The organism is uncultured Gemmiger sp. (assembly GCF_934561205.1).
Taxonomy (GTDB): Bacteria; Bacillota; Clostridia; order Oscillospirales; family Ruminococcaceae; genus Gemmiger.
Map to the genome: position 1 here is coordinate 1 of NZ_CAKTFU010000017.1, position 57671 is coordinate 57671.

General features: G+C 56.1%; 49 protein-coding genes and 1 pseudogene (1 of these 50 running past the window's edge). 22 read left to right on the plus strand and 28 right to left on the minus strand.

Going from position 1 to position 57671, the window contains the following annotated elements; all coding sequences use genetic code 11:
- Both Q0I19_RS09860 and Q0I19_RS09865 read right to left on the minus strand, forming a co-directional pair.
- On the minus strand, window positions 1-821 hold an 821-nt coding region (locus Q0I19_RS09860), incomplete at its 3' end, for a sugar ABC transporter permease (RefSeq protein WP_296023695.1).
- Window positions 822-957: 136 nt separating this feature from the next.
- On the minus strand, window positions 958-2310 hold the full coding sequence (locus Q0I19_RS09865; RefSeq protein ID WP_294761213.1) for an extracellular solute-binding protein: 1353 nt from the start codon (window positions 2308-2310) through the stop codon (window positions 958-960).
- 677 nt (window positions 2311-2987) lie between these two features.
- Here Q0I19_RS09865 and Q0I19_RS09870 point away from each other — a divergent pair.
- Together Q0I19_RS09870 and Q0I19_RS09875 are read left to right on the plus strand one after the other, a co-directional pair.
- A complete protein-coding gene (locus Q0I19_RS09870) occupies window positions 2988-3653 on the plus strand; it encodes a GDSL-type esterase/lipase family protein (protein WP_294761210.1) in 666 nt (221 codons plus the stop codon).
- A gap of 34 nt (window positions 3654-3687) precedes the next feature.
- Window positions 3688-4533, plus strand: a complete 846-nt coding sequence (locus Q0I19_RS09875) for a MurR/RpiR family transcriptional regulator (RefSeq protein WP_294761209.1) — start codon at window positions 3688-3690, stop codon at window positions 4531-4533.
- Between the two features lie 406 nt (window positions 4534-4939).
- On the opposite strand, the gene Q0I19_RS09880 is transcribed toward Q0I19_RS09875, so the two are convergent.
- The 4 genes from Q0I19_RS09880 to Q0I19_RS09895 form a co-directional block, all read right to left on the minus strand.
- Window positions 4940-6358 carry an ABC transporter permease gene (locus tag Q0I19_RS09880; protein WP_294761206.1) on the minus strand — a complete coding sequence of 473 codons (1419 nt, stop codon included), beginning with the start codon at window positions 6356-6358 and terminating at the stop codon, window positions 4940-4942.
- Complete coding sequence (locus Q0I19_RS09885; RefSeq protein WP_294761204.1) at window positions 6345-7736, minus strand: hypothetical protein; 1392 nt, start codon at window positions 7734-7736, stop codon at window positions 6345-6347. Before Q0I19_RS09885 ends, Q0I19_RS09880 begins: the two co-directional genes overlap by 14 nt.
- Window positions 7737-7757: 21 nt before the next feature.
- Window positions 7758-8534 carry an ABC transporter ATP-binding protein gene (locus Q0I19_RS09890; RefSeq protein ID WP_294761201.1) on the minus strand — a complete coding sequence of 259 codons (777 nt, stop codon included), beginning with the start codon at window positions 8532-8534 and terminating at the stop codon, window positions 7758-7760.
- A 134-nt stretch (window positions 8535-8668) separates the two neighbouring features.
- On the minus strand, window positions 8669-9070 hold the full coding sequence (locus tag Q0I19_RS09895; protein ID WP_294761200.1) for a winged helix-turn-helix transcriptional regulator: 402 nt from the start codon (window positions 9068-9070) through the stop codon (window positions 8669-8671).
- A 186-nt stretch (window positions 9071-9256) separates the two neighbouring features.
- On the opposite strand from Q0I19_RS09895, the gene Q0I19_RS09900 reads away from it, so the two are divergent.
- The 7 genes from Q0I19_RS09900 to Q0I19_RS09930 all read left to right on the plus strand — a co-directional run bounded on the left by Q0I19_RS09900 (window position 9257) and on the right by Q0I19_RS09930 (window position 17110).
- The gene (locus tag Q0I19_RS09900) at window positions 9257-10555 is read left to right on the plus strand and encodes a M18 family aminopeptidase (protein ID WP_294761198.1); all 1299 of its coding nucleotides are present in this window, start codon (window positions 9257-9259) and stop codon (window positions 10553-10555) included.
- Window positions 10552-11472 (plus strand): tRNA glutamyl-Q(34) synthetase GluQRS, encoded by a 921-nt coding sequence (gluQRS, locus tag Q0I19_RS09905; RefSeq protein ID WP_294761195.1) that lies wholly within the window; start codon window positions 10552-10554, stop codon window positions 11470-11472. The genes Q0I19_RS09900 and gluQRS overlap by 4 nt, the downstream gene beginning before the upstream one ends.
- Before the next feature lie 187 nt (window positions 11473-11659).
- The gene (locus tag Q0I19_RS09910) at window positions 11660-14224 is read left to right on the plus strand and encodes a heavy metal translocating P-type ATPase (RefSeq protein WP_294761192.1); all 2565 of its coding nucleotides are present in this window, start codon (window positions 11660-11662) and stop codon (window positions 14222-14224) included.
- Window positions 14221-14502: an acylphosphatase gene (locus tag Q0I19_RS09915; protein ID WP_294761190.1), complete on the plus strand. Its 282-nt coding sequence runs from the start codon at window positions 14221-14223 to the stop codon at window positions 14500-14502. Before Q0I19_RS09910 ends, Q0I19_RS09915 begins: the two co-directional genes overlap by 4 nt.
- A 350-nt stretch (window positions 14503-14852) precedes the next feature.
- Window positions 14853-15692, plus strand: coding sequence for a 16S rRNA (cytidine(1402)-2'-O)-methyltransferase (gene rsmI, locus Q0I19_RS09920; RefSeq protein WP_294761187.1), 840 nt, complete (start codon window positions 14853-14855; stop codon window positions 15690-15692).
- A gap of 192 nt (window positions 15693-15884) precedes the next feature.
- Window positions 15885-16379, plus strand: coding sequence for a metallophosphoesterase family protein (locus Q0I19_RS09925; protein WP_294761185.1), 495 nt, complete (start codon window positions 15885-15887; stop codon window positions 16377-16379).
- Window positions 16376-17110, plus strand: coding sequence for a biotin--[acetyl-CoA-carboxylase] ligase (locus Q0I19_RS09930; RefSeq protein ID WP_294761180.1), 735 nt, complete (start codon window positions 16376-16378; stop codon window positions 17108-17110). The genes Q0I19_RS09925 and Q0I19_RS09930 overlap by 4 nt, the downstream gene beginning before the upstream one ends.
- Before the next feature lie 86 nt (window positions 17111-17196).
- Here the strand turns inward: Q0I19_RS09930 and phoU are convergent, their stop codons facing one another.
- The 5 genes from phoU to Q0I19_RS09955 form a co-directional block, all read right to left on the minus strand.
- Window positions 17197-17868: a phosphate signaling complex protein PhoU gene (phoU, locus tag Q0I19_RS09935; RefSeq protein WP_294761178.1), complete on the minus strand. Its 672-nt coding sequence runs from the start codon at window positions 17866-17868 to the stop codon at window positions 17197-17199.
- A 13-nt stretch (window positions 17869-17881) separates the two neighbouring features.
- Window positions 17882-18634: a phosphate ABC transporter ATP-binding protein PstB gene (gene pstB, locus Q0I19_RS09940; RefSeq protein ID WP_366012765.1), complete on the minus strand. Its 753-nt coding sequence runs from the start codon at window positions 18632-18634 to the stop codon at window positions 17882-17884.
- 226 nt (window positions 18635-18860) lie between these two features.
- On the minus strand, window positions 18861-19769 hold the full coding sequence (pstA, locus tag Q0I19_RS09945) for a phosphate ABC transporter permease PstA (protein WP_294761176.1): 909 nt from the start codon (window positions 19767-19769) through the stop codon (window positions 18861-18863).
- Entirely contained in the window at window positions 19762-20649 is an 888-nt protein-coding gene (pstC, locus tag Q0I19_RS09950; RefSeq protein WP_294761171.1) for a phosphate ABC transporter permease subunit PstC, read from the minus strand. The genes pstA and pstC overlap by 8 nt, the downstream gene beginning before the upstream one ends.
- Before the next feature lie 274 nt (window positions 20650-20923).
- Window positions 20924-21865 (minus strand): substrate-binding domain-containing protein, encoded by a 942-nt coding sequence (locus Q0I19_RS09955; protein WP_294761167.1) that lies wholly within the window; start codon window positions 21863-21865, stop codon window positions 20924-20926.
- A gap of 480 nt (window positions 21866-22345) precedes the next feature.
- Between Q0I19_RS09955 and tsaA the strand changes: the two genes are divergently transcribed.
- Together tsaA and nifJ are read left to right on the plus strand one after the other, a co-directional pair.
- Window positions 22346-23029 (plus strand): tRNA (N6-threonylcarbamoyladenosine(37)-N6)-methyltransferase TrmO, encoded by a 684-nt coding sequence (gene tsaA / locus Q0I19_RS09960; protein WP_294761164.1) that lies wholly within the window; start codon window positions 22346-22348, stop codon window positions 23027-23029.
- A gap of 505 nt (window positions 23030-23534) precedes the next feature.
- Window positions 23535-27074: a pyruvate:ferredoxin (flavodoxin) oxidoreductase gene (gene nifJ / locus Q0I19_RS09965; protein ID WP_294761161.1), complete on the plus strand. Its 3540-nt coding sequence runs from the start codon at window positions 23535-23537 to the stop codon at window positions 27072-27074.
- A gap of 342 nt (window positions 27075-27416) precedes the next feature.
- Here nifJ and Q0I19_RS09970 read toward each other — a convergent pair whose 3' ends face one another.
- From Q0I19_RS09970 to Q0I19_RS09980, 3 genes are all read right to left on the minus strand, one after another.
- Window positions 27417-28400: a L,D-transpeptidase gene (locus Q0I19_RS09970; protein ID WP_294761159.1), complete on the minus strand. Its 984-nt coding sequence runs from the start codon at window positions 28398-28400 to the stop codon at window positions 27417-27419.
- Window positions 28401-28409: 9 nt separating this feature from the next.
- Window positions 28410-29609, minus strand: coding sequence for a pyridoxal phosphate-dependent aminotransferase (locus Q0I19_RS09975; protein WP_294761157.1), 1200 nt, complete (start codon window positions 29607-29609; stop codon window positions 28410-28412).
- Window positions 29610-29777: 168 nt separating this feature from the next.
- Window positions 29778-30440 carry an HAD family hydrolase gene (locus tag Q0I19_RS09980; protein WP_294761155.1) on the minus strand — a complete coding sequence of 221 codons (663 nt, stop codon included), beginning with the start codon at window positions 30438-30440 and terminating at the stop codon, window positions 29778-29780.
- A gap of 173 nt (window positions 30441-30613) precedes the next feature.
- Here Q0I19_RS09980 and Q0I19_RS09985 point away from each other — a divergent pair, with 173 nt between their 5' ends.
- On the plus strand, window positions 30614-31477 hold the full coding sequence (locus Q0I19_RS09985) for an undecaprenyl-diphosphate phosphatase (protein WP_294761152.1): 864 nt from the start codon (window positions 30614-30616) through the stop codon (window positions 31475-31477).
- Between the two features lie 305 nt (window positions 31478-31782).
- Here Q0I19_RS09985 and Q0I19_RS09990 read toward each other — a convergent pair whose 3' ends face one another.
- Window positions 31783-32616, minus strand: coding sequence for a MerR family transcriptional regulator (locus Q0I19_RS09990; protein WP_294761149.1), 834 nt, complete (start codon window positions 32614-32616; stop codon window positions 31783-31785).
- 124 nt (window positions 32617-32740) lie between these two features.
- Between Q0I19_RS09990 and Q0I19_RS09995 the strand changes: the two genes are divergently transcribed.
- From Q0I19_RS09995 to Q0I19_RS10005, 3 genes are read left to right on the plus strand one after another with little or no spacing between them, the layout of a single operon-like run.
- Complete coding sequence (locus Q0I19_RS09995; protein ID WP_294761146.1) at window positions 32741-34873, plus strand: InlB B-repeat-containing protein; 2133 nt, start codon at window positions 32741-32743, stop codon at window positions 34871-34873.
- Between the two features lie 5 nt (window positions 34874-34878).
- Window positions 34879-35364 carry a hypothetical protein gene (locus tag Q0I19_RS10000; RefSeq protein ID WP_294761144.1) on the plus strand — a complete coding sequence of 162 codons (486 nt, stop codon included), beginning with the start codon at window positions 34879-34881 and terminating at the stop codon, window positions 35362-35364.
- A 60-nt stretch (window positions 35365-35424) separates the two neighbouring features.
- Window positions 35425-35973, plus strand: coding sequence for a hypothetical protein (locus tag Q0I19_RS10005; RefSeq protein WP_294761141.1), 549 nt, complete (start codon window positions 35425-35427; stop codon window positions 35971-35973).
- Between the two features lie 97 nt (window positions 35974-36070).
- Here Q0I19_RS10005 and Q0I19_RS10010 read toward each other — a convergent pair whose 3' ends face one another.
- From Q0I19_RS10010 to Q0I19_RS10060, 10 genes are all read right to left on the minus strand, one after another.
- Window positions 36071-36598: a hypothetical protein gene (locus Q0I19_RS10010; RefSeq protein ID WP_294761139.1), complete on the minus strand. Its 528-nt coding sequence runs from the start codon at window positions 36596-36598 to the stop codon at window positions 36071-36073.
- Between the two features lie 23 nt (window positions 36599-36621).
- Window positions 36622-39468 (minus strand): GLUG motif-containing protein, encoded by a 2847-nt coding sequence (locus Q0I19_RS10015; RefSeq protein WP_294761138.1) that lies wholly within the window; start codon window positions 39466-39468, stop codon window positions 36622-36624.
- Between the two features lie 30 nt (window positions 39469-39498).
- Entirely contained in the window at window positions 39499-40152 is a 654-nt protein-coding gene (locus tag Q0I19_RS10020) for a hypothetical protein (RefSeq protein ID WP_294761135.1), read from the minus strand.
- Window positions 40153-40157: 5 nt separating this feature from the next.
- Window positions 40158-40637 (minus strand): hypothetical protein, encoded by a 480-nt coding sequence (locus Q0I19_RS10025; RefSeq protein WP_294761134.1) that lies wholly within the window; start codon window positions 40635-40637, stop codon window positions 40158-40160.
- Between the two features lie 33 nt (window positions 40638-40670).
- On the minus strand, window positions 40671-41189 hold the full coding sequence (locus Q0I19_RS10030) for a hypothetical protein (RefSeq protein WP_294761131.1): 519 nt from the start codon (window positions 41187-41189) through the stop codon (window positions 40671-40673).
- Between the two features lie 53 nt (window positions 41190-41242).
- Window positions 41243-41770, minus strand: coding sequence for a hypothetical protein (locus tag Q0I19_RS10035; protein WP_294761128.1), 528 nt, complete (start codon window positions 41768-41770; stop codon window positions 41243-41245).
- Between the two features lie 181 nt (window positions 41771-41951).
- Window positions 41952-42155 carry a hypothetical protein gene (locus tag Q0I19_RS10040; protein ID WP_294761126.1) on the minus strand — a complete coding sequence of 68 codons (204 nt, stop codon included), beginning with the start codon at window positions 42153-42155 and terminating at the stop codon, window positions 41952-41954.
- A gap of 330 nt (window positions 42156-42485) precedes the next feature.
- Window positions 42486-45296 (minus strand): glycoside hydrolase family 3 N-terminal domain-containing protein, encoded by a 2811-nt coding sequence (locus Q0I19_RS10050; protein WP_294761125.1) that lies wholly within the window; start codon window positions 45294-45296, stop codon window positions 42486-42488.
- Between the two features lie 158 nt (window positions 45297-45454).
- The gene (locus Q0I19_RS10055; RefSeq protein WP_294761122.1) at window positions 45455-46789 is read right to left on the minus strand and encodes an ATP-binding protein; all 1335 of its coding nucleotides are present in this window, start codon (window positions 46787-46789) and stop codon (window positions 45455-45457) included.
- Window positions 46786-47499: a LytTR family DNA-binding domain-containing protein gene (locus Q0I19_RS10060; RefSeq protein WP_294761119.1), complete on the minus strand. Its 714-nt coding sequence runs from the start codon at window positions 47497-47499 to the stop codon at window positions 46786-46788. The genes Q0I19_RS10055 and Q0I19_RS10060 overlap by 4 nt, the downstream gene beginning before the upstream one ends.
- Before the next feature lie 379 nt (window positions 47500-47878).
- Here Q0I19_RS10060 and Q0I19_RS10065 point away from each other — a divergent pair, with 379 nt between their 5' ends.
- From Q0I19_RS10065 to Q0I19_RS10090, 7 genes and pseudogenes are all read left to right on the plus strand, one after another.
- The gene (locus Q0I19_RS10065) at window positions 47879-48088 is read left to right on the plus strand and encodes a hypothetical protein (protein WP_294761219.1); all 210 of its coding nucleotides are present in this window, start codon (window positions 47879-47881) and stop codon (window positions 48086-48088) included.
- 9 nt (window positions 48089-48097) lie between these two features.
- Window positions 48098-48205: pseudogene (locus tag Q0I19_RS11470) on the plus strand (hypothetical protein); the annotation flags it as partial.
- Between the two features lie 24 nt (window positions 48206-48229).
- Window positions 48230-49021 carry a site-specific integrase gene (locus Q0I19_RS10070; protein ID WP_294761117.1) on the plus strand — a complete coding sequence of 264 codons (792 nt, stop codon included), beginning with the start codon at window positions 48230-48232 and terminating at the stop codon, window positions 49019-49021.
- A 570-nt stretch (window positions 49022-49591) separates the two neighbouring features.
- The gene (locus Q0I19_RS10075; protein WP_294761116.1) at window positions 49592-50083 is read left to right on the plus strand and encodes a hypothetical protein; all 492 of its coding nucleotides are present in this window, start codon (window positions 49592-49594) and stop codon (window positions 50081-50083) included.
- Between the two features lie 154 nt (window positions 50084-50237).
- Window positions 50238-50627, plus strand: a complete 390-nt coding sequence (locus tag Q0I19_RS10080) for a TnpV protein (RefSeq protein WP_176857861.1) — start codon at window positions 50238-50240, stop codon at window positions 50625-50627.
- 103 nt (window positions 50628-50730) lie between these two features.
- Window positions 50731-51039 carry a MobC family plasmid mobilization relaxosome protein gene (locus Q0I19_RS10085; RefSeq protein WP_278544436.1) on the plus strand — a complete coding sequence of 103 codons (309 nt, stop codon included), beginning with the start codon at window positions 50731-50733 and terminating at the stop codon, window positions 51037-51039.
- A complete protein-coding gene (locus Q0I19_RS10090; protein WP_294761112.1) occupies window positions 51039-52457 on the plus strand; it encodes a relaxase/mobilization nuclease domain-containing protein in 1419 nt (472 codons plus the stop codon). The genes Q0I19_RS10085 and Q0I19_RS10090 overlap by 1 nt, the downstream gene beginning before the upstream one ends.
- Before the next feature lie 41 nt (window positions 52458-52498).
- On the opposite strand, the gene Q0I19_RS10095 is transcribed toward Q0I19_RS10090, so the two are convergent.
- The 3 genes in view from Q0I19_RS10095 to Q0I19_RS10105 are tightly spaced (at most 33 nt apart) and all read right to left on the minus strand, a layout consistent with a single transcriptional unit that may run on beyond the window.
- On the minus strand, window positions 52499-54205 hold the full coding sequence (locus tag Q0I19_RS10095) for a hypothetical protein (RefSeq protein WP_294761110.1): 1707 nt from the start codon (window positions 54203-54205) through the stop codon (window positions 52499-52501).
- A gap of 33 nt (window positions 54206-54238) precedes the next feature.
- Window positions 54239-57532 (minus strand): DEAD/DEAH box helicase family protein, encoded by a 3294-nt coding sequence (locus Q0I19_RS10100; RefSeq protein ID WP_294761109.1) that lies wholly within the window; start codon window positions 57530-57532, stop codon window positions 54239-54241.
- A 32-nt stretch (window positions 57533-57564) separates the two neighbouring features.
- On the minus strand, window positions 57565-57671 hold the end of the coding sequence (locus Q0I19_RS10105; protein WP_294761107.1) for an ATP-binding protein. It continues 706 nt past the right edge of the window; 107 of the gene's 813 nt are visible here — the last part of the coding sequence; its start codon lies off the right edge, out of view; it ends in the stop codon at window positions 57565-57567.

The following is a 57671-nucleotide window of genomic DNA, read 5'->3' on the forward strand; positions in this document are numbered from 1 at the left end:
AGGATAACGCCCATCGCGTTGCCGTAGCCGTAGCGGTACAGCTTGAAGGCGGTGTAGTAGATGTAGTACATGATGGTGTCGGTGGAGTGCTTGGGACCGCCGGACGTCAACAGCTGGATCAGTGCGAAGCACTGGAAGGAGTTGATGGTGGTGATGACCAGAATGTACAGCGTGGTGGGCATGATCTGCGGCCACTTGATCTTCCAGAAGGCCTGCAGCTTGGTGGCACCGTCCACCTCGGCGGCCTCGACCAGGGACTGGTCCACGTTGCCCAAAGCCGAAACATACAGCACGATGGGCTGGCCGACCGATGTGGTGAGCAAGATCAGGATAATGCACGCCAGCGCATAGCGTTGGTCACCCAGCCAGTTGATGTTCTGGTCCAGGATACCCATCGACTTGCCCAGATAGTTGAAGATGCCGTAGTAGTTGTTGAACATCCACTTCCACACGACGGTAACGGCCACAGAGCCGGTGACGACGGGCAGGTAGAAGATGACACGGAACAGCGACGTGGCCCACGGGGGCATGTTGACGATGGCGGACGCCACCCACAGCGAGAAGATGCAGGTGATAGGCACCGACACGACAACAATGATCAGCGTGTTGCGCAAAGCGCCCAGAAAGACTGTATCCTGGAACAGCTCTACATAGTTGGCAAGGCCGACAAAGACATCGGCGCGGTTCATGGTCGAGTCAAAAAAGCTGGTGAACACGCACATGAACATGGGGTAAATAACGAAGCCGACGAAGAAGATCAGGCTGGGCAGCAGGAACAGGTAACCGGCGATGGTCTCCTGCCGGACAAGCGCACGGCTCATCTTGGGCTCGCTCTTTTTGGCAGCTGCAGAAATTGCCAAGAGGATCGCTCCTTTCCGATTTTCATGAAAAGCGGCGTCCCACCGCTGCGTTTCTGTCAGAGGTCGGACGCCGTAGGTTGGCTGCAAATCTTAGGGTTTAGGAAGCACTGGCGGCTGCGTTGGCAGTGGTGCAGAAATCGGTGACGGCGGTGGTGATATCCTCGTCAGCGCCGACCTGCTGCAGCATGTTCCACCAAGCGGTACGCGCCTCGGCCCAGCCGGGGGTAACCTGGTAGTAGTCGCCCAGATAAGGCATCAGCTTCTGGTACTCGTTCATGATCTCGTCATCGGCGTAGACGTCGGACAGAGACTTCTTGACGGAGAAGTAGCTGGAGGTGGTAACGGCCTTGGCAGTTTCCTCAGAGTTGGCCATGAAGTTGATGAAGTTCTTGGCAGCGGCGATCTTGTTCTCGTCGCCGTTGTTGAAGATGCCGAAGCCCCAGATGCCGCCCTGCAGAGCAGGCTCGCCGCTCTCGGAGGGGAAGCCCATGAACAGGATCTCGTCGCCGCTGTTGGTGGTGCCGGCAGGGCCGTTGTCAGAGTTCTTCTGCTGGGCAATGTTCCAGCAGAAAGCCATCTGCAGGGTGCCGTTGCGGAACAGGGTGATCTCCTCGCCGCCGTTGATGGAAGCGTCGAAGTTGATGCCGTCCTGCGCCTTCAGGGTTTCCAGCGCCTTGATGTTCTCGGCGGAGTCGGCGGTGTACTTGGTGTGGGCATCATCGGTGAAGGTGCCGCCGTAGAGGTTGTTGACGAGAGCGCGGGTGCCCTGGTCGCCGCCCTGGCCGCTGCAGTAGATGGCGCCCACGTCGGTCTTGCCGGAGTCGTAGACGGCCTGAACAGCCTTCAGGAAGTTTTCGGTGGTCCAGGTGTGGTTCTCGGCGTCGACGTACTGCATCGCGCCGGCAGCCTCAAACACGGTCTTGTTGATGGCCATGCAGTGGGCGGTCATGCACAGGGGGAATTCGTAGTAAGCACCGCTGGAGTCCTTGCAGGCGCTCTCGACGCTGGCGCTGATGTCGGCCTTCTGGTCGTCGGTCCACAGGTCGCTCAGGTCGACCATCAGACCCTTGGCACCCCAGTTGGCAACCAGGCGCTCGGGACCTTCCATAACGAGGTCAGGGGCAGAGCCGCCCTCGATGGCGGTGTTGACCTGGTCGTCGCCGTTGGTGTAGTCCAGATACTCGACGGTCACATGGATGTCGGGGTACTTGGCGTTGAAGTCGGCCAGCAGAGCGTCGACGGACTCGGAGTCGCCCCATTTGCCGATGGGGTAGGTCCACAGGGTGATGTCGGCGGACTCACCGGTGGCAGCCTCGGCAGCGGCAGAGGATGCGGGGGTGCTTTCCGCGGGGGTGGAGGCTGCTGCGCTGGAGGAGGCGGCGCCGCCGCAACCAACCAGCAGGCTGGCGGCCATACCGGCGGCCAGCAGAGCGGATACTTGCTTCTTCATAGTGGTTCTCCTTCTTTTGCCTTTCGGCTTTTATGAGGGGTCGCTTGCGTCTGCGCCCCTCGTGATGTCTCTATTTTAGAAAATTTATTTCATTTTGTCCAGATGTGAAATACACAAGAAAATTCCTGTTTTGTGTACAGGTTGCACAAATTCCATGCGTTTCGGGGGAAATTTGGGTGGTAAGTGCAAGAAATGTCCGCTTTCGGCGGCAAAACAGCCCCGCAGGCGGGGCTGTGCCAATGGTTACAAAAAGAAAACAATTTCCAAGCAGAGTGGTTACGGGCACCGCTGCCGCGCGGTGCCGCCCCGATGACACACCCTTGCGAGCGCCGCAGCCGCGCCCGCACAGGCCGGGATCTTTCTGCCGCATGGCATAAATTCGTGCGCTGTATCGTTTTTATGCTGCCTATCCGCCTTGCGGTGCGGCGCAAAGCGGCTGCCTGTGCGGGATGTTGCCGCGCTGCCGCTTTAGTGCAGTGAAACAGATTTTTCATTTTGGGAAAAAATGTGCAATGACCGCGTACAACGGGCATTTTGTGCGCCAGACAAAGCAAAGTTGTACAAAAAAACAGGCTTGGAAATGGCATTTCTGCCTATTGCCAGCCTTTTGGGGAACCGTTATAATAGAAGGAAAGAAATATCTTTTCATTTCCTGAGAAAAGAAAGGAACCCGCATCATGAACTATGAAAATATTAAGGAGCGCCGCGTCCTCTGCTTCGGTGACTCCAACACCTACGGTTACGATCCTGCCCGCGACGGCCGCTACGGCCTGGAGGAGCGCTACCCCACCGTGCTGCAAAGCCTGCTGGGCGACGACTGGCGCGTTGTGGAGGAAGGTCTGCCCGGCCGCACCGCCGTGTTTGATGACCCCATCACCGAGGGGATGAACGGTCTGCGCGTCATCACCCCCATTTTGATGAGCCATGCCCCGCTGGACACCGTGACCATTATGCTGGGCACCAACGACAGCAAGGAGCGTTTCGGCTGCAATTCCTACCTGATTGCCCAGGGCATTGTGCGCTTGGTCAAAAAGGCGCTGACGACCGAATGCTGGCGCGACAACACCCGCCCCGATGTGCTGGTCATCATGCCGCCGTGCATCACAGCGGAGTACGACAAGCTGATGTTCCGCGACGCCATGGGCACCGGCTGCCACGAGCGCTGCGCCGACATTGCCGCCCAGCTGGAACCGATGCTGCGGGATATCCCCGGTGTGCGCTTTCTGGATGCCAACACCCTGCCGGGCGCAGGCTGCTCGCCCGTGGACGGTATGCACATGACCGCCGAGTCCCACATGGCTCTGGCGCACGGCCTGTACAAAGAACTGACCGCCACGGTGTAAGCCCTATATAATTCAGTAGAAAGGACCCCCCATCATGGTAGAACAGACCTTTTGGGAGATGCTGCGAACCAAGCGCGACAGTTTGACGAAATCCGGTGCCATCGTGGCCGATTACCTGATGCAGCACGCCGAGGACGCGCAGTATCTATCCATCTCCTCGCTGGCCAACGAGTGCGGCGTGGCGGAGGCAACGATTTTCCGCTTTTGCCGTTCGCTGGGGTTTCAGGGCTATAACGAGATGAAGATCGCACTGGCCAAGGCCACCGCCACGGCCACGCCGACCGCCGCCAAGCTGGAACCCGGCGCGGACACCCAGCTTCTGATCACCCACGCCTACAACACAGCCGTGGAGGCACTGAACGGCACCCGCAGTATGCTGGACGCCGAGGCCATTGACCGCGCCGCCACGCTGCTGCAGCGCGCACGGCAGGTGTATTTCTTTGGCCAGGGCGGCAGCCAGGTGCTGGCCGGGGATATCTGGGCGCGGTTCTCGATGCTTTCGACAAAATTCCGCACGGCGGGCGACAGCCACATGCAGGCCATCACCGCCAGCCTGATGGGGCCGGAGGACGTGATCTTGTTTATCTCCTACTCCGGCTGCACCCGCGACATGATGGACACACTGCACCTTGCCAAGGAAAACGGTGCCAAGGTGATTTTGGTCACCCATTACGCCGACGCCCCCGGTGCCGTGCTGGCGGACGTAGTGCTGCTGTGCGGCGCCAAGGAAAACCCGCTGGATTCCGGCAGCATACCCGCCAAGCTGGCCATGCTGTTTGTGGCCAATGTGCTGGTGCTGCGCTACACGCTGGACAACCAGGAGCTGGCGAATTTGTCGCTTTCCCGCACCAGCCAGGCGCTGGGCAGCAAGCTGCTGTAAGCGTGCTGCGCGGCAAAACGCCCCGATACCGGCGTGCCAAAAAACCGTATTCCTTGTTTATGGAATGTGTAGGGGCGACCATGGGTCGCCCGCCAACTTGACGCAGCATCGCGTTTTCCGAGGCAGTTTTTTTTACAAGGCAAACGGGCACGGGCGAGCAATGCTCGCCCCTACAAGAGTTTTTCGACAGTTTGTAGGGAACGGTCTTGACCGTTCCGTGCTGCCTCGCCAAAAGCACGACTCTGCGAGAAAACCGCGCGCCGTTCGGCGCGATTTTATGCGCTGCGCGCAGCCAGATGTGCGGATGGGTCAAGACCCATCCCTACAAATTTTCCGGTAACAGGCTTTTTCGACAAAAAAACGCGCAGGGGCGGAAATTCCGCCCCTGCGCGTTTCTTCATTTTCTTTAATCGTGCCGGATGGCTTCCAAGGCGCTGATCTTGACCGCCTTGTTGGCAGGCACGATGCCCGCCACAAAGCCCACGACGGTGGCAAACACCAGCGCACCCAACACCAGCCACGGAGGAATGACCGAAATCGTTGTGCTGCTGGCGCCGTAATACATACCGCCGCCCATAATGCCGGAAATATCAATGTTGCCGTCCTGACCCAGCACACCCAAGATGGTGGATATGTTGTTCAGCACCAGGCTGGCCAGCAGGCTGAACGCCACGCCCAGCACACCGCCCAAAAAGCCGATGCAGGAGCTTTCCAGCAAAAACATCGTGCGGATATTTTTCAGCTCGCACCCCAGCACCTTCATGACGCCGATCTCGCGCGTGCGCTCGTAGATGGCCATCGTCATGGTATTGATGATGTTGATGGCCGCCACCAGCAAAGAAACCGCCGCTACACCGCCAAAAATCATCTGGCTGCGCATCGTCTGCTTGTTCATTTCCTCGCGCTGCTGGCTCATGGAGTAGGTGTTGCTGTAGCCCAATTCGTGGATAGCTTCCTCGACCTCGGGCACGTTTTTCAAATCGTCCACCTTGACGTAGACCTGCTGGTAGTTCTGCTCGTTCGTGGTGATGCGCGCCATCTTGTTATAGATACCTTCCAGCATTTTCAAATCCGCCACGCGCATGACAAAGCCGCTGTCGGTAAAGTAGCCCTTGGCGTAGTCCTGCTGCAGAACGCCGACGATCTCCAACTCCCACGTCTGGCTCTTTTGGCTCGACCCCTCGCCGTAGGAGAGGGTCAGCGTCATCTTGTCCTTGTCGATGTCCACAAACGGGGGCAGCGGGTTGCCCTTGGCGTCGGTCATACCCTGCCAGCGGTACCGTTTGGAGCTGTTTTGGCTTTTGCGGGTATCCTCAAAGCCGTAGCCCGCATTGGCACCCACCAAGATGGGAATTTTGGTGGCCTTGCTGTTGCCGCCGCCCTCGGGCAGCCACTTGCCGCTTTGCAGGGCAAAGCCCATCGGCTCCAGCGCCGCCGGGTCGATGCCCACCACATTGTACAGCTGGGTCTGGTAGCGGCCGTTTTTGCCGGCGGCGATGGTGCCGTTTAAGTTGTACGCCTCGGCGTAGGCGGTGGCGGCCACCACATGGTCGATTTTTTTGAAGCTCTCGATGGCGGCGTCATCCAGATGGATGGTCTTGCCGTTGGCATCCACCAATGTGCCGTAGCCGTAGACCTGCACCTGCGTCAGGTCGCCCCAGCTTTGCAGCATTTCGTCGTTGGCCTGCGTCTGCGCGATGCCCAGCGAGATCATAAGCACCACCATGCAGGTGCCGATGACCACGCCGATGAGCGTCAGCGCGGTACGTCCCTTGCGGCGCGCCAGATTGCGGGCCGACAGGGCAATTTCGTCAGATATCTTCATCGTTGTCCTCGGCTTCCAGATTTGCCAGTGCCTTGGCCTTCTTGCGTTTGCGCACCACGACCACGATCACCACGACCACGGCCACGCCGCCCAGAACGATCAGCGCCCAGCCCCATACGGGCAGGCCGGTCTGCTGGGATTCGTCGGGCATGGGTTCTTCCATGCCGGGGTCCATGCCGCCCCACGGGTCGGAGTATTCCTCGGCGGTGGCGGTAAAGTCCTTGCTGACGGTCTGGATCTTGCCGTTGGCGTCCTCGTAAGACAGGGTGATGGTGCCGGAGATGGTACCGGCGGCATCGGGGGTGATGTCAAAATCCACGCTGCCCTCGCTGCCTGCGTTCAGGTTGCCGAGGTACTGGTAGCTTTCGTTGCCAATGTTGGTGCCGGTCAGGCGGGCTTCGAGGTTGCCCAGCTCACGCTTGCCCTTGTTGACGTAGGACAGCGTGACGCTGGCGGTGTCACCGACGTTGACGGTGTCCTGCATTTCCAGCTTACCGACCTCAAAGCGGTTGGGCTGGGTGACGGGGACGGAAACGGTAAACGGGGTGGAGGTGGCAGCCGTGCCGGAATCGGCGCCCGTGCCGGTCAGCGTGACGCTGATATCGGCCACGGTACCGGCAAAACCGGCGCTGGGCAGCACATTGAAATTGAGGGTTTTGGTGGTCTTGGGGGCCAGCGTACCGACGTACTGGGTCAGGCTGCCGCCGCTTAAAGAAACATTTTCGGGCAGGTTCAGGGTGACGATGACGTCGTTGAGGTTCTCGTTGCCGTCGGTGGCGTAAATGCCGAGGGAGAGGGTGAACTCCTCACCTGCGGTGACGACCTCGCCGTAGCCGGAGGTGCGCACCATCAGGGAGGGGGTCTTGGCGTTCTCTTTATCGGCCAGGATGCACTGACCCAGCGTCAGGCTGATGGTCTGGAACGGCAGGGTGGTGCGGTTGTAGCTCAGGTTGATGGGCAGCGTCTGGGAGGTGCCGTTGTACACAACGTCGCGGAACAGCAGCGTGTAGCTGAGATAGTCGCTCTCGGCCACAAAGCGGCCCACCTCACCGACGCCGGTGTAGGTGAAATCGGTGGTGTTGAAACGGGCGGTGATGGTAGAGGCCGTGATGTCGTTGCCGTCCACGTCCTTGGCGCCGAAGGCGCTGTAATCGGCAATTTGCAGCACAACGTTGATGTGGTCGCCCTTGTTGACGGTGGTCACCTCGCCGCCGGCCACATTGGTGACCGCGTAGGAAACAACGGCCACGTCACTGCGGGTGGGGGCAGCGGACGGAGACGGCGCGGGGGTCGCTGCGGGTTCCCCCTCGGCAAAGGCGGGCACAGCCAGGGCAAAAACCAGGCATACAGCCAAAAGTACAGTCAGAATACGTTTCAAAGTAGGTTCCTCCGTTTATGTTTACTTTTCCTTGGCGGCGTCACCGCCGATGGCAAGATCCCCTTGTAGATCGGCAAACAGGGCGTCGCGGTTGCGCTGCTTGGTGGCGGCGTCCTGCACGATGCTGGACTGCACCTTGCCGTCCAGGATCGTCACGATGCGGTCGGCGCAGTTCGCCAGCTCCGGCTCGTGGGTGACCATGACAAAGGTCACGCCCTGATTTTTGGAAAGCTCCAGCATACGGTACAGCACCTGCTTGCTGGTGCGGGAGTCGAGGTTGCCTGTGGGTTCGTCGGCAAAAATGACCTTGGGGTTGCTGACGAAGGCGCGGGCAATGCCCACGCGCTGCTGCTGACCGCCGGACATTTCGGTGGGCAGGTGGTTGGCGCGGCCCAACAGCCCCATGCTTTTCAGCTCGGCGCGGGCGCGGCGCAGACGCTCTTTTTTGGAAACGCCCTTGAACATCAGCGGCAATGCGACGTTTTCGGCGGCGGTCATCGTGGGCAGCAAATTGTAGCTTTGGAAGATAAAGCCCAGATGCTCCTGCCGGAAGCGCGCCAGCTCGGTTTCGGTCATGGCGCTGATCTCGTGCCGACCGATGAACACCTTGCCCTTGGTGGGCTTTTCCAGCCCGGCAAGCTGGTTCAGCAGCGTGGATTTGCCGCTGCCGGATTGGCCGACGATGCAGCAGAACTCGCCCTTTTCTATGTTCAGGTCGATGTTGTTCAGCGCGACGACTCGTTCCTTGCCCACCGCATAGACCTTGCGCAATTTCTCGGTATGGATGATGGGTGCCAAGTTTGCGCCCCCTTTCCCTCATTGTACGATATAGGGTAAGTATACCATACCGCAGCGCAAATTACCAGACAGAAAGTTGTAAAATATCGAATTGTGGGGGCGGAAAAGCCTTCCCCTTGGGGGGAAGCCACACGTCAGCCTGTCGGCTCGTCCGTGCAGCAATCTCGGCGGGGCGGCTGCGGGGCGCAGCAGCTGCGGCAGGCACCGTTTTTGATATACGCCTGTATATCGTCAAAAATCGGCATCAGGGCCTGCCCGTCCGCCGTAAGGCGATACTCGACCCGCGGGGGAACCTCGGCGTAATCAATGCGCTGCACCAGCCCGTCCGCCGCCAGCTCCTTGAGCTGGTTTGTCAGCATTTTGTGCGTTATGCCGTCCAAAAGTCGGCGCAGCTCGCCGTAGCGCAGCGTACCGTGCGCGCCCACCATAAACAAAATGCGCATTTTCCATTTGCCGCTGATTTTATCCATGACCTCTTCCATTTTGTCGCAGCCGACATCGGCATAGCGGCAGTTGCAGCTTGCGTTGGGATGCATTGCGTTTTCCTCCTTTGGGGTACTTTCCAAAAAGTGCGTACTTGTCAAAATCGACCATAGGTTTATACTAAATATAAACCAAAATTTCCTGTTTTTCAACTTGTTCCGCGGCGCGGTTTGCGGTACAATAGAACTATGCCAACCGCTGCGCTGTGCGCAAATATCAATACAAAAGGAAACAGACGTATGATCGACAAAATTTTTGAGTATCTGCAAAATTCCCCCTCGCCCTACCACGCCGCCGCCACCGCCGCCGCGTGGCTGGACGCCGCCGGGTACACCCGCCTGGAGGAAGCCGATTTCTGGAACCTGGAACCCGGCAGGGGCTACTATATCACCCGCAACAATTCCGCCGTGATCGCCTGGCGCGTACCCGCCCATGCCATCGGCGGGTGGCGCATCACCGCCAGCCACAGCGACTCGCCGTCGTGGAAGATCAAAACCGACACCGTGGAAAACGACGGCTCCCGCCGCCTGAGCGTCGAGGGCTACGGCGGCATGATCATGTCGACCTGGCTGGACCGCCCGCTGACCGTGGCGGGCCGCGTGATGCTGCGCACAGCCGACGGCCTGCAGACCCGCCTTGTCCACCTGGACCGCGACCTGCTGGTCATCCCCTCGCTGGCCATCCACATGCAGCGCGACATCAACAAGGGCCACGCCTACAACCCGCAGGTGGACATGCAGCCGCTGTGGGGCCCTGCGGGCAGCCGCACCCTGACCGACCTGATTGCCGAGGAATTAGGCGTATCTGCGCAGGATATTCTCGACACCGACCTGCAGCTTGTCACCCGCCAAGCCCCCTGCTTTGTGGGGCCTGACCGCGAGTATTTTATGGCGCCGCGCATTGACGATTTAGAGTGCGCCGCCGCCACCCTGCTGGCATTTCTGGACGCCGCGCCCGACTGCGACAGCAGCTGCGCCCCCGTCTGGGCGCTGCTGGACAACGAGGAAGTCGGCTCCGGCACGCGGCAGGGTGCCGCCAGCCGCTTTATGCGCGACGTGCTGGACCGCATTCTGGACGCCGTGCCGCACAGCGCCCAGGCCATGCACCGCGCCATGGCCAACAGCTTTTTGCTGAGCGCCGACAACGCCCACGCCACCCACCCCAACTTTGCCGCCAAGTCCGACCCCTGCGCCCCCGTGCGCTTGGGCGGCGGTGTGGTGCTGAAATACAACGCCAGCCAGAAATACACCACCAACGCCATCAGCGGGGCGGTGTTCCGCGCCGTCTGCGAAAAGGCGAACGTGCCGGTGCAGGTGTTCACCAACCGCGCCGACGAGCCGGGCGGCAGCACGCTGGGCAACCTGCAAAGCCAGACGCTGCCCATCCCGATGGCGGATATCGGCTGCGCCCAGCTGGCGATGCACAGCGCCGTGGAAACCGCCGCCGTGTCCGACGCCGAGGCGATGGTCAACGCCGTGTCCGCCTATTACCGGGTGCATCTGCGCGCCTTGGCAGACGGCACCTATACCTTAGAATGACCGCCGGACGCTATGCCCCCAGCCCCAGCGGGCGGATGCACCTGGGCAACCTGATGTGCTGCCTGCTGGCATGGCTGAGCGCCAAAAGCAAGGGCGGGCAGGTGCTTTTGCGCATTGAGGATCTGGACGCCGTGCGCTGCCCGCGCGTGTACGCCGATGCCATTATGGACGATCTGGCGTGGCTGGGGCTTGCCGCCGACGGCCCGACCCCGACCGTCTACCAGAGCGAGCGCAGTGAGATTTATCAACAATATTACGATATTTTGTTGAAAAAGGGGCTTGTCTACCCCTGCTTTTGCAGCCGCAGCCAGCTGCATGCCGCCAGTGCCCCCCACCGCAGTGACGGGCAGGTGGTGTATGCGGGGACCTGCCGCGGGCTTTCGGCCGAGGAAGTTGCCCGACGCAGCTTAACGCGCGCCCCCGCATTTCGTGTGCGGGTGCCGGACGAGGAAATCGCCTTTACCGACGGGCATTTGGGGCGCTATGCCGAAAATTTAGCCCGCGACTGCGGCGATTTTTACCTGCGCCGCGCCGATGGCGTGTTTGCCTACCAGCTGGCGGTCGTGGTGGACGATGCCCTGATGGGCGTGACCGAGGTGGTGCGCGGCAGCGATTTGCTGAGCAGCACCCCCCGCCAGCTGTGGCTGTACCGTGAATTGGGGCTGACCGCGCCGCAGTTTTACCACCTGCCGCTGCTGCTTGCCCCCGACGGACGCCGCCTGAGCAAGCGCGACGGCGACCAGAGCCTTGAAAACCTGCGCGCCCGGTATACCCCGCAGGAGGTTATCGGGAAACTGGCGTATGTATGCGGTTTGCAGGACACCCCCGCCCCGGTTTCACCGCAGGAGCTGGTACCGGGATTTTCTTGGGATAAGGTGCCGAAGCAGGATATCCTGCTGCCGGAAGGGCTGTTTTAAATGAATAGATAAAAGATAATAGATAATAAATAAGGTACGCCGCTGCGCGGCGAAAAAATTATGACACCGCCGTTTCGTCTATTTTGGTTTGCGCCCACGGCGCAAACCCCACCTTATTTATTATCTTTTATCTCTTATCTTTTATCTTGAATTATCTCTTATCTTTTTTGATTACGAGGTGCTTTCCATGACCCAGCGTTACGATATTACCGGCATGAGCTGCGCGGCGTGCGCCGCCCATGTCGAAAAGGCGGCGTCCGGCGTTCCCGGTGTGCAGACGGCGGCGGTCAGCCTTTTGACAAACTCCCTGCAGGTCACGGCGTCCGATGACGCGGATGCCGCCGCCCTGCAAAAAGACATCTGCCGCGCGGTCGATGCCGCCGGGTACGGTGCTGCCCCCGCCGCCGCGGGCGAGCCGCTCGATTTGACCGACACCGAAACGCCCCGCTTAAAGCGCCGTCTGGTGCAGAGCCTGTGCTTTTTGGTGCCGCTGATGTATGTTTCCATGGGGCATATGGTCGGGCTGCCCCTGCCGCCCTTTATGCAGGGTCACGGCAGCGGCGCACTGGTGTTTGCGCTGGTGCAGCTGGCGCTGACCCTGCCCGTCTGCGTCATCAATCGGGACTTTTTTGTTTCCGGCTTTAAGGGGCTGGCAGCCCGCGCCCCCGGCATGGACGCACTGGTCGCCATGGGTGCGGGGGCATCGCTGGCTTACGGCGTGTTTGCCATCGTTATGATTTCTGTCGGGCTTAAAAATGACGATATGGCGCTTGTTATGCAGTACCGCCACGACTTGTATTTTGAGTCCGCCGCCATGATTCTGACCTTGATCACCGTGGGCAAAACGCTGGAAGCGTACAGCAAGGGCAAGACCACCGACGCGCTGAAGGGGCTGATGAACCTTGCCCCGCAGACCGCCTGTGTGCTGCGCGACGGCAAGCAGGTGACGCTGCCGGTGGCGGAGGTGGCCGTCGGCGACCTGTTTCTGGTGCGCCCGGGTGAGTCCATTCCCGTGGACGGCACGGTGACCGAGGGTGTTTCCAGCGTGAACGAGGCTGCGCTGACGGGCGAAAGTATGCCGGTGGACAAGTTCCCCGGCAGCAGCGTGAGCGCCGCGACCATCAACCAGAACGGCGCGCTGACCTGCCGCGCCGACCGCGTGGGGCAGGACACCACGCTTTCGCAGGTCATTCGGCTGGTGCGCGACGCCGCCGCCACCAAGGCGCCGCTTGCCAAGACAGCCGATACCGTCAGCGGCATTTTTGTGCCCGTAGTCATGGGCATTGCCGCGGCAACCTTTATCATTTGGCTGCTGCTGGGGCAGACCTTTACCTTTGCGCTGGCGCGCGGCATCAGCGTGCTGGTCATCAGCTGCCCCTGCGCGCTGGGGCTGGCCACGCCCGTCGCCATTATGGTGGGCAGCGGCGTAGGCGCCAAAAACGGGCTGCTGTTCAAAACCGCCGCCAGCCTGGAAACCACCGGCTACACCGACACCGTGCTGCTGGACAAGACCGGAACCATCACCACAGGTGAGCCGACCGTGGTGGAGATCGTGGGGACCCGCAAGGTGCCGGAAAAGTTTTTGCTGAGCATGGCGGCGGGGCTGGAGCTGCGCAGCGAACACCCGCTGGCCCGCGCCATTTTGCAGCGCGCCGAAGCGGACAAAATCAGCTATGCGACCGTCACCCAGTTTGAGGCCACCCCCGGCAAGGGCTTGCAGGGCAAGGTGGCGGGCAAGGTGCTGGCGGGCGGCAACGCGGAGTTTATCTCGGAATTTTGCCCGCTGCCCCGCGATTTGACCGACGCCGCCGACCACATGAGCAAACGCGGCGTTACCCCGTTGTTTTTCTCGCTGGCAGGCAGCCCGGCCGGTGTCATCGGCGTGTCGGACGTGGTCAAAAAGACCTCCCCCGCCGCCATTGACCAGATGAAGGCGCTGGGCTTGAATGTTGTGCTGCTGACCGGCGACAACCCGCAGACCGCTGCGCACATCGGCGCGATGGTCGGCCTGGACGAAAGCCAGATTGTGGCGGGCGTGCTGCCCGCCGGGAAAGAGAGCGAAGTGCGCCGCCAGCAGGCAGGCGGGCGCGTGGCGATGGTGGGCGACGGCATCAACGACGCCCCCGCGCTGACCCGCGCCGACACCGGCATTGCCATCGGCGCCGGGGCGGACGTGGCGCTGGACGCCGCCGACGTGGTGCTGGTGCGCAGCGACTTGGCGGACGTGCCCGCCGCCGTGCGCCTGAGCCGCGCCGTGGTGCGCAACATCCACCAGAACCTGTTCTGGGCGTTCTTCTACAACGCCGTCTGCATCCCGCTGGCGGCGGGTGTGCTTTCGCCGCTGGGCATTTTGCTGAACCCGATGATCGCCTCGGCGGCGATGAGCCTGTCGAGCGTGTGTGTTGTGACCAACGCGCTGCGGCTGAACGCCTTTGACCCGCGCAGCGCCGCGCACGATGCGCCGCCCCGCCGCAAGCCCGCTGCGCCGCAGCCCGCACCCTGCACCGAAAAATGTAACCTACCTACGGAGGAAACTGCCATGAAAAAGACCCTGCATATTGACGGAATGATGTGTTCCCACTGCGAAGCGACCGTGAAAAAGGCGTTGGAAGCGCTGGATAATGTGCAGAGCGCCGAGGTCAGCCACGAGGCGGGCACCGCCGTTGTGACGCTGACCGCCGACGTGCCCGACGCCGCGCTGACCGCCGCCGTACAGGCCAAGGACTACACGGTGACGGGGATCGACGCATGACCGCCCGCCGCCGCTGGCGGTTTTACGGCAGCGTACAGGGGGTGGGGTTCCGCTACTACGCCCGCGCCGCCGCGCTGCATCTGGGGCTGACCGGCTGGGTGGCCAACAACTGGGACGGCAGCGTGACGCTGGAAGCCCAGGGACGCCCCGCCGATTTGGACGCGCTGGTGCCGCTGATTGAGCAGAGCAACCGCTGGGCGCAAATCGACCGCACCGAAACCACCGATTTGCCGATATTGGACCGCGAATACGGCTTTGACGTAAAAAGCGGCGAGTAAACGTGTTTTTTGGATGTGTCCGCGCAGGCGGACACATTTTTATTTTGCTGCGATGTAGGGCGGGGTGTTTTGCGGTTGCCGCAAATTTTCCTGTCAAGTTGTAGGGGCGAGCATTGCTCGCCTGTGCGGTTTTCCCATTAGGTCGATTTGTCGGGATGGCTGCAACGGGCGGCATATATGCCGCCCCTACAAATCAACCCGTTATGTTCATTATACTATACGGTCGCGGGCGGGGCTTGCCCCGCCCCTACCGCGCAAAAGCCTTCCCCCCTTTTTTTGCGCGGATACTTGCGGGTACGGCGAATTCCGTCTATAATAATAGTATATCAACTTTTTTAGGGGGTCACGTTTTGAGCGGGACTTTGTATCTGGTGGCAACACCCATCGGCAATCTGGACGATATGCCGCCCCGCGTGGCGGCGACCTTCGGCGCGGCGGATTTTATCGCCGCCGAGGATACCCGCGTCACGCTGCGGCTTTTGAACCATCTGGGCTTGAAAAAGCCGATGGTCAGCTATTACGAACACGCCCTGCACCACGGCGAGGCGATCTTGCAGCGCATTGAGGCGGGCGAAAACTGCGCGCTGTGCAGCGATGCCGGGATGCCCTGCATCAGCGACCCCGGCGAGCAGATCGTGCGCGAAGCCCACGAGCGGGGCATCCGGGTCGTGCCGGTGCCGGGGGCGTCCGCCTGCGTGACGGCGCTGGCAGCCAGCGGGCAGCCCACCGCCCACTTTGTGTTTGAGGGCTTTTTGCCCGTGCCGAAAAAGGAGCGCCGCGCCCGGCTCGCCTTTTTGCAAAACGAAACCCGCACGCTGATTTTTTACGAAGCACCGCACAAACTGCGCACCACGCTGGACGATCTGGCTGCCACCTTTGGCGGCGGGCGCTCGGTCAGCTTGTGCCGCGAGCTGACCAAGCTGCACGAGGAGATCGTGAAAACCACCTTGGCAGAAGCCGTTGCCTACTACCAGCAAAACGACCCGCGCGGCGAGTATGTGTTGGTGCTGGCGGGCGCTGACCCTGCCGACGCCGAGCCGGACGCCGCCCCCACGTTGGAGGAGGTCGTTGCCGCCGCCCGCGCCTTGCAGGCGGGCGGTATGCCCCCCGCCGCCGCCGCCAAACAGGCCGCCGCCGGGACGGGGTTCAGCAAGGGCGAGATTTATAAAAAAATGGTCAGTGAGGGGTAAAATAAATAAGAAATAATAAAGAATAAATAAGAAAGAATGTGTGCCGCCTGCGGCGGCACATTGCAAAAAAGCTGCCGATTCTTTTCTATGTTTCGCCAAGGGCGAAACTCCGATTTTCTTATTTATTATTTCTTATTTATTATTTGAAATACGGATTCCCTTCCTGTTTATTGCCAACTTTAAGGAGTTACTATGTCCGAAACCACCAAAATTCTGGTCGTGTCCGATGTACACGGTCGGCTGCGGGATCTGCGCTGGCTTTTGCAAAACGAAACCGCCGATGCTATGTTCTATCTCGGCGACGGGTTGTATGACCTGAACGCCGCGCTGACCCTGCGCAAGGAGCCGGTGCCGTACCCCATCTACCGCGTGGCGGGCAACTGCGACGCCGGCTACCCCGACCCCACCGAGGGGCTGGCACCCTTTGCGGGCGTGCTGTTTTTTTACACCCACGGACACCACTACGGCGTAAAAATGGGTACCGACCGCTTGGCGGAATCCGCCGGGGAGCGCGGCGCCGATGTGGCGCTGTTCGGGCATACCCATCGCCGCGCGCTGGTGCGGGGCATCGGCACGGCTGCCACCGTGTTCAACCCGGGCAGTCTGCGCGACGGCGGCAGCTACGGCGTTATCACCGTGACCGACGGCGAATGTCAATTTGGCTGGAAGAGGGTGCCGGAATTTTGAACAGCAACCTGATTTACCTGCCCGAGGTCGGCAGCACCAACGCCTGGGCAAAAGAAAACTTAGACCGTTTTGCCGATGTGGGCGCGGTGTACTCGACCCACCAGACCGCCGGGCGCGGGCGCTTGGGGCGCACTTGGACGGACGCCCCCGGGCAGGGGCTGTATTATTCGGTGGTCATTAAAACGCCGCTGGCGCAGCCCGGCACGCTGCCGCTCTACGCCAGCCTTGCGGTGGCGGACGCCTTAAAACAGCGCTACAGCGTGGATTGCCAAATCAAATGGCCCAACGACCTGTTGCTGAACGGCAAAAAGATCGTGGGCATTTTGTGCGAGATCGCGCCCGACGGACACAGCATTGTCTGCGGCATCGGCTTCAATTTAGCGCAGCCGCAAAGCTATTTTACCGCGCAAAACCTGCCCCACGGCACCAGCCTGACCCTGCAGGGCGTGGCGGTTGACCCCGACACCGACCCCGCGTGGCTGGCGGCGTACCTGACCGAGGTGGGCTTCGGCACCGCGATGGCGGACTACGCCGCGCATGGGTTTGCCCCCTGCCGCGACGCCTACAAAGCCGCCTGCGTCAATTTGCAGCGCGCCGTGACCTACGACGGCGGGCAGGGCATCGCCCGCGACGTGGACGAGGACGGGCGTTTGGTCGTACACGACGACACCGGCGACGTGAAGGTGTTTACCGGCGAGGTCAGTGTGAAGGGAATTTACGGGAAAGTTTGACGGTGTATCAATAAGAAACAACACAAGGGGAGTGCGCTTCGCGCACTCCCCTGTTTCTGTTTGTCAAACCTGTTTTTTTCGGGAAATCACACGATCTTCCTCGACTTATGCACGCCGGTTTTCAGGAACTCGACCCATTCGGCAACGTTGACCGCGTGGTCGCCAAGGCGCTCCAGATATTTGCTGACCATAAACAGATCCAGCGCGGTGGCGGCATCGTTTGGATTTTTAGCGATATACTGTGCAATTTCCTTGCCGATTTTGGCAAACATCGCGTCACATTCATCGTCGGCGGCAACGACCTGCGCCGCCTCGGACAGATCCACCTGCACATACGCGCCGATGGCACGCTTGGTCATCTCCAAGGCGGCGGCGCCCATCTTGTCCAGATCGTCCATCACGCCGACGGCGGCGGCGTTTTCCGGCTCCATATGCAGGGTGATCTCGGCAATGTCGCTGGCGTGGTCCGCCATACGCTCAATGTCGGTGACCATCTTCAGCGCCGTGGACACCTTGCGCAGGTCGGTGGCAACGGGCTGCTGGCGCAAGATCAGCGTCAGGCAGCGATGCTCGATCTCATGCTCGGCGGAGTCGATCTCATTGTCTTGGGCAATGACGCTGCGCGCCAGCTCGGTATCGTGGTTGCGCAGGGCGGTCATGGCGCTTTCGACCGCTGCGCCCGCCGCGTGACCCATCCGCGCCAGCAGGGTATCCAGCTCCAAAAGCTCGGCATCGTAGGCTTTGCGTCTGCTGTACATATTGTCCCCCTCCTTAACCAAAACGCCCGGAGATGTAATCCTCGGTGCGCTTGTCTGCCGGGGTGGAGAACAGGCGCTCGGTGTCGCCCATTTCTACCAGCTCGCCCAGCAGGAAAAATGCCGTCTTATCGCTGATTCGCGCCGCCTGCTGCATATTGTGCGTGACCATAACGATGGTGTATTTTTCTTTCAGCTCCATCGCCAGATCCTCGACCTTGCCGGTGGAGATGGGGTCCAGCGCGCTGGTCGGCTCGTCCATCAGCAGGACTTCCGGCTCGACCGCCAAGGCGCGGGCGATGCACAGGCGCTGCTGCTGCCCGCCCGAAAGCCCGAGCGCGCTCTTGTTCAGGCGGTCCTTGACCTCGTTCCAGATGGCGGCGCTGCGCAGCGACCGCTCGACGATTTCATCCAGCCGCGCCTTGCTGCGGACGCCGTGGGTGCGCGGACCGTAGGCGATGTTGTCGTAGATGGACATCGGGAAGGGGTTGGGCTTCTGGAACACCATACCCACGCGCCGGCGCAGGACGTTGACGTCCATTTTATCCTTGTAGATGTCAATGCCGTCCAGCAGGATATCGCCGGAAATGCGGCAGCTCTCGACAAGGTCGTTCATACGGTTGAGGCTTTTCAAAAAGGTGGATTTACCGCAGCCGGACGGACCGATAAAGGCGGTGATCTGCTTTTCGGGGATGGCCATGTTGATGTCTTTTAAGGCATGGAAGCTGCCGTAGTACAGATCCATGTCGCGGATCTCGAATTTATTCAAAATAGTCCTCCGATTATAAATAATAGATAATAGATAATAAATAATAAATATGGTGTGCCGCCCGCGGCGGCACATTTTTACAACAACGTGCGCCCTTTTTGCGGGCAGTCCGGGGGCGTTTCCTCCGCCCTTGCACGACCTTATAAGGGGGCACTTGGTTTTTAAATGTTCCGCCAAGGGCGGAACTCCTTTTTTATTATTTATTATTTCTTCTTTCTTATTTACATCACTGTTTATTCGCGCTCAATTTCCGTGCCACCACGCCGCTGAAGGTATTGATGACCAGCACCAGCACCAGCAGCACCACGGCGGTGCCGTAGGTCTGGTTGATGTACAGCCCCTCGCTGGAAAGCAGGTACATATGCACCGCCAAGGTGCGGGTGGAGCTGAACACCGAGTTTGCCACCTTGGGCAATGTGCTGGCGGTGTAGATCAGCGCGGCGGTTTCGCCCACGATGCGCCCCGTTGCCAGAATCACGCCGGACAGAACGCCGGGCATGGCGCTGGGCAGCACCACGCGGAACACCGTGCGCAGCTTACCGGCACCCAAGCCGAAGCTGCCCTCGCGGTAGGAATCCGGCACCGCCAGCAGGGCTTCCTCGGTGGTGCGCATAATGACGGGCAGCACCATAATGGCCAGCGTAAAGGCGCCCGCCATCAGGCTGTAGCCCCAGTGCAGCGCATTGACAAAGAACAGCATACCGAACAAGCCGTACACAATGGACGGAATGCCCTGCAGCGTTTCGGTGGTGATGCGCACCAAGCGCACCAGCTTGCTGCCGCGCGGGGCGTACTCCACCAGCCAGATTGCCGCAAAAACGCCCAGCGGCGTGGCAATGACCAGCGAGAAGGCGGTCATAAACAAGGTGTTAATCAGCGCAGGCACCAGCGAAACGTTGTCGGAGGTGTACTCCCACGCGAAAAGCTCCGGCTTGAGGTTGGGGATGCCCATAACCAGAATATACCCGATCAAAAACACCAGCACGGCGGCGGTCAGCAGCGCTGCCAGCCCCACAAGACCCCGCAGCACAGCCGCCTGCACGCGGGCGGCGGTACGGTTTTTGCCGGCGGGCAGCACGGTCTGCACACGCGCCGGGGCGGCGGCGGTGCGGGCATTGGCGGTAACATCAGGCATGGTCGCTGCCCCCTTTCACAAGGCTGAAGCAAAGGTTGATGAGCAAAATAAAGACGAACAGCACCACGCCGGTGGCGATCAGGCTTTCGCGGTGCAGGTCGGTGGCGTAGCCCATCTCCATAACGATGTTGGAGGTCATCGTGCGCAAGCCCTTGAACAGCCCCTGCGGCATCCAGGTCTGGTTGCCCGCCACCATAACGACGGCCATCGTTTCACCGACGGCGCGCCCGATGCCCAAAATAATTGCCGACAGCACGCCGCTTTTTGCCGCAGGCAGCACCGCCGAAAAGACGCTGCGCTCATGCGTGGCACCCAAGGCAAGGCTGCCCTCGTAGTAGCTTTGGGGTACGGCGTCCAGGCTGGTTTTGCTGACCGTGATGACGGTGGGCAGGATCATAATGCCCAGCAGCACGCTGGCGGTGAACAGGCTCATGCCCTTACCGCCCTTGATTTGCAAGACTTGGGTAAAGAACGGCGTTTTGACCATCGCCTGCACGGCGGGCACCAGCACGATCATACCGAAAAAGCCGTACACGACCGACGGAATGCCTGCCAGAAGCTGCACGGCGGGCAGCATAAAGCGGTTAACGCCGCGTGATGCAAAGCGCGACATATACACGGCGGTCAGCACGCCCAGCGGCACACCGACGAGAATGGCCCCCGCCGTGACGTACACCGAGCCGAGGATCATCGGCAGGATGCCGTAAATGTCGCTGCCGGGTTTCCACGTTTTGCCCAGCAGGAACTTGAGCGGACCGATCTCAAACAGCGTAGGTATGCCGTTTGCGAACAGGAACACGCAGATCAGCACCACCGCCGCAATGGACAGGCAGGCGCAGAGGGTGAAAACGAATTTCATCAGGGTTTCGGTGAATTTCATATTTCTCAGACCTTCGGTGAATTTTATATTTATCAGACCTTCGGTGAATTTTATAAGCGGATGATTTTCAAATAATAAATAAGAAATAATAAATAAGAAATGTGGTGTGCCGCCCGCGGCGGCACGTTTTTACAACAAAGTGCGCCCCTTTTTGCGGGCAGTCCGGGGGCGTTTTCTCCGCCCTTGCACGACCTTATAAGGGGGCACTTGGTTTTTCAATGTTCCGCCAAGGGCGGAACTCCTTTTTTATTATTTATTATTTATTCTTTCTTATTTATTCAACTTCGTCCCAGGTGGTGACCTCGCCGACATAGATGCTCTTGATCTGGTCAACGGTCAGGTTCTCGATGGGGTTCTCGGGGTTGACGACAACCGCAATGCCGTCCATGGCCAGCACGGTTGCCTTGGCGCCGGCTTCGGTTTCGCTGTCCTTCAGGTCACGGCTGGCAAGACCGATGGTGTAGCTGCCGTCCAGCGCGCCGGAAACGCCGGTGGTGGAGTCGGTGGTCAGATGCTCGATCTCGGCGTTGGGGTTGACGGTTTTATACGCTTCGACGAGCTTTTCCATCAGGGGTGCCACGCTGGAGGAGCCGCCCACAACGATCTTGCCGGCGGGCTGTGCGCTGGTGAAGGCTTCGCCCTCGCTGCCGATGTAGCCCTTGTCGGTGGCAAGTGCCTGACCGTCGGCGCTCAGGCAGTAGGCGATGAAGTCCACGGCAACGGGGTCAGTGGCGTCGCCGTTGGTGACGATGTTGAAGGGACGCGCAAGGGTGTAGCTGCCGTCCTTGACGGTGTCGGCGCCCGCCTTGACGCCGTCCACGGTAACGGCCTTGACGGTGTCATTCAGGGAGCCAAGGCTGATGTAGCCGATGGCGGTGGCATCGTTGGCGACGGCGGTCATAACGCCGTTGGTGCTGCTCTGCACGGCGGCGGCTTCGGTCGTCATATCGACCTTTTTGCCGTCGGCGTCCTTCTGCTCGACGCCGGTCAGCTCAATGAAAGCGCCGCGGGTGCCGGAGCCGTCCTCACGGGTGAACACGGCGATGTCCTGCGCGGTGTCAAAGGCGTCGGCGGCAGGGGCGGCAGCGGAGGAAGCTTCGGCGGAAGAAACCTCAGTGGAAGAAGCCTCGGAGGAGGCGGGGGCAGAGCCGCAGGCAGCCAGACTTGCCAGCATGGCGGCGGACAGCACGGAAGCGGTAATTACGTTATGTTTCATAGTTCTGGTTTCTCACTTTCTGTTCCGGTCGGAACAGCTTTATTGTAGCGCGGTTTCGGCGCCGCTGCGACCATGCGCGTGTACAATCGCCGTAAAGCTTTTGCAAAAGAAAACCCGCCCTTGCAAAAGAATTGTAAAGTTGGTAAAATCGAAGTGCAGGAAAGCTCACACTGTCAACAAACTTACTGGGTCGATTGCTAACTTTCGGTTGGTTTGTAGGGAACGGTCTCGACCGTTCCGTGCCGCCTAGCCGATAGCACGATATGTCGGGAAATGGCGCGCCATTCGGCGCGATTTTATGCGCTGCGCGCGGCCAGCGGTGCGGCAAGGTCACTGCGCCCGCAGGCGCGTTTCGGAGCGCAACCGCCGCACAGCGGCGGCTCTTGGCGCGGAGATAGACACGCGCCCTACATTACTACCCGAAAAAGGGCTTTTTTGACAAGCCGGGTTTCTTTTTCTACCTTATATAAAGGAGCTTCTATGGAATACGTCATCCGTCCCATTGCCACCATTCACACGGATTTCCCCGATAAATTCGGCATTCCGCGCCAGAGCGGGCTTGTCAAAGAGCTGACCGCCCGCATCGTGCTGGAGCCGGAATACCGCGACCCCAACGCGCTGACCGGGCTGACCGAGTACAGCCATCTGTGGCTGATCTGGCAGTTTTCCACCGTGGCGCAGGAGTACGCCGCCGGGCGCAAATGGCGCCCCACCGTGCGTCCGCCGCGCTTGGGCGGCAATGTGCGGCGCGGCGTGTTTGCGACCCGCAGCCCCTACCGTCCCAACGCGCTGGGGCTGAGCTGCGTGGAATTGGTGGGTGTGGACGGCTGCGACATTTTGGTGCGCGGGGCAGATTTGCTTGATGGTACGCCGATTTTTGACATCAAGCCGTACCTGCCGTATGTGGATGCCCACCCGCAGGCGCGGGGGAGTTTTTCGGACATAACGGCGGATTACGCCCTGCAGGTGCAGTGCGCCCCCTCGCTTTTGGAAAAGCTGCCCGCCGAAAAGCGCGCGGGGTTATTGGGCGTTTTGCGTTCCGACCCGCGCCCGGCATACCAGCACGACCCCGACCGCGTGTACAAATTGAGTTTCGGCGGGGCGGAGATTTCGTTCCGGGTGGTTGACGATACGGTGATCGTGGAGAGTTTAGAGTTAAGATAAGGTGTGCCGCCCGCCGGGCGGCACGTTTTTTATGGGGGGAAGCCTTTCGGGCGGGTTGTCCGTAATGTTCGCGTTGCCGCAAGGTCGCGGGCGGGGCGTGCCCCGCCCCTACCGCGCAGTGTTTTTTGCCCCGTAGGATGGGGTGCAGCACGTCATTGAAATGTGCCCGCACGGCGGGCACTCCATATTTATTATCTATTATTTAATCCCGCCCATCCCCCGGCTTGTATCCAAAATCCCCTTTATCGTACCCCTTCCACCCCATTTTCGCCCTGTTTTGTTCAATCTGGTCAAAATGCACACTTCACGCCAAAAAATATGTGCAACATTCTAAGAAAAACCCCTTTACGAATGGGGTCACTTTTTGGTACAATAAAGCTATGCAAAAGCGCTTTTCTGCAAGTGCGCCCGGAGCAAAATTTGGACGTATGCGCAAAAAGGCGTGGGCCTGTGCGGGTCCCCCGCACGGATTGCAAATCACTCTAATGAAAACGGAGGAAGAAAAATGCCCAGAGCAAAACAGTCTATGGATGGCAATACCGCGGCTGCGCATGTAGCTTATGCGTTTACCGATGTAGCTGCTATCTATCCTATCACCCCCTCCAGCCCTATGGCCGACACTGTTGACCAGTGGAGTGCCGCAGGTCTGAAGAACATCTTCGGCAACCAGGTCAAGGTTGTTGAGATGGAGTCCGAAGCCGGTGCTGCCGGTGCTGTACACGGTTCTCTCGGAACCGGTGCCATCACCACCACCTTCACCGCTTCCCAGGGTCTGCTGCTGATGATCCCCAATATGTACAAGATCGCAGCCGAGCAGCTGCCCTGCGTCTTTGACGTGTCTGCCCGTACCGTTGCCACCCAGTCCCTGAACATCTTCGGTGACCACAGCGACGTTTACGCCACCCGTCAGACCGGTTTCGCCATGCTGTGCGAGACCAACCCCCAGGAAGTTATGGACCTGTCCCCCGTGGCGCATCTGTCTGCCATCGAGGGCCGCGTTCCCTTCGTCAACTTCTTTGACGGTTTCCGTACCTCCCATGAGATCCAGAAGATCGAGAAGTGGGACTACGAGGATCTGAAGGAAATGTGCAACATGGAAGCCGTTGAGAAGTTCCGTGCCGAGGCACTGAACCCCGAGCATCCCAAGATGCGCGGCTCCCACGAGAACGGCGACGTTTTCTTCCAGCATCGTGAAGCCTGCAACTCCGCCTACGAGGCTCTGCCCGCCGTAGTCGAGAAGTACATGGCCAAGATCAACGAGAAGCTGGGCACCAACTACGACCTGTTCAACTACTACGGCGCTCCCGATGCTGACCGCGTCATCATCGCCATGGGCTCCATCTGCGACGTTGCCGAGGAAGTTGTTGACTACCTGACCGCCAAGGGCGAGAAGGTCGGCCTGATCCTGGTTCGTCTGTATCGTCCTTGGGTTTCCTCCGCTCTGCTGAAGGTCCTGCCCAAGACCGCCAAGAAGGTTGCCGTTCTGGACCGCACCAAGGAGCCCGGCTCTCTGGGCGAGCCCCTGTACCTGGACGTTGCCACCACCCTGCGCGAAGCTGGTCTGAACGACATCGTGCTGACCGGCGGCCGTTACGGCCTGGGCAGCAAGGACACCCCGCCGTCCAGCGTTTTCGCGGTTTACACCGAGCTGGCCAAGGATGCCCCGAAGCCCCGCTTCACCCTGGGCATCACCGACGACGTGACCAACCTCAGCCTGCCTGAGGTCAAGCCCGCCCCCATCACCTCCGCCCCCGGCACCAAGGAGTGCAAGTTCTGGGGTCTGGGCGGTGACGGTACCGTCGGCGCCAACAAGAACTCCACCAAGATCATCGGCGACCATACCGACAAGTACATCCAGGCGTACTTCCAGTATGACTCCAAAAAGACCGGCGGTGTGACCATCAGCCACCTGCGTTTCGGCGACAAGCCCATCCGCAGCCCCTACTACATCAACCAGGCTGACTTCGTTGCCTGCCACAACCCCGCCTACATCCACATGGGCATGAAGATGGTGCAGGACGTTAAGCCCGGCGGCGTCTTTATGATCAACTGCCAGTGGAGCGACGCTGAGCTGGACGAGCATCTGAATGCTGCCGACAAGAAGTACATTGCCGACAACAACATCCAGCTGTACACCATCAACGCCATCGACAAGGCCATCGAGATCGGTATGGGCAAGCGCACCAACACCATCCTGCAGTCTGCTTTCTTCAAGCTGGCTGACGTTATGCCCATCGACGATGCCGTTGAGTTCATGAAGGCCGCCGCCAAGAAGAGCTACGGCAAGAAGGGCGACGCCGTTGTTGAGATGAACTGGAAGGCCATCGACGCCGGTCTGGACGCTGTCCACAAGGTCGAGGTGCCCGAAAGCTGGCACAACCCCGCCCCCGACGCTGCCCCCAAGGCACTGAAGGGACCCGAGGCTCTGGTCAAGCAGATCCGCAACGTTATGGAGCCTATCTCCCGTATGGACGGCGACAGCCTGCCTGTTTCCGCCTTTACCGCCAACGCCAACGGCGAGTGGGAGCAGGGTGCTTCCGCTTACGAGAAGCGCGGCACCGCCGTTATGGTTCCCGAGTGGAACGCCGAGAAGTGCATCCAGTGCAACCAGTGTGCCTTCGTGTGCTCTCACGCCACCATTCGTCCCTTCTGCCTGACTGCCGATGAGGCTGCTGCCGCCCCCGCTTCCACCAAGCTGGCCGACACCAAGCCCAAGGCAAGCGAGTACAAGTACACCATGGCTGTTTCTCCTCTGGACTGCATGGGCTGCGGCGAGTGCGTCACCGTCTGCCCCACCAAGGCCATCGAGATGAAGCCGCAGGAGAGCCAGTCCGAGCAGCAGGCTGCTTTCGACTACTGTGTCGAGAACATCCGCAAGAAGGACAACATCCCCGGCGTTGTGTCCGAGGTTTCCGTCAAGGGTTCTCAGTTCAACCAGCCGCTGCTTGAGTTCTCCGGCTCCTGCGCAGGCTGCGCCGAGACTTCCTATGCCCGCCTGATCACCCAGCTGTTTGGCGAGAAGATGTTCATCTCCAACGCCACCGGCTGCTCCTCCATCTGGGGTGGTACCGCTTCCATCAGCCCGTACACCACCAACAAGGAATCCGGCCACGGCCCCGCTTGGATCAACTCCCTGTTCGAGGACAACGCCGAGCACGGCCTGGGCATGCAGATCGGTTACGAGACCGTCCGCGCCAACCTGATCACCAAGGTTGAGGCCCTGAAGGGCAAGAACGCTGAGCTGGATGCTGTCATCGACAACTTCCTGGCTACCAAGAACAACACCAAGGCCAACGACGCTCCCGCCAAGGCTTTGATCGCTGCTCTGGAGGCCTGCGGCTGCGCCGAGGCTCAGGAGATCCTGAAGGACAAGCAGTACCTCGCCAAGAAGAGCTTCTGGATCTTCGGCGGCGACGGCTGGGCTTACGATATCGGTTACGGCGGTCTGGACCACGTCCTGGCTTCCGGCCACGATGTCAACGTTATGGTCTTCGACACCGAGATGTACTCCAACACCGGCGGACAAGCTTCCAAGGCCTCCAACATCGGTGAGGTCTGCCAGTTTGCTGCTGCCGGTAAGGAAATCAGCAAGAAGAGCCTGGCCGAGATCTGCATGACCTACGGCTACATCTACGTTGCTCAGATCGCTCTGGGCGCCAACATGGCTCAGGCTGTCAAGGTCATCGCCGAGGCCGAGGCTTACCCCGGTCCTTCTCTGATCATCGGCTACGCTCCCTGCGAGCTGCACGGTGTTAAGGGCGGCATGACCAACTGCCAGAACGAGATGAAGAAGGCTGTTGAGGCCGGTTACTGGAACCTGTTCAGCTTCAACCCCGCCAACAAGGCCGAGGGCAAGAACCCCTTCACCCTGACCTCCAAGGCCGGCGATATGGACAAGTATCAGGACTTCCTGGCCAACGAGACCCGTTACAGCCGCCTGTCCCGCGCCTTCCCCGATCGCGCCAAGGAACTGTTCGAGAAGAACCAGGCTGCTGCCGACGCCCGCTTCACTCACCTGAGCAAGCTGGTCGAGCTGTACAAGTAATTTTGTATAGCCGTTCCATCACGGCATAAATTTGCCCCCAACCGCAAGGTTGGGGGCATTTTTTTGTAAATAATAGATAAGAAATAATAAATAAGAAATAAGGTGGAGTTTGCGCCCGAAGGGCGCAAACAAATCATTGCGCGGTAGGGGCGGGGTATGCCCCGCCCGCGACATAACGGCAACACAAGCTAACGGGTAAACCGCATCGAAGGCTTCCCCCTGTGGGGGAAGCTGTCACCGCAGGTGACTGATGAGGGGCAGCCTGCCGGACACCTTCCCCTCATCCGGCGCGTTCCGCGCCACCTTCCCCCCAAGGGAAAGGCTTTTTCGTCAGGCGCAAACTTATCCTCTGGTTCCCTCGGTCTTGCTGTCGGTGCTCCAGCCCTGCAGGTCGGTGGGGTTCAGGCTGGCCAGCCACGCTTCGCGGTTGTCCTCATACTGCTGCCAGGCCGCGTCGCTGCGAATCGCCGTGCCTGTCAGGTAGGCATCGTCCCAGGGGTTTGCGGGGTCGGGGTCGGTGGGGTCCCAGCCGCGCTTGCTCTCGTCGGCGGGGTCGGTGTACATGGTGCCGGGCTTGCCCATGGGGCCGGGGTTTTCGGCATCGTCATAGATGCAAACGGGCGTGCCGATGGGGCAGTTGTCGTAGATCCACTTTACGTCCACGACCGCCAGCCGGATGCAGCCAAGGCTGGCCAGCGTGCCCAGCTTGTTGAACTCATCGTACTCCAGGTCGTCCTTGTGCTGGCTGTAATACGGCACGCTGTGGAACAGGTAGCTGCTCCAGATGCGGGTGGCGTACTGCCCGTAGCAAGGCCCCGCCAACAGGCGCCACGGGTAACTGACGGGCGTGCCCCAGTAGCCTGTCGGGGTGTCGGTGCCGCCGCTGCAAACCATGGCCATAAAAGGCACGGTGTACTGGTCGTTTTCGTCCAGAGTGTAGACGGTGACGGTGCCGGCATTGCGGTTTACCGTCAAAAAGTAGGGGAACCCTTCCTGCTTATCCAGCGTCATGCCGGCGCTTGCGTACTGTGCGGCCAGCGCCTCCATGGTGGTGCGGCCGGCCTCGTTCCAGGTGGCGGGGTCGGTGATTTGCGGCGCGTCCTTGGTGGCGTTGGCCGTCGCGGCGGCCATGGCGGGGGCAACGGTGGGTTCGGGTGTCGGCGTGGGCGTAGGTTCGGCCGAAGGCTCCGGCGTCGGGGTCGGCTCGGCAGCGACCGCGCCGCTGATCGGCAGGTCGCCGGGCTTCATGGCGCTCGGCTCGCGGTGGCAGGCGGTCAGCACGGTCAGTGCCAGGGCCAGGGGCAGCAAACGGGCAATGATACGCATAAATTCTCCTTACTGTTTGGTAACGCCGTACTCCTGCGCCATCAGGGCTTCCAGGGCGGCAAAGCTGCGGCGGACTTTTTCGGTGGGGATGCAATACGCCATGCGGAAATAGCCGGGGCAGCCGAAGCTGTCGCCGGGAACCAACGCCAGATCGTACTTTTGCGCCTTGCGGCAGAAAGCCTTGGCGTCCGCCTCGGGCGCTTTGGGGAAGATGTAAAACGTGCCGTCCGGCTTGACGACCGTAAAACCGAGGGCCTGCAGCTCGTCATAGATCAGCTGCATGTTGGTCTCGTACACGCGCAGGTCGCCCGTGACCTCCAGGCAGTCCTTGACCGCCATCTGAATGAGCGACGCGGGGCAGTTGTGGCCGATTCCGCGGGAAATCTGCCCGCACATCGGCACGATACTGTCGGCGTCCTCGCAGCGGGGGTTGGCGGCGACATAGCCCATGCGCTCGCCGGGGATGCTCAGGCTCTTGGAGAAGGAGTAGCAGGTCAGCGTGTCATCGTAGAATTTGGCGGGATAGGGCACCGCCGCGCCGCCAAAGGCGATCTCGCGGTACGGCTCATCGGAGATCAGGAAGATATGGTGGCCGAATTTCTGCGATGCCGCGCGCAAAACGTCGGCCAGGCGGGTCAGCGTTTCGGCGCTGTACGCCGTGCCGCTGGGATTGTTGGGCGAATTGATGAGCACGGCGGCGGTGTTTTCGTCCAGCAGGGTGTCCAGCGCGTCAAAGTTGATTTGGAAATCCGCGCAGCGCGGCGGGGCCACGCGCAGCGTCAGGCCCGCCCCCTCGACATAGGGCTTGTATTCGGGAAAAAACGGCGCAAAGGTCACAACATTTTGCCCCGGCACACCCACGCAGCGCAGCGCATGCGCCAGCGCCCCCGCCGCACCGGCGGTCATAAAGATGTGGGCGGCAGTGTAATCCATGCCGAAACGGCGGTTCAGGCTTTCGGCCACGGCGGCGCGCACGTCAGGCAGTGTCAGGGTGGGGGTATAGCCGTGCAGCGTCACGGGGTCGGTTTCGGCCAGCAGGCGTTGGCAGGTATCGGTAAACTGCGGCGGGCAGGGCACCGACGGGTTGCCCAGCGAGTAGTCAAAGACATTCTCATAGCCGATTTCCCTGCCCCGCGCGGTACTCCACTCGGAAATTTGACGGATTACCGACTTGGCGGAAAGCATATCCTTGTAGTGTTGTGCGATCATAAAGAATACCCTCTTTATAGATAATAGATAAAAGATAATAGATAATAAATGCGGAGTGCCGCCCTTGGCGGCACATTTTACCAAGTGTCGATGTTCCGCTGGCTGCGCACAGCGCATAAAAACGCGCCGTCAGGCGCACCGATTTTATTATTTCTTATTTATTATTTCTTATTTGGCAAGTATAATTTCTTCCAGCGCCTTGCAATCTGCCGCCAGGTACTCTGCGCCCTCTTTTTCCAGCTCGTCGCGGGTGCGGAAGCCCCACAAAACGCCGCAGCAGGGCAAGCCTGCGTTGTGGGCGGTCTGCACGTCGACGTTGCTGTCGCCCACATACAAAATTTTGTCGGCGGCGGGGTCCACGCCCAGGGTGTGCATCAGCGCGCGGGTCCCTTCGGGTGCGGGCTTGGTGGGCACATTCGGCAGCGCGCCGCGCACGATCTCAAACAAGCCCTTGCCGAAATAGCGTTCCACCACGGCGCCCGCAAATTCGTCCGCCTTGTTGGAAAATACCGCCATTTTTACACCGCTTTGCTGCAGCTTGTGCAAAAGTTCGGGCATACCGGGGTACGGGGCGGTCTTGTCGTGCATGTGTGCGCCGTACACCGCGCCGAATTCCGCCAGCGTGGCGGCCAGGGTGTCGGGGTCGCGGTCGGTTTCGGGGCTGAAACGCTCGACCAATTTGGGGATACCGTTGCCCACAAAGTAGCGGTATTCGTCCCTGGTGTGCAGCGGCCAGCCGTGGGCGGCGCAGACGCGGTTGGCAGAATCCGCCAGGTCGTCCAGCGTGTTCAGCAGTGTGCCGTCCAGGTCAAATAAAACGGTGGTAAACATAGTAATCTTCCCCCTTATCGTACCTTTATTATAGTGGTATTGAACGAAAACAGCAAGCGGCTTTTGTATGTTTTGACCGTCATTTACGAAAAAAGTTGTAAAATTAAAAAAAGGTATTCCCCTTTTGCGGTTTTATGGTATGATAGTATTTGTATAAAGGAGGCTTATTTTCTATGAGCGTTTTGTTTGATATTTTGCGCTCGGTGGTGTACGGCATCATCGAGGGCATTACCGAATGGCTGCCCATTTCCAGCACGGGACATATGATTCTGGCCGAGCAGGTGCTGAAATTCAGCTTCAGCGATGCCTTTATGGAGATGTTCCGCGTGGTCATCCAGCTGGGTGCCATTTTGGCGGTTGTCGTACTGTACTTCAAAAAGCTGTGGCCCTTCTGCGGCGACAACGGCCGCGATTCCGGCTTTGCCAGGCATTTCCGCTGGCCCGTTATCAAGCTGTGGTGCAAAATTATTGTGGCCTGCCTGCCCGCCGCCGTGCTGGGCCTTTTGCTGGACGACTGGATGGACGCGCATTTTTACAACAGCGTGGTCGTCGCCGTGATGCTGATCGTCTACGGCATTGCGTTCATTTTGGTGGAGCGCCGCCCCCGCGTGCCCACCACGACCAAGCTCAGCCGCATCACCTACCAACAGGCGCTCATCATCGGCATATGGCAGGTGCTGGCGCTGATCCCCGGCACCTCCCGCAGCGGCGCCACCATTTTGGGCGGCTTGCTGTGCGGGCTGAGCCGCGGCGCCGCGTCGCAGTTCACCTTCTTTTTGGCGATCCCCGTTATGGCGGGTGCGTCCGGGCTGAAGCTGGTCAAGTTCGTTGCCAAGGGCGGTACCTTTGCCGCGCCTGAAGTTGCCGCGCTGCTGGTCGGCTGCGTGGTGGCGTTTGTGGTGTCCCTGCTGGCGATCCGTTTCCTGATGGATTACGTCAAGAAGCACACCTTCACGGCGTTCGGCTGGTACCGCATTGCCTTGGGCATTGTGGTGCTGGGCATCTGGGCTTTGCAAAGCTATGTTATGCCGATATAATTTCAGGGTTTAGAGTTTAGAGTTTAGATAAGGTGTGCCGCCCCTTTGGGGCGGCACATTTTGTTTGTCAAAGAAGTCCGTTTCCGGGATAATTGTAGGGATGGGTCTCGACCCATCCGCACATCTGGCCGCGCGCAGCGCATAAAATCGCGCCGAATGGCGCGCGGTTTCCCGATATATCGTGCTATCGGCAAGGCGGCACGGAACGGTCAAGACCGTTCCCTACAAAGCAGCCGAAAGGCCGCAATCATCCCGTTAGGTTTATCTGCAACCCGTTGTGCCGCCCCTTTGGGGCGGCACATTTTTTATTCCACGGGAAAATACAACTCCGGCTCCCCTTCCACCGGCAGCACCAGGCGGGAGCAATACCGCTTGGTTTCGATTTCGCGGCCGGTGTAGGGCGCAACAATGCCCAGCACACGCGGATCCCCGGCGGGTGTCAGGCCGCGCTCCTTCACCTCGCGGCCCAGGCGCAAAAGCGCCTCGTCCGCGCCCGCGTAGCTGCCGTAATACAACACCGACAAAGCGCGGCAGGCCGGCAGGACCACCGCCTCCTTGGGGGCTTTTTCGGGGCGCATGGGCACGCACACCCAAAACGGATACGGCTCGTCCGTGATATGGCCGTTCAAAAAATCCTGCCGCTGCGAGATGGTAAAAATCGGCTCGTCAGACAGGCGATACCCCCGCCGCACACACTCGCCGTAAAAATCATACATAGCATTGTACTTATCGGCAACGGTGTGCCCCTCGCACAGGCGGCGGCAGCAGGTCACGGCGGGCAGCGCAATCGTCTGCACCGATATGCCCGTATCCGTGCCCGCGCGCAGGCGCAGTTCCTCAACGCCGCGCGCCACCTCGCGCAGGTGTTCCTCCAGCGCGGCCAGCAAAACAGCCGTCTCGCCGCCGCTGGCAAAGTAGGCGGTTATTTCCTCGGTGCCAAGACCCATGGCCTTCAGCTTTTCGATCTGCAAAATGCGGGCCACGTTGTGGTTGTCGTAATAGCGGCGTCCGCTGTCCGGCGCGATGTAGGCGGGCGTCAGCAGCCCCTTTTCCTCTAAGCGCAGCAGCGTGCTGCGGGACAGGCTGCAGGCGCGGGCGGCCTCGGTAATTTGAAACAGCTTTTTCTGATTATCCGGCATGGCGCAAATCTCCTTAAAAAAGTGCTTGCTTCGTTCATGGGTGAACGGGTTATACTGTCATTATACGAGATACAGCGCCGTTGTCAAGACCCTGCGCGGCGCAAGGAAGTGGAGGTTCAGTGCCTTGACGCGGTGGATGCGGATTTTGTGTGTTATGCTGTGCCTGTGCGTACTGTGCGGCATTGCGGCGGTGGGCGCTTCGGCGGCAAGCGAGAGTTTCAGCTTTTCGCTGAAGCTCGCCTCTGCCGCAAACTGCCGTTCCTACGGCGGCGATAAAAACATCAAGACCTTTGACCCCCAGAAAGCGGACAACGATCGGGGCAGCTATGAAGGCGGCACGGTCGAGGTCACCAACAACGGCACTTCCTCGACCATACACTTGAAAGAGCGGAAAAACTTCAAAAACGCCTACTACCTTCTGCTGCCCTTTACGATGACCGTAAAGGTTCCGGCGTACACCTGCTATAAGGTTACGCTCTCTTACGATATCAAGCTGCAGCGCAACTCCAACGGCGAAAGCTGGTATGTGATGGAATGGACCGACAACACCGACGGTGCCGCCTACAAACGAACCTATTCCGCCAATAATGCCGATGCAAGCGGCGGAATCTGCCGCCTTCACAGCAGCGCAAAAAGTGCCTGCACCCGCAGCGGCACGGTGGAGCTTACCTTTGACAACCTGAACGGCTCTGCACAAAAAAGCATGACCCGCGAGTACGCCATTTTTGTGGGCAACAGTAAGTCCAATTCGTTGCTGGAATCCTACCACCACCAGCTGGAAACCACCTTTACCCTCTCGAAAAAAAGCTGCACAACGACCAAAACCGTGCGGCTTGACGCCAACGGCGGCACGGTCAGCCCGGCAAGCAAGGTGGTGACCTGCGGCAGCACCTACGGCACACTGCCCACGCCCACCCGCACAGGCTACGAATTTGACGGCTGGTATACGCGGGAAACCGGCGGCACCAAGGTGGACAAAAACACCGCCGTGGGCACAGACCCGCCCGCCACACTGTATGCCCGCTGGAAAGGCAAAACCTATACGGTATCCTTTAACGCCAATGGCGGTACGGTCAGCACGGCAAGCAAAACGGCAACCTATGGCAGCAAATACCCTGCCCTGCCCGACCCCACACGCACGGGGGGTTACACCTTTGACGGCTGGTATACCCAAAAAAGCGGCGGCACCAAGGTAACCAGTGACACCACCGTTACCACCGCCGCCAACCATACCCTGTACGCCCATTGGCATTTGACCCCGGCCCTGGCCCCTTACGATGTCGAATTGGAGATGGACGAGACCGGCGTCTATGGCAAGAGCAGTTTTTACCGTTTGAGTTACGGTTCCACCGAACAGCACACCACGGAAATAACCTGGTATGCCTGTGATAAAAACGGCAACAACGGAAAGCTGCTCACCGATGAAAACGGAGACCCCACCTACCCCCAAACCCCCACCGCAGGGGTGCATTACTATTACGCGGTGGTCACGGCCACACGCAAAGACAACGGCCAGAAAGCCAGCACAAAAAGCAATGTGGCCCATGTAACAGTGTCAAAGGCCACGCCGAAAATCAGCACAACGCCAACGGCTGCCACGCTGGACCTGGCCAAGGGCAACACCTTGGCTGCCAGCGCCCTGACCGGCGGCGTTGCCAAAAACTACAACATCAGCTCCGGACCCAACGAGGTGGCGGGTCGCTTTGTGTGGAAGAACGCCAATTTCAAGCCGCCCCTCGGCGGCGGACGATATGCCGTTGTTTTTCAGCCATACGACACAAACAACTACGAAACAACCGCCGAAACCACGGCGTATGTCCAGGTGATCTGCAGCCACAGATTCGGCGCATGGAGCGCCGGAAGGCGCAGCTGCGAGGTCTGCGGCAAGGTAGAAACACGCACCAACACCGTCACCATCACATGGGGCGAGCTGGCCTACACCTACACCGACGGGGCGTGGAACCCCGCCACACACGCCTATGACATCGGCGGCGGCTGGGCACCGAACCATGCAAACGGCGATGCCGTTACCGTGCGCAATGACGGCGCAAACCAAGTGCGCGTGCGGTTCCGATACACACAAACCGACACGGCCATCGGCGGCAGCTTTGCCAACAGCGACGGAGACTACATCTACATTCCGATCGACCTGCCGGTAAGCCGTACGCAAACCGTGCGGCTGTGCCTGACAGGCCGCCCTGACAGGGCACTGAACAACGCAAAAATCGGGTCGGTAACAGTCCGACTGGAAAGGTGAACCTGATGGAAAACACAGACAAAAAAGGCAAAAAACGGTGGCTGCTGCTCCTGCTGCTGTTGCTGTTGCTGCTTCTGTTGCTGCTTGGTGTGCTGTTCTGCCGCAAAAAGCCGCAGACGGCGGACACCACCCCCGCGCCGGAATCCTCGGTATCGACGTCCGCAGGCGGCGGAACGGTGTCGCTGACCTATTCCGATGCGGCAGATATCGACTTGACCGCCGGGCAGGTCACGCTGCTGTTTGCCAACCCCGAAAAGTCCGGCTGGGACGCATCGGTTCGCCTGGTTGTCGGGGAGAGTGAGGCGGCATGTTCCGACCTGCTGACCCCCGGCCAGCAGGTCACCCAGCTGCCGCTTTTGGAGGGCGCCAAAAAAGACCTGACGGCGGGCAGCCGCAGCGGCACGCTGAAGGTATCGTTCTACCACCCGCAAACCGGCGCCAAGGCTATGCTGGACGCCGAAATTCCCGTAACCGTCACCGTAACGGGCTGACCCCCGCACGGACGACATAGGGCAATGCCCGTACAATTTTTCAGGAAGGATGAAAAATCAATGACGAAGAAAAAATCAGCTCTGGTACTTACCCTGGCCATGGTGTTCTCTCTGGCACCCCTGTCTGCCTACGCGGAAACGATCAGCACAGTCAGCGGCGCAGCCAGCTGCGATGTAAAGGCAACCTATACGACCGATACGTCCGGCGGCGCAGGCGGCACGGGCGGCACGGTGTACAGCGTGGACATCGACTGGGGCGATATGGAGTTCACCTATACGGCGGCGGCCGGTAGATGGGACCCTGCCACCCACACCACCACCGGCGCTGACGGCGGCACCTGGACGGTCAACAATACCGACGGCAACAAGATCACCGTGACCAACCACTCCAACACGGCCGTCACGGCAACGATCAACTATACGCCAGCCTCCGGCTATGATAGCATCATCGGCAGCTTCGATAAGACATCGCTCGATCTGGCAACCGCCGTCGGCACAGAAGTGTCGAACGCTCCCAGCGACTCGGCTGCACTGACTCTTTCCGGTGCCTTGGACAGCGCCACCGCCGCCGGCACCACAATCGGCACCATCACCGTGACGCTGGGCTGAGTATTGCATACACAGCGCAGCCCCAACCGCAATCACCGCATCGCTTCGATAAACAACAGGCTCCGCCCAATATCGGGCGGAGCCTGTTTGCGTGGGTTTACGGGTTGGTGGTTTGCGGGGCTTTAATGCTGACGGTAAAGGTTACGGTGTCTGTGTAATCGCCGGAATACTTAATATCGTCACCGGTAAGCTTAAACGTAAGGGTTGTTTCACCCTCTTTGTTCTCTGCACCAGACTGGACTGTCAGAACAGGATTACCATTCTGAACAGGCGTTGCGCTGTTGGGTACCGTAACTTGGTAGCTCAGCGTTGGAGCGCCATTATAGTCGCCGGCTTTCACTTTGAAACCAGTAGCACTACTTAGTGCAACCTCTACTCTATATCCATAGGGTATAGTCACATTTGTGGCTTTTACCTTTGCCGTGCTTGGTTGAGTGGCATTCAGCGTTACAGATGTAGGGATGGTTACGGTATAGCTGGGGTCTACCTTGTAAGTAACGTGTAGAGGCGGGTGTGAGGTGGTGGTCGGGTAGACAGTAGTCTCCGTATTATCCGCAAACGCGGTAGTCGCGGCGGCGGTGATGGCGAGCGCTGCGGTGAGCAGCAGGGTTACAAGCTTTTTCATAATGGGGTTCCTCCTTATGATTATTAAGATTTGTCATCAACACTGACGGTAAAGGATACGGTGCCGGTGTATGTGCCGGAATAGGTTGTGGCTGTGGTTGGGACGTTAAACTGCAATGTAACGGAATTATTCGGGGTGTCGTTATCGGCAGTCAATACGGTATTGCCGGGTTTTACTTCGGTTTCGCCATTGTAGACCTTGTAATCGCGTGTATCATCGCCCAGCGTGACCTTGAACTCGCTGCCATCTGCCACTTTGACATTCAACTGCTTACCATTCGGCAGGGTCACGCCCGTGGCTGCGATGGTTGCTGTGTTGCCCAGCTCCACCGAGGCGGGGATGGTCACGGTGTAGGCAATTTCCGGCTGACCGCAGTAGGTGCATTTGCCGTCTACATAGTTGTGGTCAAGTTCTTCATCCTTCGCATTGCTGTACCTGCCTTGGCAGGGGGTACCCTGGTATACCTTTAAGCCGCCCAACACGGGGTAGGTTTGCTTGCCTGGATCGGTCAGGGTCTGACCCCAAACCTGCTCGGCAGGTTTGTCTGCTGTTGCTGCATCGTCCCGCGGTTTTTGCAGCAGGTAAGCCACCTCGCCGCTGGCAAACTGTGCTTGCGTTTTGGCGGTGGTGCCTGTGTAGTTAATGACGGAGCTGCCGAGGTAATAACAGTTGGAAAATGTGGCATCGACAGAACTGATATAAATGCCGCCAATAGGGTATTCAATGGAACTGTACGCATTGTAGCAGTTTTCAATAACGCTTCGCTGGATGGCGCTTCCGACAATGCCGCCGTATTTTACGTCAGGGCCGGTTCTTGTTACAGCGCCGGTATTGCCGCAATCCTGCACCGTTGCATTGTATGCATATCCGACAATGCCGCCGATTACGGATTTGCTGCCGGTCACCGTGCCTGTGTTGAAACAGCGCTGCACCGTTGCTTCTTTTGCCTGTCCGGCAATGCCGCCGAGGTAGTAACCGCCGTTCACGGTGCTGTCGCTGTTGGTACAGCCGGTGACATTTGTATTGCCTGTTATGTAGCCAACAATACCGCCGTAGTATTTGCCCTCCGTATAACCTCCGGTGCCACCAATGGCAGTGTTGACCGTGTGGCAGTTGGTAATGGTGCCGCCTGTGATATAACCGCACACGCCGCCAATACGTTCGTTACCGATAAAGGAAGAGTCCTTCACGGTAACGTTTTGTATGGTAGCGCCGCTTGCATAGCCGAACAGACCGACGTACTCTGCATTTCTGTCCGTACACCTCAGCCCGGTGATGGTGTTGCCTTTGCCGTCAAACTTGCCTATAAACGGATTTGCTTTTTTGCCAATGGGCGTCCAAGGCGTGGTGCTGTCCACGATGATGTCGTTCATCAGAAGGGCGCAGCTGTTGGGGGTAAAGTTGTTCACCTCATTGGCAAACCATCTCAGCTGTGCTTCGTTGGTGATTTTATATGTACCATCAGTCAGCTGCTCAGGCTTGTTATTGGCTCTGATACAGTATATACAGGTGCTTGCGTCAGTGTGGTTGTGGTAGGCACCGCTGGCATAGCCAACGCTCTGCGCCGTAAAGTTGGGGTAGGGGTCGCTCGGTAAATTCTGTTTCCAGATAGGGTCCTGCGAGCCCAATTCATAGGCAACCTTGCCGCTTTTGAACTCGTCTGCCTTTGCCGCTGTTGCGCTACTGGAGGTGCCTTGTGTTTCGCTCGGGTAGAAGCAGTTTGTCACAGTTCCTTGTTTCAAGCCGCCGAAGGACTTTGCGCTGCCCTGTGCGGTACCGTAGGCAAAGCTGTTCGTGACTTTGCGCATAGAGTAGCCAAACAGAACGCCGCCGGAAACCATGCTGCTGTTCACCGTTGCCGTGCTGTAGCACCCGCTGATGGTGCCGTTGTTATAGCCGCACACACCACCCACATACTGCACGCCCGCAAAGGTGGAATCCACCACACCCAGATGGGTGACCTCGCCGCCGCGGTCGATATAGCCGAACAGACCGACATATTCGCCGTCGGGCGTGTTGCAGTTCAGACCGCGGATGGTTTTGCCGTTGCCGTCAAACTTGCCTGTAAACCGTTTCTCGTATGTGCCGATGGGCGTCCAAGGCGTGCTGCTTACGGGGATGTCAGCCGTCAGACGGGCGTTGATGTTGGTTTGACCGTTGTTTACGGCTTCGGCAAACCAGCGCAGGTCATTTTCGGTGGTGATTTGGTAGTAATCATCGTTGCCTTTTTGGGGCGTGGGGTAGGCATCCAGCGTTTCCACCGCATCGGCGGGGGCTTCGCCCCACAGCGCCAGCAGCGCGTTGGCGGCGGCGTCATAGCGCGTCAAATCCAGCTCTGCCAATTCTTCATCGGTAAGGCTTTCTTTGGCATCGTCAATGTCGGTCAGCGCCTGTTCCACTGCCTCGGCGTTGTCCTCCGTCACTTCGTCCGGCAGGGCGTCGATCAGCGCCTGCACGGCTTGTGCCGCCGTGGGTTCCTGGGGTTCCTCCGCAGGTGCGGGACTTTCCACGGGCGCGGGACTTTCCACGGGCGCGGGACTTTCCACGGGCGCGGGGCTTTCCACGGGCGCGGGGCTTTCCACGGGCGCGGGGCTTTCCACGGGTGCGGGGCTTTCCACAGGTGCGGGGCTTTCCACGGGCGCGAGGCTTTCCACGGGCGCGGGGCTTTCCACGGGAGTGGGGCTTTCCACGGGCGCGGGGCTTTCCACGGGAGTGGGGCTTTCCACAGGCGTGGGTTCGATATTTTCTTGCACGGTGCTGACCTGCGGCGTTTGCTGCAGGTCCTCGTCCAGCGCCCAGATGTTAAGGGGGCTTAGCTGCAACAGCAAAGCCACGCTTAGCACAGACGCAAGTATCCGTTTTGCTTTCATGGGGTCCTCCTTATGGTAAAGGCAACGCTGTTATTTTTTGCCTTTTTTGCGCCGTAACAGCACAAGCAGCACAATGGTGAACAACACCACCGGAATCAGCCATACCAACGGCGTGACAGGCGCGGTTTGCGGCGCGGGGGTCACGTCGGGGGCGGTGGGCTGCGGTGTTTCGGTGGGGGCTGCTTCCGGGGCAGGGGTTTCGGTGGGGGTGGTCGGCTGCGGTGCCTCGGTGGGGGTCGCCTCCGGCTTTGCGGGGGCAGGGGTCTTTGCGGGCCGCGCTGCCGATTGCGCCGGGGCTGGGGTGCTTGCGGGGGATGCTGCCTGCGGCGCTGCGGTGGTTTCGACTTGCAGGGTCAGATCCTCACACGCGGCGGGCAGCGTGTAATAGCCGCCCTGCACAAGGGCGGTGACGTCCTCCCCGTTGACCAGCACACGGGTAAGCACCCTGCCGGAATCCGGGCAGATAAGCAGCTGCAGTTGGTCGAAGCGATCGACCGTAAAGGTCGTGCCGGACTGACCGTTGAAAAATACGGCGGCACCGTCCACCCGGTCTACGGTTATGGTGTGCGTGGTTGGCACTGTGGTGGTAATTTCTACCGTGTTATCGTTGTTATCTGCAAAAACGGGCAGGCAAAAGCTGCAAAGCAGTGCAAGCGCGCATAGCAGACCTGCTAAATTTTTCACAGACATCAGCCCCCTTTACTTGCGTAGGTGATGGTGAAGGTTACAGAGCCTGTGTAATTACCGGCGGAGGCTTTGCTCCAAGCGTCTTTGGTAATATGTACGCTGAGTTGGACTTTTTCGGTCGTGTCGGTAAGGTAAGCAGCGGTGAAGGGGGTGTTGCCTTTATACAGGGTAAAGGGAATCTCGCTGTTGTCCTTGTCGTTTTTCAGCGCGGTTGGCTTTGCGGAAATCGTAACAGTATGGTTGGGTTCCAGCTGGGCTGTTTCAAGGTGCAGGGTGCCGCACAGGTTGGTGACAGTATCGTTGAAGTCGATTTTTGTTGCAGCCGGAATTTTTACCGTGTAGCTGGGTTGGATGTTGGTTGTAATGGTGGTGGTGCCGGAAGTGGCGTTTGCAACGCCGGAGGCGGCGTCCGCTGCGAAGGCGGAAACCGCACAGGCGGCGCAAAGCGCGAAAGCAAGGGCAAAGGAAGTGAGGTTTTTCATGGGGGATTCCTCCGCTATGTTTTAGGTGGTGGGTTAAACAACGGCAATGGTAAATTGCAGTGTGCCGGAATAGTTACCGGCATAAGTGGGGTTGCCTGCTTTGATGTGCAGGGTTGCGGTTTGGTCGGCAGTTTTGGTTTCAAAAGTGGCAACAACATCTGTTGTGCCGGGGGTCTTGTCATCAATCGTGTAGGCCAGTTCTGCGTTGCCTGCTGTCAGCTTGTAATCATTAGCGTTGGAAATTGTGATATGCAGTTCCTTGCCCTTCTCAAGGCGCACATTGCTTGCCGTCAGCTCCAGGTCTTTTTCGTAGGTGACGGCGGCTCCCTCACCCGTTTTATCCAGCGTAACGTTAGTCGGAATCGTTACCGTATACGCGGGGGCAATGTAAAATTGAACCATGGTGTTGCCGGTATCGGAATTGGCGTCCAGTTTAGTTGTTGCGCCGGAGCTGGCGGAAGATGCAGAGCTATCGGCTCCCTCCGCCATTGCCGGTGCGGCGCACACAGCAGCCATAGCCAAAGCCAAAACAAAAGATGCAAATTTTTTCATGGGGGTTACTCCTATTCTATGTTATTTTTTTATACAGCTTGTACCGCTGTGTGTTACTGTACGTCCAGCACGGTCACAACATTGGCCCCGTTCATGGCGCTGCCGTCCTGCAGCGAGGCGGTTGTGATGCGCAGCTCTGCATTGTACTGCCCGGCCGGCAGGGCGCGGTTCAGCGTGATGTTGGTAATCATCTGCCCCGGCTCGACCTGCTTGGAGGTGTAAAGCACCTCGTCGGTGTCGGTCAGCACCAGTTCAAAGGTGAAGTAGCAGGGGTTGCCTTCGGGGTTCAGCAGCGCGACTTCCACGTCCTGTTGGTTGGCGGGCAGGCTGATGGACGGGTAGCCCGGAATCTTGATGCCCACCGCCTCGCCGCTGCTTTCGGGGGTCTTGTCCGGCAGGGTGTCGCCGCTCCACGCGCTTGTGCCCTCTTGCAAATCGGGCGTAAAGCTGCTTTCTGCCTGCGTGGGGCGCTGCCGTAAGCCCAGCAGCACCGCCACGGCAACCACAAACACCGCCGCTGCCACGGCGATAACGATATAGATCGGCTTGGGGGCCGCCTTGTTTTTCTCATTTTTGTTCATACAATAATCCTTTCCGTGTTCGTTTTTTCAGTGATAAAGTTCTTTCATTAAATAATAGCATTTTCAGCGCTGCAACGCAAGCTTTTGGGACGAATAGACATTGTTATATTTTGTAATGTACTACTTATATAAAAAAATAACCGCCTGTCGTTAAACACGTACAGACGGTTTTGCAGATATTTTAGTTGTTTCGTCCCAAAGAAATACCAAGATACATCATCATTGCTTTTTCGCTGTCCGCCAGCGTGTGCGCGGCAGAAAAATCCTGCACATTGAACAAAATGCACCCGCAGTGTCCGGCAAACGTGGGGAAGCAAGTGACCTTTAAGTAGGTGTCCACCTCCGGGCTGTAATCGAAAATTTCCGGCATTTCGCCGTACAGCACAGCGCGCTCATACCCTAAGCACAAGAAACCTGCCGCATCGTTGGAGTGCAAGCCGAACTATAAGGGCGAGGAACGGCTGCCGGCCAAGGAATGGTACGCGCAATTACCCGGATGTACTGACCGTTGCGCAAGTCTGCAAGGTGACAGGCCAGCCGAAATCCATAACCGGCAAACTTGCAAATGCTTTCGGCAAGAACTGCAAGAGCAGATACTTGAAAACGGTAATGAGATTCGATACGATGACAAACAGTCCGCCTTCTCGTACCCATTATGCTGTTTCAGGGTGTTTGGCTGCAAAGCGATTCCAGAACTCCCTTCTGCTCTTCCCTATTAAGCCTGCACAGAATTCTGCTCTTTCCAGCGCTTAACATTCTTGCGGCGGCGGACAAAGTAGAACACGCACAGAGCAATGAGACCGGCATCGACAACCGCAACCGTGATATACAGCCAGTACGGAACCGGGATAGCGCTGACTTCCTGACCAATGCTATTAGCAGAGGCATAAAGGATATTATGCGTAGCAGTGCGAAGGACCTGATGACCGGCAGGAGAATTGGTGACGGCCTCACTCGGAGCCTGAATATTCATCAAAGACAGAATCAAGTCATTGCCCGCTGCGATTGCACGGTCGATGTTGATATAGGACAGCTGAAGGATGCAGTCGGTAATGACAGTGCCACGGAAGCCCCATTCGTTGCGCAGGACAGTAGTGAGCAAATCAGCATTTTCAGCAGCACAGATTTCACCGATACGGTTGAAGGAGGACATGATTCCGCGTGTACCGCCTTCCTTAACGGCAATCTCAAAGGGCTTGATATAGATTTCACGCATTGCCTGCTCGTTCACCCAAGTCAGCAGACCACCGGAATCGCGGTTGCTCTCCTGGTCATTGACGGCAAAGTGCTTGCAGTAGGTCGTAACGCCCTGAGACTGGATACCCTGCGTTTCAGCAGCAGCCATTTTACCGGAGTGCAGACCGTCCTCAGAATAATACTCGTAGTTACGTCCGCTGAACGGGCTGCGATGAATGTTCATAGCCGGGGCATACAGAGCAGCGATTTTCATAGCTATCGCTTCTTGTGCGAAGGTTTCGCCCATATCGTATGCCAGTTCGGTATTCCAGCTGCACGCCAGCACGGACTGTGCGCAGAACTGATTGCCGGTAGAGCCTGCCATAATGTTGTTGATACCGTTGGGACCATCTACCTCAGTGTAACCCAGTTTGCCTACAGACGGGACCTCCTGTGTTGCCCAGCCGCCATTGGAAACCAGATTGACCATCTCACTGACCGGAATCTGCTCCAGGAAATCATTCCATTTCGGGTCATCATAGGCAAGACCCTTCATGTCTTCAATCTTCAGACCGTGATCAACAACGGCGATGTCTTCGGCTGTGTCAACCAGACCGTTGGATGTATTGTTGATTGCCTCCAGAGCGGCAGCACCGGCTTCACGGCTCGCAGCAGCTCGCTCTTTGGGGAAAGTACCCTCCCAATCGGCACGGCTCACATAGCTTGTGCATTCGCCAAAAGAAGCATAGTCAAACTGATTGGTTGCTGCAACATCGTCGGTAGAACGGGCACCATCGTTAGAGTCGTTGTAGATTCTATCCTTGTCGATGGTGAGAGTCCGAGAATCAATGACCGTGTGGCTGTCGCTGCGCAGGCTGATCGTATATTCGCCCGCTTCGAGAACATAGGCACCGCCCTTAGCCTTCACACCGGTATAGTCGTAGGATGCCATATCCTCAGCAGTGAAAGTCAAGGTCACAGATTCGCTCTGACCGGGTTCAATCATTCCGGTCTTGCCAAAGGCTCCGAGAACGACAGAACTCTTCTCGATACCGCCCTCAGTATACGGTGCAGAGTAGTAGACCTCAACTACATCTTTACCGGCAACAGAGCCGTTATTCTTCACATTGACCGTCATGGTCACATTGTTGCCGTCAAACGAGAAATCAGAGATGCTTTCTTCAAAGTCCGTGTAAGAAAGACCATAGCCGAAAGGATACTGAACCGTGGCATCGTAGTCAATGAAGCCATCCTCAGCGGCTGTCTCATAGTAACGATAGCCTACATAGATACCCTCGATATAATCGACATAATGGTAAGCGTCCGGAGCAGCACCGCCGCCGATGGGGCTGGTGTTTACCCACTCACAGTTTGTATAGTTATAAGCGCCAATACTGTAATAGCTGGGAGCACTCTCGACCTCATAGGCGAATGTATCGGTAGTGCGGCCGGAAGGATTCACTGCGCCGCTTAAAACTTCACCGACTGCATTTGCACCGGTAGAACCCAGGCACCCAATCCAGAGTGCTGCATCCACGCCATCGTCCTCGAGGAATCCGAGTTCCATGGCATTTGTGGAGTTGACCAGAACAACTACTGTGCCGAAGTTTTCCTTCAGCATATCAAGGACCTGCTGCTCAACACTCTGCAGTTCCAGATAATGTTTACCGGCGTCGCCGCCTTTTACAACCTGCTCAACGTCCTTGCCGGAAGAAACAATCTGTGTTGTTGCATTCGGGTCCATATCCATGGGAAGGTCTGCACCTTCACCGCCGAGACGAGACACAACAAACACGGCCACATCCGAATAAGCCTTGGCGTTTGCAATCATCTCATCAGAGTATTCGCTGACGGCAGGCTCGTTGATATCAAAGTTGTTGCCGGTGAAACCGACGCCGGTACGCTCGACAAAATGGTCGTTGTAGAAAGAAACCAGCTCAGGATTGACCGAGAATCCGGCGTTGGTCAAGCCCTGCTCCAAGGTGATGTTTTTGCTGCTGTCACCGGAACCGGAACCGGAGCCGCCGTAGACAGTGTCGCGAGAGCCATAACCAAAGAGATTGATTTTGCTTCCGGAAGCGAGGGGCAGAGTCTGGTTCTTATTTTCCAGCATGACAATGCCTTCGCTTTCGACTTTCTGCGTCATATCCGCAGAAGCCTGACGGAAAGCAGCCACCTTATCCGCATCCGGTCCCTTGTACAGATAACTGTTGATGGTGGTGTAGTATTTCGGGACAAGCACACAAAGCAGTACATTCAGTACCGCAACAATAGCGCTCAGAATGCACATTATGACAAATGGCAGTTTCTTAGGCTTGCGTACTTGTTTTGCAGGGGCAGTGTTTGACATTTGAATTCCTCCTTCTGATTGACCGGACTCGGTCATTTGTCTGCATTATACCTGAAACTCTAAAAAAAGGAGGCTTTACTTCCTAAGTGGTCGTTTTTTGCTCCTGCTTTGCACAAAAAATAAAATTGCCGGGGGTATTCCCGGCAATTCAGTGTTGCTTATTCAGTTTCAACCGGCAGCGCCACACGAAGCAGGAACAACCCGTCCTCTGCTTGGACGGAAACCGTGCCGCCGTATTTCTCCGCTGTACTCCGGATGCTCTTTAACCCAAACCCATGATAGTTCGGGTCTCCTTTTGTCGTAACGGGCAATCCGTCAACAAAACGCAAGTTTCCCTCGTAGAAGTTCTCCACTTGAAGGATGGCAATGCCATGGTTCGAGAAGATGCTTACGGAAATCGCACGCTTGTCGTGGTCCTCAAGCTTATGAACGGCCTCCTCTGCGTTGTCCAGAGCGTTCCCCAGCATGGAAAACAAGTCAACCGCCTCCAAAAAACCGACTGCCTTTCCATCGGCAACACAGGTAAAGGTGATATCATTCGCAGCACACAGCAGGCTCTTTTCGGTCAGTATCGTGTCCAGAATTTCATTTCCTGTCTCGATGATAGAGTCATATACCGATACGGAGTTTTCGATTTCTTGAAGAACTGCCTTTTCCGGTGCATTACCTGTTTGCGCCACAAGCTTCTTCAACTCAGACAGCTGGCATTTCAGTGCATGGCATTTGTGGTTGATAAGCTTCACACTATCCGATGCGCGTTCATATTGCGCCTGATGACGCATCCACAACTGCTTTTGAAGCGATAGCTCCTCCTGCTGCGCCAATTTGTTTTGAAAACTCACCTGCTGCCACAGTATCAGAACACAGCATATCATCGAATATATCCTGCAACACCGATACAGGTAATTCTGGTGCTGAAAGCTGGTCTGAACAATCGCACTAAACACAATAGATATCAGTAAGACCGCTATCATTGTCGTAAAAGAATACCCGACACTCACCGAGGTATACCCATGTTTAACCATAGGGCGCGCAATCAAGAGATATATCACGACATAGACGAATGCAAATACAACAAAGGGAACGAAGACATCTACTACTATGTCTTTGAGGGAGCTATAATGAGGTTCGTTATAGCCTGCTCCGGGCTGAATCGCATCCCACGCACAAAAAGCGACATGCTGCGTGAGGTAGGCCAATGTAGTGAAATAAGCAGCCATTTTGAGTTCTACATCAAACACCGAGTATTCTATAGCAAGCAGGATAAGAAAACTGCCTATGCTCCACACCAAAGAAGCCAAATAGCTATTCAAAAGGATTTCAGGTGATGCGGTAATGCAAAGCTCCAAAACCACAAATCCAAAAATTGCTGCCAGTACAGCACGAATCAGCCAAAACTTTCTTTTTGGTTCTTTGTAAGCAAACATGAGTGCTGCAATCAGCAGCTGAACCGGTTGATGTAAAATTCTGAAGATACCTTGCAGCAAATTCACTTCATATTCCCTCCCGTCACAGAATTTGCCAGATCGCTGAGAAATGTATTCCTTCGACCGCGACTAAGGGGAAGTGCGTTCGCGCCGACAACAATGGAGTCTTTTTTTACGGCATCCACATGTCGAAGATTTACCAAGTAGCTGTTGCTGCATCTCGAAAACTGCTGGTCTTTAAGGCGGTCTTCAATTTCCTGCAAACTGCCGGAGACTTCCAGCGTTTGATTATGCAGATGCAGATATAGCCAATGCCCCCGCACCTCAATGTAGTAGATTGCCGAACTCTCAATTCGCTGCTTTTCTCCATTAACCGTAACAAAAAGATGATGCTTTTGCCTTTGAGAGGCTCGTTCAATGGCGCGAGGCAGTTTCATAGAAAGCTGCGCGTAGGTGATGGGCTTTAGTATAAAATCCAGTGCATCGACTTCATACCCCTTAATGGCATACTTTGCCATTCTGGTAATGAAAATCATAACGACAAACGCATCCTGTTCTCTGATTTTCTGAGCAGCACTCATACCGTCCAGTAGCGGCATCTCAATATCCAACAGCAGAATATCCCATATTGGTTTGTAGTTCTCAGCAATATCCATACCATCGTTAAACACCGTAATATTGCCTTCGAGTCCATGCTCATTAAGATAGCGAACGACATTATCTTTTGTTTGCTGGGCCAAATCTGCTTCGTCTTCGATAATAGCAATCTGCAGCATACCCGAAACCTCCCCATGGGATTTGCATTCTTTCTTTTCTGTCATCATTCTACCAAGTGCGACAAACAATGTCAAAAAGATTTTCAAGAGCACTTATGCGGATTTCCAGTGAATCCTCCCGCGGCTAAGGTCACGGGCTTCCCGCCTTTTTTAGGGCGGCGGCGTTCTGACAAAAGTTATGCCGGTTTCTGCTATTACTATAACGCGCTTTCGGGGGGCGTCAATACATTAAAATATATACATTTGATTCCAGATTATGGCGGCCACAAGTTTTCAACAAGTGACCGCCATGCTTGTGGAATTAAATCCGCAAATTTTCAAAAAAGAGGTGTTTTGTATAAGCAGCAAAGGATTCAACCAGCGCGATGCCTACCGTGTGATGCTGCGCAAGTATCCCGATGTGATGAACATCGAACAGATGCGCGATGCCCTGCGAATCAGCACCAAAACGGGGTACAAGCGGCGCGCCGAGGCGATGATGCGTGAGCTGCAAGACGACTTTGAGCCACCCGTTGACCCCAACGGTCCGCCCGGCAAAGCCATGCTGTTTGCGGACTATCTGGTGCAATGGCTGGAAATCGCAAAGTAAACCGTCAAGCTGACAACCTACGCCAGCTACAAAGAACTGTCGAACAGCAGGATCATTCCTTACTTTAGAAATCTCGGCGTTACGCTGGGCGACCTGAAAGCGGTTCATATCCAAGCTTTTTATCAGGAACAGTTGGAGCGTGTGAAGCCCAATACGGTCATTCACTATCATGCGGTTATCCACCGCGCCTTGAAATACGCAGTGAAAACAGACCTGATCGATGTGAACCCTGCCGACAAGGTAGACCGCCCAAAGAAAAACGAATTTACCGGGAACTTTTACAGCAAGGACGAAATGAACGCGCTGTTCGACGCTGTGCGCGGCAGTAAAATTGAGGTGGCAGTTATGTTGACCGCCTTTTATGGTCTGCGCCGCAGCGAGGTTGTAGGGCTGAAATGGGCTGCTGTGGACTTTGAGCAGAACACGATTGAAATCTGCCACACGGTCACAACGGTTCGGCTGGATGGAAAAGAAGTTCTTGTAGAATCCAATAGCACAAAAACCAAATCCAGCAAGCGCACTTTGCCGCTTGTACCGGTTTTCCGGGAACGGCTGCTTGCCTTGCAGGAAGAACAGAAAGAAAACCGCAAGCTGTGCGGTAGGTGCTACAACAAAAAATACGCAGACTACATCTGCGTAGACGCAATGGGCAATCTGCTCAAGCCGGATTATCTCTCCGATTCGTTCCAGATCATCCTGCGGAATTATCATCTGCGGCGGATTCGCTTTCACGATTTGCGCCACTCCTGTGCCAGCCTATTGCTGAAAGAGGGCGTACCGATGAAGCAGATTCAAGAGTGGTTGGGCCACAGCGATATTTCCACCACGGCGAATATCTACGCGCACTTGGATTCGCAGTCCAAGAACCTGAGCGCCCGGACGATGGCAAACACGCTGACACTGCCGGAAGCGCAGCCCATAAAGAAGTGGTAACATGAACAGAGGGCGGCACCTGAGAAATCGGGTGCCGCCTTTTTTGCTGTCAATTTGTACCCAAGCGGCAGGAAAAATCTTGTGTAGTTCTGTGAATAGCTATTTGCCGCGATTGCTGGTATGATTTGTACCGAACCCGAAAATCACTACTTGAAAATAAAGGGGAGATGGTTATAAGAAAAGCAACGGAATTTTGCAAAGCGGCAATAAAAAATCACTACCCAATGTGAAATTGAGTAGTGATACTTGGCGCAGGCGGTGGGATTCGAACCCACGGAACTCTTTCGAGTTCAACTGATTTCGAGTCAAGTACATCAAGGTATTCGTCTTATATCTCTTTATTCTGCTTTGCGTTGAACCGTCTGTTTTCTGTTCTTACGCTTGTTTTTGATATTTTGACTTATTTCGTTTTATATGTTGCCCGTGGCCGTTTGGGCAACATTTAGGCAACAATCGTTTTTCGGGCAACACTTTTTGGCACAACACAGGGAAAATTGAAAATTTGTACAGAATTTGAAGATTTGGCTATATTTCAGTCCAAATCTTTTTTCTTTGTATGGAGATTTTACCGTGAAAAACGCAAATTCTGCTGCTGAAAGTGGTGCTTTTGTCCGTAAAACGCGCGGATACTCTGTTGTGCAGAACGAGGCACTGTTCAACGATAGCTTATCCATGAGCGCTAAAGGGTTGTATGCCTTGATTGCTGCCCGTATTGATTATACCGCAGTACCGCTGACAAAGCAATGGCTGATGAACCACTGCACCGAGGGCGAACGCGCCTTTAACCGTGCATGGGATATGTTGAAAAATAATGGCTATTTGGTTGCGCACGTTCGTCCGGCAAATCGTGGACGATTCTGCTATGAGTATGAACTGCGCGATTCCAATAACGGTTGGAACGGTGTGTATTTAATCTATTACGATGCACAGGGAAACATCAGCAATACCAATCTGACGAAAGCCAACCACACCCTACAAAATGTACCTACTGGTATGACCACTACCCACAAAACCGCACCAGTGGTAACCACACCTGTGGTAAGCGCAGTGGCGGTAATGTAGGCGGTATTATAATTACTATAATTAAATACTCTTAGTAATTACTATATCAAATACTATAAATAAGCCATCTGAAAAAGAAAAAGGACAGTGCAGAAAATTTGCCGCACAACAGTCTCTCTTTTTCAGAAGGCTTGCAGAATGAAAGGGTTACACAATGAAAATGGAATATGTGAATGTAAACGGCTATCTGATTCCAAAGTTGGAAAATGGTCCAATCACAGACAACACCATTGGAAAATACGGCATGATGCGAGCGCGATACCTTGATGAGCATCGACCAATGGAGCGCGACCAGATGTTGTTGGATGGAACGCTGGCACAGCACCTCACGAACATTGACTGCGAGGCACATCGTCAAGTTGAAAGTCTTACCAAAGTATTGGCAGCGGAAGCCAAAATCAATGAAGAAATGAAACGTTGTAACCCGCTGGAATGGGCAGCAGCTATGCAAGGCTTGCAAGCACAGGCCGAAGAAATTGTGTGTGCTGAACTGATTTACGCAGAGGAAAACACGAACGATTCACTCTCTTTACCGGGAAAGTGATAGCGTTCCCGGACAGTGCGGCAAGCACGTCATTATGCTGTCATGCCAGCATAACGACCGTTTGTTAGGGGCAAGCCCCTAAGACCCCGATAGGAGAAAGCAAATGTTAAAACGTCAAAAACAAGTAACGGTACGTTTTACCGAAGAAGAATACCATCAACTGAAAAATAAATGCGATGCAGCCGGTATGAAGATGGAGCCATTTCTCCGAGCGTTGGTTAGTGGCTGTACAATACGCGAACGCCCGCCGGATAGCTATAAAGCCTTGGCAGCACAGGTAGCCGCAGTCGGCAACAATTTGAACCAGCTTACCCGGCTGGCCAACAGTACAGGCAAGATTGAAAATGCTCAACTTGCCGAGGCGAGCCGCATCATGCAGCGCATCTGGCAGTTTATGCAGGAGAAAAGTTAATGGCTATTACAAAGATTTTGCCCGTTCGTGGGCAACTAAAAGGCTGCTTAGACTATGCTGCCAATCCGCAAAAGACAGAATATTTCAGTACGGCAGATATGCAGCGGTTAATCGACTACACACAGAACAAGGATAAAACCGAACACCAGCTTTATGTTTCGGGCTTTAATTGTATGCCGCAAAATGCTTATTGCATTATGCAGGCAACGAAACAACGATGGGGCAAGCCTTTGAACGGTGGCAATGTGGGCTATCACATTATTCAAAGTTTTAAGCCCGGAGAAGCAACGCCGGATCAAGTGCATGAAATTGGCTGCGAATTCGCACGGCGATTCTTAGCAGATCGGTTTGAATGTACCGTCAGCACCCATTTAGACAAAGGCCACTTGCATAACCATATTGTTGTAAACTCGGTTTCGTTTATGGATGGTCGAATGTTTCGTAATGATTTTACTACTTACTACAAGGGTATTCGAGCTATTTCCGACGAACTGTGCCGCGAAAACCGCTTGTCGGTTGTAGAAACAGACGGACACGGGAAATCTTACGGCGAGTGGAAACATGAAAAAGAGGGCACACCTACGCTACGCGGTATGGTAAAAGCCGATGTTGAAATGGCGATGGCTTCCGCAGACAGCTTTGCCGGATTTATTGCAGAGTTGCAGCAAATGGGTTATAAGGTGAAATACGGACCGAAGGTTACACATATGGCTGTGCGCCACAAAGATGCACAGAGAAATATTCGATTGGATAAGATTAGTCCACGCTTCAGCGAGGACGCCTTGCGGAGTTACTTCCAAGAGTTGCGTAAACTTCCACTCGCAATGCAGCAAGAATACAAGCAGCAAACAGTACCTCATCCACCACGCTGGCAGCCGAAAGAGCTGCCTATGCCTGTTCGCCGCCGCGCACGGTATCGCGGCAAGCTGAGCCATAACTGCCGAAAAATCACCGGATTTATGGCTTGCTATTATCGCTACTGCGCATTGCTGAGAAAAGCATATAAAGGTAAGGTTAGCAAGCGTTGCTATTACTTGCTGCGTGATGATTTCCTGCGGTACAATCGCTATCGGCGGCAATGCGACTTTTTATGGGAACAGCGGATTACAACACTTGACGAGCTTTTGCCTTGTAAGGAAAACCTGCAAGCCGAATATAACGCCCTTATAGCGCAGCGCAAAGCGCTCTATCGTAGTAAGGACAAAGTTGCCAATACTGACCGCTTAAGCCAAATACAGACGCTCACAGCCCGTATTAGAGAATTGCGGCGAGATATTGCTACTTGTGCAAATATCGAAATGGATTGTGAAACGGTACAGGATAAGTGTCAGAAAGTAAAAACATCTGAAAATAGAACATTAGCCGTTTACCAAAGCAATCGGGAAAGATTTGCGCTTAATAGCTACTGCCATAAATAGATCGTCTCATTGTAGTTTTAGATGCATACACACAGAAGCACTTACAGTTTTCTGGTTGAATAGTTATCGAGATGTTTGCCTATATGTGATATGACAATTTTGGATGTTTCAGGATCAAGACAAAGATAAATCCGAACAGAGCGTTGATCCATGTCATCATTTCCGCAGGCGATATGGGCTTCTACATTTATTTTCCTGTTACAGTAAATGTCTTCATATTGTCGCATCAAATTCTTGTCTGCGCGCGTCATACTGCCTTGTCCTCGTTTATACTTGAAATTACTGCTTCTGGAATTGAATGCCGCTTCCAAATCGGTGTAAGAACCATCTACCCACAGGCTATATAGAGTATCTCCTATCTCACAAAGTGCATTCCAAAGAACCTCTGCTTTCGTGTTGCAATCGTTCAGGCTTTTCAGCGCTCGCTCCGTGAAAAAAATTCGATCCGAATAATGCAAAGAAATGTATTCCACAACACTTTTCGCATCGGAAGGATAACTGTGGAACTTACGCATTCTCTCTAACGAAGATAAGACTTCATTATAATTTGCTGCTTGTTCACGATAAATTCCGGCAGTAACATTTGCATTTCTGATTTCCTTCTTTGCATCGTCGAGTTCTTGCTGCAATGTTTCATTGCGAATTTGGGTTTCCAACAGGGTTTCTTCTATATACCTCTTTTCCTGTTCACTGTCAGCGGCGGCATTCAGCATTTCTTCTGCCGTACTAGTAGAGTTCGCTTCCCGTTCTTTCAACTCGCTGATACGCTTTTGTGCGGTAAGCGTATCCTTTTTTCTGCGACAGTTTTCAACTGTAAAAAGATCATCATAAAAGTGTACGTCTTGAACTAGCGCCCGACGTAGAATGTCGTAAATCACGGAGTCGCTTTGATCCTGCATTTTGAGCAGTTGATTTGCAGTAATCAAGCGATGTCGGCGGCTATCATCTTTTTCTTTTACTCTGGGATGCCCAGCATAAATTCTGATGCTACCAGAATAACAAGCGTATTCTTGGGGGCAAAGCTGAGTCATTTCCCGACTAAAATCCACGCTATCTGCGTAACAAACAATCGCGTTCATGTCAAGGATTCTGGCCACATACGCTGGGTCAAGGAGCGTACGTTCTGTTTTATCATCCATTGTACGAGGACTTATATATACTACTGGAATTTCACGCAGTGGATTGGAAACAAGTTCCCAAAAATCATAGTACTGCCCCGGTACAAAATGAAGAGGTTTATCAGTAGGTACATATCCATTTATGGAACAGCTCAATCGTTTGCTGTGACGAAGCCGGTGAATGATACCCGGTGTATTAAATTCGGGATCATCTTGACAAGGACCAATGAATCCAGGACGGTCTAAGTAAGCTGTAATGAGCGTGATTGTGGCTACACCCGGTTCTGTTTGACAAAAACCAATTTCAGTCATCCATTCTCTAGGGGCAAAACCGACTTCACCTGCGGGAGGTTCCTTAATTTGACATGCCCAATAGCATTTTTGCTCATCTAAACAAAAGCAAGAATACAAAACAACCTGACCGCTTTTAGATCTGATGGTTTTTCCTCTTTTCCAATCAGACCACACCTGTGTTTTTTCTGGGAGGGGGTCTCCTCTTTTGCGGTATTTAACGGTGATCCAATAGCGAATTTCTTCAATCATATCCCATAGAATATCGCCGCGAGAATCTTTACAGGCTTGTAAATCAAACGCCGCCTTATAAAATACTTTATATCCAATGTGTTCCATTCTAATCCTCACTTTTAGCGTAGAGCAGCGTAATCACGCAGCCACTGCATTTGCATTCACGCGCTCTATTGCCTTACGAATTCCTGCCCATACAGACAAATCGGTGAACACTTCCACGATGCTGCCGCGGTCGGTAAAGGGGGCTTCCTGCAATACGGACAAATCTTTCATCATGCCATTGTGGACAATGTACTCTACAATCTGGTTCACAAAATAAATTTGTCGACTGTCAAGGCTGGCATCGTTCAGGTATTGCGCAAAGGCCTCTTTGGCGGCGTTCATGTCAAGGCCGACAATCTCCCTCACAAACTCGCCCAAAGGCTTTTGACCGTACTCGGCTTCATAGTCCTGCTTTGTGCCGACTTCGTTCCACAGAATTTCTTCCAGCGCCTTTACATCATCGCTATTCAGCGGAATGTTGCCTTTCAGTTTGGCAATAACGGCGTTATCCGTATGCTGCCGCACATAAAATTCTGCCTTGGCCTTGTAATTTTTCAAGTCATCGTTTTCCAACTCGGACTCGTTCCAATCTTCGGACAGAATTGCATCATCGAAATTGGTATCATAGCGAACTTTTACGATGGGAATATACTTGATAAGGTCGCGTAGGTTTTCGCGAATATGCTCAAATTCGTTGATCCCGGCTGTTTCCAAATAATCCGTGTGCAAAATCTTATTGAGAAGATCGGATTGTGCCATGATTTCTGGGATGTTTGCAACAGACGCAACGGCAGCAACCTTTTTCATCAAATCGCTGCGTGCCTTGCCATACTTTTTTCCTACAAGGTAGGCAAGCTCTATACCGTACATCAGGGCATCAAAGCGCATTGCCTTGGGGTCATCTTCTTCGGGGGTAATCAGCGGCGCTAACTCCTGCCCCATCAGCAAGGTGTCCTCATAGGTCAGAGCGGTGTAGTTGTCCGCGTTGGCATACAATTCCACATATTTCAAGTGTTGGCGCACAGCAAAGTTGTCTTTATTCAACTCCTGTACTTTGCGCACCATATCATCCACAAGTGCCTTGCGGAACGCAATCAAATCAGTGGTCTGATATGCCAAATCTTGCAACTTAAAAGCAATCTGCGCTTTCAAGTGGAAAATTGCCCCTTGCAGCGCAATCATGTTAGCAGTGGGTTTTCCCTTGCTCATGCGGAAAAACTCAAAGTTCCCGCAGAAGTCAAAGATATAAAATTTGTCTTTATCCTTGCCGTCCAACAGAGCAGGGCAAAGGCGTGTACCGCGGCCAATCATCTGCCAGAACTTTGCCTTGCTCATAACTTTTTTGAAAAACACAAGGTTCAGCACTTCTGGCACATCGATACCGGTGTCCAGCATATCTACGGAAATTGCAATCTGGGGCAACTTTTTCGGGTCAGAGAATTCATCAATCGCGCTTTGGGCATAGGTCATATAGTTGTCGATGACCTTGGCAAAGCCGGGCAAATGGGGGTATTCTTTATTGAATACCTCCAATATTTTTTCCGCGTGGTCATGGTTCTTTGCAAAGATGATTGTCTTGCCCAGCTTGTTGCCGTAATCGATTTTGATACCTTTTGTCATCAGGGTATTCAGAACCTTGGAAATTGTATCCTCGTTAAAGACCCATTCGTTCAGTTTCGACGAATCGATTCTTTCAGGCAACTCTCCGTTTTCGTCCTCAAATGTGCTCTCGTAAATCTGTTTTTCTTCATCCGAAAGTGCATCGTAAACAATGCCTTCCTCAATAAACTTCAACTTCGTTTCAACGGACAAAAAATCCACAAGATACCCATCTTTAACGGCTTGCGCCAGCTCGTAACCGTAGGTAGGCACACCGTTTTCCAGTTCAAAAATCTCATAGGTGTTCTTGTCGATTTCGTCCTTGGGCGTTGCAGTCAAGCCGACCAGTGGCGCATCAAAGTAGTTGAAAATGTCTTTATACTTGTTGTAAACCGAGCGGTGCGCTTCGTCGCAAATTACCAAGTCAAAGTGCCCGCAAGTGAACAGCTTGCCGTTCTCGTCCTGCACACTGTCAATGACATTGTACATGGTTTGATACGTGGAAAACACACAATGCGCCGTGTAGTTGTCCTTCTCTTCGCAGAGGTTTGTAACCGACAAATCCGGCAGCAGATTCACAAAGCTGCGCTTTGCCTGCGTGACAAGGCTGTTGCGGTCCGCCAGAAACAGGATGTTCTTCACCCAGCCGTGTTGCAGCAGAACATCACACAAGGCAATCACTGTGCGCGTTTTGCCGGAGCCGGTGGCCATAACCAGAAGCGCCTTGCGACGATTACGAGTGAAAGCATCGCAAGTTGCCTTGATAGCCCCCTCCTGATAGTAACGCCCGGCAATATTGCGGTCTACCATCACATTCCGCAGGCTGGTGCGCATGGATTGCAGGTTGAACAGTTTTTCCAAATCGCGTTTGGAATAAATGGCGGCGCACCTGCGCTCCGGGTAAATATTGTCGGTAATGCGTGTTTCAAAGCCGTTGGTCAAAAAGATGACCGGGCGGCGGTGATACTTCTTTTCCAGCAGATCAGCATACAATTTTGCCTGCTGGCGTCCTTTTGCTACATCCACACAGGTGCGCTTGGCTTCTACCACAGCCAAGGGGCGGCCATCATCACCGTAAAGCACATAATCGGCATAGCCTACCTCGGATTTATTGGGCATACCGGGCAGTTCCACTTCGTTCAGCCAGTCTTTGCCCTCGGTCCAGCCCGCATCGGTAAGCATGGTATCAATGTACAGCTTGCGGGTCTTGTACTCGGACAGATCAAGCGGTTTGGGCACATAGGTCTGCTGCTGTTCCGCGCGGCGGGCGGTGAGTTCTTCTTTCAGTGCGGCGTTTTCTGCCATAAGGGCGGCAAGGTCAATGTCCTTTTCTTCGTCAGGCTGTGCTGCAGGGGCTTCGGCGGGCTGCTCCAGCAGAGCGCGATCAAAGTGTCCGGCAGTATAGTTTTCCCCATAGCAATATGCCACAAAGTCGAGAAAAATGTACAAGTTTTCAAGGCATAGTTCAGCTTGTTCTTCGGTGATTTTTTTGCCGCTGTGGGCCGCATTATTCCCCATGCGGCGGATAAAATCCATGCGCCGCCAGATGTCCGTGCCGACAATATCCCGGAAATCCTCGGCGTTCATCAGGCTGACCAGCGTGTCCTGATAGGGCATGGCCAACGCCTTATCGACCGAGTACATCCATTTTACAGCAAACTCCATCGCTCTGCGGCAGTTGAGGACGCAGGCGGACGGGTCGATATGTAAGATACGCTCGGCGGAGACAGCGACAGAGGCAAAGCTCTCAAATTGTGGGGTAGAAGTAAAGGAGTCAAAATTATTCATAATCGTGACCTTCCCTCAATAGATAAAGTGAATCATTTTAAGTCAAGAACTTTCTCAATTTTGAGTTTCTTCTTTGTGATCATTTTTAGAACAAATGCTTCATAGCTTTCTTCTGGATAATTTGGATTATCGCGTTCTT

Bases quoted from the DNA above. Each gene is read 5' to 3' on its own strand.
- Q0I19_RS09865 (WP_294761213.1), bottom strand. From the start codon at position 2,310: ATGAAGAAGCAAGTATCCGCTCTGCTGGCCGCCGGTATGGCCGCCAGC.
- Q0I19_RS09870 (WP_294761210.1), top strand. From the start codon at position 2,988: ATGAACTATGAAAATATTAAGGAGCGCCGCGTCCTCTGCTTCGGTGAC.
- Q0I19_RS09875 (WP_294761209.1), top strand. From the start codon at position 3,688: ATGGTAGAACAGACCTTTTGGGAGATGCTGCGAACCAAGCGCGACAGT.
- Q0I19_RS09880 (WP_294761206.1), bottom strand. From the start codon at position 6,358: ATGAAGATATCTGACGAAATTGCCCTGTCGGCCCGCAATCTGGCGCGC.
- Q0I19_RS09895 (WP_294761200.1), bottom strand. From the start codon at position 9,070: ATGCATCCCAACGCAAGCTGCAACTGCCGCTATGCCGATGTCGGCTGC.
- Q0I19_RS09900 (WP_294761198.1), top strand. From the start codon at position 9,257: ATGATCGACAAAATTTTTGAGTATCTGCAAAATTCCCCCTCGCCCTAC.
- gluQRS (WP_294761195.1), top strand. From the start codon at position 10,552: ATGACCGCCGGACGCTATGCCCCCAGCCCCAGCGGGCGGATGCACCTG.
- Q0I19_RS09910 (WP_294761192.1), top strand. From the start codon at position 11,660: ATGACCCAGCGTTACGATATTACCGGCATGAGCTGCGCGGCGTGCGCC.
- Q0I19_RS09915 (WP_294761190.1), top strand. From the start codon at position 14,221: ATGACCGCCCGCCGCCGCTGGCGGTTTTACGGCAGCGTACAGGGGGTG.
- Q0I19_RS09925 (WP_294761185.1), top strand. From the start codon at position 15,885: ATGTCCGAAACCACCAAAATTCTGGTCGTGTCCGATGTACACGGTCGG.
- phoU (WP_294761178.1), bottom strand. From the start codon at position 17,868: ATGTACAGCAGACGCAAAGCCTACGATGCCGAGCTTTTGGAGCTGGAT.
- pstA (WP_294761176.1), bottom strand. From the start codon at position 19,769: ATGCCTGATGTTACCGCCAATGCCCGCACCGCCGCCGCCCCGGCGCGT.
- pstC (WP_294761171.1), bottom strand. From the start codon at position 20,649: ATGAAATTCACCGAAACCCTGATGAAATTCGTTTTCACCCTCTGCGCC.
- Q0I19_RS09955 (WP_294761167.1), bottom strand. From the start codon at position 21,865: ATGAAACATAACGTAATTACCGCTTCCGTGCTGTCCGCCGCCATGCTG.
- tsaA (WP_294761164.1), top strand. From the start codon at position 22,346: ATGGAATACGTCATCCGTCCCATTGCCACCATTCACACGGATTTCCCC.
- nifJ (WP_294761161.1), top strand. From the start codon at position 23,535: ATGCCCAGAGCAAAACAGTCTATGGATGGCAATACCGCGGCTGCGCAT.
- Q0I19_RS09970 (WP_294761159.1), bottom strand. From the start codon at position 28,400: ATGCGTATCATTGCCCGTTTGCTGCCCCTGGCCCTGGCACTGACCGTG.
- Q0I19_RS09975 (WP_294761157.1), bottom strand. From the start codon at position 29,609: ATGATCGCACAACACTACAAGGATATGCTTTCCGCCAAGTCGGTAATC.
- Q0I19_RS09980 (WP_294761155.1), bottom strand. From the start codon at position 30,440: ATGTTTACCACCGTTTTATTTGACCTGGACGGCACACTGCTGAACACG.
- Q0I19_RS09985 (WP_294761152.1), top strand. From the start codon at position 30,614: ATGAGCGTTTTGTTTGATATTTTGCGCTCGGTGGTGTACGGCATCATC.
- Q0I19_RS09990 (WP_294761149.1), bottom strand. From the start codon at position 32,616: ATGCCGGATAATCAGAAAAAGCTGTTTCAAATTACCGAGGCCGCCCGC.
- Q0I19_RS10000 (WP_294761144.1), top strand. From the start codon at position 34,879: ATGGAAAACACAGACAAAAAAGGCAAAAAACGGTGGCTGCTGCTCCTG.
- Q0I19_RS10005 (WP_294761141.1), top strand. From the start codon at position 35,425: ATGACGAAGAAAAAATCAGCTCTGGTACTTACCCTGGCCATGGTGTTC.
- Q0I19_RS10010 (WP_294761139.1), bottom strand. From the start codon at position 36,598: ATGAAAAAGCTTGTAACCCTGCTGCTCACCGCAGCGCTCGCCATCACC.
- Q0I19_RS10015 (WP_294761138.1), bottom strand. From the start codon at position 39,468: ATGAAAGCAAAACGGATACTTGCGTCTGTGCTAAGCGTGGCTTTGCTG.
- Q0I19_RS10025 (WP_294761134.1), bottom strand. From the start codon at position 40,637: ATGAAAAACCTCACTTCCTTTGCCCTTGCTTTCGCGCTTTGCGCCGCC.
- Q0I19_RS10030 (WP_294761131.1), bottom strand. From the start codon at position 41,189: ATGAAAAAATTTGCATCTTTTGTTTTGGCTTTGGCTATGGCTGCTGTG.
- Q0I19_RS10035 (WP_294761128.1), bottom strand. From the start codon at position 41,770: ATGAACAAAAATGAGAAAAACAAGGCGGCCCCCAAGCCGATCTATATC.
- Q0I19_RS10050 (WP_294761125.1), bottom strand. From the start codon at position 45,296: ATGTCAAACACTGCCCCTGCAAAACAAGTACGCAAGCCTAAGAAACTG.
- Q0I19_RS10060 (WP_294761119.1), bottom strand. From the start codon at position 47,499: ATGCTGCAGATTGCTATTATCGAAGACGAAGCAGATTTGGCCCAGCAA.
- Q0I19_RS10065 (WP_294761219.1), top strand. From the start codon at position 47,879: ATGCTGCGCAAGTATCCCGATGTGATGAACATCGAACAGATGCGCGAT.
- Q0I19_RS10080 (WP_176857861.1), top strand. From the start codon at position 50,238: ATGAAAATGGAATATGTGAATGTAAACGGCTATCTGATTCCAAAGTTG.
- Q0I19_RS10085 (WP_278544436.1), top strand. From the start codon at position 50,731: ATGTTAAAACGTCAAAAACAAGTAACGGTACGTTTTACCGAAGAAGAA.
- Q0I19_RS10090 (WP_294761112.1), top strand. From the start codon at position 51,039: ATGGCTATTACAAAGATTTTGCCCGTTCGTGGGCAACTAAAAGGCTGC.
- Q0I19_RS10095 (WP_294761110.1), bottom strand. From the start codon at position 54,205: ATGGAACACATTGGATATAAAGTATTTTATAAGGCGGCGTTTGATTTA.
- Q0I19_RS10100 (WP_294761109.1), bottom strand. From the start codon at position 57,532: ATGAATAATTTTGACTCCTTTACTTCTACCCCACAATTTGAGAGCTTT.